Raw genomic sequence first — 57,671 nt, forward strand, 5'->3', positions numbered from 1 at the left:
GGGGAAATTTCAGCGTTTTGGCATTACTCAACAGCTATTCGCGCTGAAGAAGCCGATCCTGATAAGCGATGCCACCAGTCAGTACCTTCAGACCGCTCAATCAGCACCCTCGTGAATGAGGCGGGTTTACGGGTCTATTTTTCAGACAGAGCGTAGTACGAGCTATCCGGCGATGTTGTGTTGATGTCGCGAAGACCCGATTATGACGAATGGCGCAGCGCCAATCGATAACGCGGTGTGGTAGGTTATCAAGAGTCAGGCTACGGAGATTACAGGGTGATACTCTCGTACCCCATGATTCTTGGTTCGATTGCCCTACCTGCTTTGGCGGTCGGCTTCATTACCTATGGCGTCAGCAGCCAGGTGCATGGAGATTCGGATATCGCATTTCACAGCAGCATATTGGCAGCTCTCCTGGCGATCGTCTCGATATCCATAGCGCTGGTGATTTTTCACGGGTTTGGTTTCATCGGTTTGTAATGGGGCCTTAACCAGGTGCCAGTCATGGCTTTCGTTCTGCGACTAAAACCCTATAGAGATAAATTCAAACGCTCGTTAGATTGCGGCTACGGATCTTTATGGAGCGATGTCGATGCGACAGCCGTGGCGGCAGGGCCCTCAGTCCTTATTTCCTCGTTATCGATGGAGACATTTCCCGAAGCTTTCGAGATGGCTGGTCATGACACCGCTGCTCGGTTTGTTCTGGGTAACGGTGGCGGTCGCGCAAATGCCGGATTCAACGCTGTTTTCGCTGATGCAGCGGTGGGGCAACGTCGAATATCAGATGCAGGGCGATGCGCAGTTGAAGGCTTTCGAGGACCTTGCCGACGAAGCCGATGCGCTGGCCCGCAGCCAGCCTGACGACCCTCATGTCTTGACGGCTCAAGGCGTTGTCCTGGCCTCTTTCGCCAAGGCGAAGGGCGGGCTGGGGGCGCTGGATCTGGCCAAACGGGCGCGTGCGGCGCTGGAAAAGGCGATCTCTCTCGATCCACAGGGGGAGAATGGCTCGGCTTACGTGACGCTGGGGGCGCTCTATCAGCATGCCCCGGGCTGGCCGATCGCTTTCGGAGATTCGGACAAGGCCCGGGAGCTCCTGCACAAGGCGGTCAGCATTCGTCCCGATGGCATCGATACCAACTTCTATTACGCCCAGTTTCTAGCGGAGCAGGGTGAAGATGCCGAGGCGTTGACGTACGCCAAACGCGCCGTCGATGGCCAACCTCGGGCCGGCCGTTCCTCCGATGAGGCGCTGCGGCAAGAGGCCGAGCGCTGGCTGGCCGAGCATCAGTAAGCGCGACCCAGTGCAGAGCGGCTTTGAGAAGCGGCCCTGGCCGATAGTCCAGCGCGCGCTTTCGTTGATCTGTTCATCCTAGGCTTTGTCTGAAAACTGCCTGCGCTCGGCCATACGGCGTTAAAAATCGGCTCAAAGTACTCATTTACACCGCGTAAACTCCGTCTTTTCGCCGATTTTTGCCTTGTCTGACCTTCGCTCGACGACTTTTCAGACAAAACCTAGCGATCCTGCCTGGTGGCGTCTCCTATTCGATGGTGTCGCCGCCGATCTACCCTGATTTGGCGCCGGTTTCCATGATGCCGATTTGAAGCGGGGCTAGCCTGGCTTTCGCGTGAAAACCTGCCGCATCGAACGAAAGCGCGGAAGGCCCTGCCGTAGCCGCCGGGAATGTGGCTGGCTGGCGAAACAGGGCGGCAGCGGTTGGAATCGGTTCACGGTGCCGCAATAATGAGGCTCCTGTTCCCAGGCAAGGAGCCGCGACATGGATCGTGAGATCGACCGGGTCAATCGTTTCGATGCCAAGGATATCGAGCGACTCGAAGATCAATCGCTGTACTCGGGCTTCTTTGGCCTGGAAAAACGCCGCTTGCGTCATCGCCGGTTCAATGGCGAGTGGGGCGAGGTCATCGATCGAGAAGTTCACGTTCGCCGGGATGCGGTCGGCGTACTACTCTACGATCCGATTCATGACCATGTCGTGCTGGTCGAGCAGATCCGCGCCGGCGCTTTGGACGATCCTATCTCGCCGTGGAAGCTGGAGCCGGTCGCCGGACTGGTGGAGCCCGGCGAGACACCGGCGGATGTCGCGCGCCGCGAAGCGCAGGAAGAAGCGGGTTGCGATATCGGTGAACTGATCGAGCTCCATCGCTACTATCCGAGTCCTGGCGCCTGCACCGAGCAGGTCACGCTGTTCTGTGGCCTGATCGACAGCACGGGGCTCGGCGGCATACACGGTGTCGAAAACGAACACGAAGACATTCTGGTTCACGTCATGTCGTTTCCCGAGGCATGGGATCGACTGATGGCGGGACAATTGGACAATGCCATGGCGTTGATTGGCTTTCACTGGCTGGCACGCGAGCGCGCCACACTGAGAGCCAAGGCCTGAAGCGAGAGTCGGTAGCGCAGCAGTGGCGGCAAGTCGTCGACGATCACCTGCGGCTGCGCCGGACACTCGAGCTGACTGGAGGCCGTCATGCGCCAGGAGAACACCATGAGAAAGACCGCTTACGTCACCGATCTCAAGACGCTTCAGGCGGAGTGCAGCAGCAATTATCTGCGGCTGTGCCGTCTCGTCATGGATATGGAGCCGGGTGACATCAAGGAAGTGCCGCTGGCGGGCGAACACGCACGCTTCGGGACTCTGTGGTTCGAGGTGCTCGAGCAGGCGCCGTACACCACGGTTGCGCGGGTTTCCCAGACCGGCGTGCTGGACAGCTTCGTCGATTCGCCGCGGATGACGGTGCATCTTTACCACGATGCGGACATGGCGGAAGTGACCGACTTTCAGCGTCAACGCCATTTCCAGGGTCGCTATCGCTATCCCAACCCGCAGATGCACCAGCCCGATGAAAAATTGCAGCTCAACCGCTTTCTGGGGGAGTGGCTGCAGCATGGGCTGGCGCACGGTCACGCCGTCGACGTACCGGAAACGCCTTGATGCGCCTGATCCAGATCACCGATTGTCACCTGTTGGCCGACCCTCGAGGCACGTCGCGCAAGGGGTTTCCGCTGCGCCAGTTGCAGGCGGTCGTCGAGCGCGCCAGGGCGCTGCGGCCCGATATTCTGCTGGTCACCGGCGATATTGCCGAGGATGAGACACCTGCTGCCTATCGCCACGCCAGCCAGGCCTTCGCGGCCGTGGGGTGCCCGTGGTTCTGGATCCCCGGCAACCACGATCAGCCGGAGCTGATGGAAGAGTGCCAGCCTTTTCACGAAGAGCTCGATCTCGACGGTTGGCGGGTGTTGTTGCTGAACTCTCGGATCAGCGGTCAACCCGGCGGAGAATTGGGGCAGGACCAGCTGCAGCGGCTGGCGTGGCAGCTCGAGGCGGACGATCGCCCGACGCTGGTCGCGCTGCATCATCTGCCGCTGGATATCGGTTCGGTCTGGATGGACGCGATCGGTCTGAAGGACCGGGACGCGCTGTGGCAAACGCTCTCGCCCTATTCGCAGGTCAAGGCCTTGATCTGTGGTCATATCCATCAGGCGTTTGCCGCCTGGCAGGGCGTCGTGGCTGTCTATGGGTGTCCGTCGACCTCGGATCAGTTCCTGCCGAAGAGCCATGAGTTCGCGATCGACGAGGCGGCGCGGCCCGGTTTACGTGTCGTCGATCTGCGCGGTGAGTCGTTGTCTACCTGGATCGAACGCGTCGATCTCTAGCTGTTTATAACCAAAAACGCTTTTTGGATCATCTTTGATTCTTTGACGTTATTACCGAAGTCTCGCTAGGGTTGACTCCCAGAGAAGCCCATATTCTGTTTTGCCATCTGATTTCAGAGGGCGACCGTGAGACATCGACCATGACAGCTCCTATCGTCAGCGCTCAGCGCCAGACCCATCTCAAGCAGCTCGAAGCCGAGTCCATCCATATCATCCGCGAGGTCGCCGCCGAGTTCGGCAACCCGGTGATGCTCTATTCGATCGGCAAGGACTCCTCGGTGATGCTGCACCTCGCACGTAAGGCGTTCTATCCCGGGCCGCCACCGTTCCCGCTGATGCACGTCAACACCACCTGGAAGTTCAAGGAAATGATCGAGTTCCGCGACCGGATGGCCGCGGACGTCGGGATGGAGTTGATCGAGCATATCAACGAGGAAGGCCGCGCCGCCGGCATCAACCCGTTCGACCACGGCAGCGCCAAGTACACCGACATCATGAAGACCCAGTCGCTCAAGCAGGCACTGGACAAGTACGGCTTCGATGCCGCCTTCGGTGGCGCCCGTCGCGACGAGGAAGCCTCCCGCGCCAAGGAGCGCGTCTACTCCTTCCGTGACAAGCACCATCGCTGGGACCCCAAGAACCAGCGCCCCGAGCTGTGGAACCTCTACAACGGCAAGGTCAACAAGGGCGAATCGATCCGCGTCTTCCCGCTCTCCAACTGGACCGAGCTGGATATCTGGCAGTACATCTATCTCGAATCGATCCCCATCGTCCCGCTGTACTACTCCGCACCGCGCCCCGTGGTCGAACGCGACGGCATGCTGGTGATGGTCGACGACGATCGCCTGCCGCTGGAACCCGGCGAAGTCCCCGAAGAGAAATGGGTCCGCTTCCGCACGCTCGGCTGCTACCCGCTCACCGGCGCGGTGGAATCGAAAGCCGCCACGCTGCCCGAGATCATCCAGGAGATGCTGCTCACCCGCACCTCAGAGCGCTCCGGCCGCGCCATCGACCGCGACCAGGTCGGCTCGATGGAGAAGAAGAAGCGGGAGGGATACTTCTGAGCTTCGAGCTTCGAGCTTCGAGCTTCGAGCTTCGAGCTTCGAGCTTCGAGCTTCGAGCTTCGAAAGGGATTGCGAACTTTCGGCGTGATCAAATCCTGATTTTCGCGGCTCGCCCATAACCTGACCACTGAACATGCAGAGTGCACAGCCTGCTTGTAGCCCGAAGCTCGTGGCTCGCAGCGCTCGTGTTCTCCACTCATGAGGGAGAAAGAACCGTGTCCCACCAATCCACGCTGATCGCCGACAATATCGGCCAGTACCTCAAAGAGCACGAGCAGAAAGATCTGCTGCGCTTCATCACCTGCGGCAGCGTCGATGACGGCAAGTCGACTCTGATCGGTCGGCTGCTGCACGACTCAAAGATGATCTACGAAGATCAGCTGGCGGCGATCACCCAGGCTTCCAAGACCAGCGGGACGACCGGCGACAAGGTCGATCTGGCGCTGCTGGTCGATGGCCTGCAGTCCGAGCGGGAGCAGGGCATCACCATCGATGTCGCCTACCGGTTCTTCTCCACCGACAAGCGCAAGTTCATCATCGCCGATACCCCGGGCCACGAGCAGTACACCCGCAACATGGCCACCGGGGCTTCCACCGCCAGCCTGGCGGTGATCCTGATCGACGCGCGCTATGGCGTGCAGGTGCAGACCCGGCGGCACAGCTTCATCGCCGATCTGCTGGGGATCAAGCACCTGGTGATCGCGGTCAACAAGATGGACCTGGTCGACTACTCGCAGGCGCGCTTCGATGAGATCGTCGCTGATTATCGCGAGTTCGCCGAGAAGCTCGACGCGACGGACATCCGCTTCGTGCCGATGTCGGCACTCGACGGCGACAACGTCGTCAACCGCAGCGAGCGCATGGCGTGGTACCAGGTCGACGGCGCGCCGGGGCCCGCGATGCTCGAACTGCTCGAAAGCGTCGAGATCGCCCACGACAGCAACCTTTCCGACCTGCGCCTGCCGGTCCAGTACGTCAATCGACCCAATCTCGATTTTCGCGGCTACTGCGGCACGCTCGAGGCGGGCATCCTGCGTCCCGGTCAGGCGGTCAAGGCGCTACCGTCGGGCAAACGTTCCGTCATCGACCGCATCGTCACCTTCGATGGCGATCTGGAAGAAGCCTATCCCGGCCAAGCGGTCACCGTGACCCTGCGCGACGAGATCGACATCTCCCGTGGGGACTGGCTGGTGGCGGCGGATGCGGAAGTCGCGCAGTCCGACGCGCTGGAAGCCGACATCGTCTGGATGCACGATGCCGCCCTCGAGCCGGGCCGGCTCTACGACTTCAAGATCGGCACGCAGGAAATCGCCGGCAAGGTCGCGGCGATCGACTATCAGATCGACGTCAATACGCTCGAGCATCACGAGGCCACCAGCCTGCCGCTCAATGCCATCGGCCGCTGCCGGATCGAGCTGACTGCCAGCGTGCCGCTGGACGACTACCGCAAGAGCCCCGGCACAGGCAGTTTCGTGGTGATCGATCGGCTGACCAATATCACGGTCGGTGCGGGCCTGATTCGCGGCGCGGCGGAAGGGGCCGCGGACGACTCGAAACAAGCGGGTGAAGTCGACTGGCAGGCGTTCGAAATCGATTTCAACGCGCTGATCCGCAAGCATTTCCCGCACTGGGAAGCGAAGGATGTAAAACAGCTATTCCAAAATTAGTGTTCTTTGATGTATCTTTAAGTAACGGAATGCGTTCACGCCACTCCCGGGAGTGGCGTTTTCATGTCCGCACTCTGCAAACTGGATTAACCGCCGCATTTTGCAAACGGATGATGCTCTCTATCAGTTGACCGCTTCTCGCTCCCAACCGGCCGGGAGGAGATCGTGACTGTCGTGCCTGGATGCTCGCTGCGGATAGCCCGATGTCTGGCCGGAGCCACAGACCGAGGTAGATGATGACCACGATCGTATGGGATGGAACGACATTGGCGACGGATTCGCTGATCAGTGTCAATGGATCGACATACAACCATGCGCAAAAGCTCTTTCGACTCGACAACGGCGAATGGGTGGCATTCGCCGGTGAGCAACAAGGCTGGTGGGAAGTAATGGAGTGGCTCAATGCCGGCTCCCCCAGGCATGCCAAACCCCATGTCACTCGGATCGAAATGATCATCGTGGGGCCCGATGGCGTATTCGAGATGTTCGATCGTCTGGTGCGCATGCCTGTCACAGGCCCCATCGCCTATGGTACCGGGTGGAAATGGGCGCTGGCGGCTATCGATCACGGCAAGGATGCGGTCGCCGCCGTGAAATACGCGGCCACGCGGGATCACGATACCGGCGGCGAGGTCCAGGCGGTAACGCCCCGAATGCAGACCTCCGTCACGTTTGACGAGATGATGCAAGAAGCGGAAACGAGCGTGGCCTAGGGCCTGTTGCCGTTTCAGCGAGACCCGCGTTGCGGCGCCAAACAGGCCCTGGCGCCGCGACGGCGTGCGTGCCGATTCGCTGCGCTATGGCTATTTCCTTCCTGGGGCTTATCATTGACTGATGGCACGTTAGGACCTGTCCACGACTTCCGATGTCGGAAGTGAGGTCGTGTTCGAAAACGTGCGTCTCGTTTCCAAAGGATGATCGGCATGCAACAGGTCAATTGGCAGCTCGACGGTATCGTTACCCAACTACGCGCGACTCGTGAACAGTGGCGCGCTCAGAATGGCCGGGAGAGAGAGAAGGGTTGTCGTGAGTTGCCGTCACGACATCGCATCCGGGAAACGCTGGACTTCCTGAGCGGGGCCATCTTTCCGATGCGCCTGGGGCCCTCCGATCTGCGCAAGGAGAGCGAGGACTTCTACGTCGGCCACACGCTGGATCGTGCGCTCAATGCGCTGCACGAGGAAGTGCTGCTCGAGTTGCGCTACATGGCACGGCTCAACGGCGACAAGACCTCCGAGCACCAGGCGGCGGCAACGCAGATCATCCAGGACTTCGCGGATGACCTGCCCAGCCTGCGCCGGCGTCTCGATGGCGATGTGATGGCCGCCTATTATGGCGATCCGGCGGCGCGCAGCGTCGATGAAGTCCTGCTCTGCTATCCCGGCGTCCATGCCGTGATCTACCACCGCATCGCCCACTATTTCTATCAGGCGGGCGCCGGGCTGGTGGCTCGCATCATTGCCGAGCTGGCGCATTCCGATACCGGCATCGACATTCATCCCGGCGCCCAGATCGGCGAAGGCTTCTTCATCGATCACGGTACCGGTGTGGTCATCGGCGAAACCGCGATCATCGGCAACCGGGTACGGCTCTACCAGGCGGTCACGCTCGGCGCCAAACGCTTCCCGGCCGACGAGAAAGGGCATCTCGAAAAAGGCTTGCCGCGCCACCCGATCGTCGAGGACGACGTGGTCATCTACGCAGGCGCGACCATTCTGGGGCGCATCACGGTGGGGCAAGGTTCGGTGATCGGCGGGAATGTCTGGCTGACCTGTAGCGTACCGGCGAAGAGCAATATCACCCAGGCCAATATCCAGAGCGGACCGTGCCCGTGAGGCACCGTCTTCTCTAGTCCAAATCGGGTCTAGTTCAAATCAGGTCTAGTCCAAATCAGGTCTAGTTCAAATCGGGTCTGGTCCACATCTCGCCCAACGCAACGCTCGCTAGCGTAAACCCCGCCCCGATCCTATTGCGCAGACATCGGCCGGCATCGCACTGCCGGCCGATGCCGTACTGGTCGCGCCGAACGCCGGCAGCGCTGCGATTATCGCTTCGGTTTGCGGGCGATCAGCGTGGCCCGACGCGGCGCGGGGTAGCCTTCGATGGTTAGATTGCGATTCTTCGGGTCGAGGAAATCGGCCAGCGAATGAAACTGCATCCAGTCGGTCGAGCGCTGTTCGTCGAGCGTGGTGACCGTTTCGTCGACACAGCGAATGGCTTCGAAGCCGCAGCGCTCAAGCCAGTGCGCCAGGGCGCTTGACGAGGGCAGGAAGTAGACGTTGGGCATGCTGGCATAGCGTTCGCCGGGCATGAACACGGTGCGCTCGTCACCCTCGACCACCAGCGTCTCCAGCACCAGCTCGCCGCCGGGCACCAGCGCTTCCTTCAGCTGCAGCAGGTGATCCAGCGGCGAAGAGCGGTGGTAGAGCACGCCCATCGAAAACACGGTATCGAAGGCGGCGAGCTTCGACGGAACGTCTTCGATGCCGACCGGCAGAAAGTGGGTGCGTTCGCCATCGGCATCGCCCACGAAGTGACGCACGGCGTGGAACTGGTAGTAGAAGCGCGGCGAGGGGTCGATCACCAGCACGAACGCGGCGCCGGCGCCGGCCATGCGCCAGGCGTGATAGCCGTTGCCGCCGCCGACATCCAGAATGCGACGGCCGGCGAGGGGCGACAGGTGCGGCGCGACCCGCTGCCATTTCCAGTCCGAGCGCCACTCGGTATCGATATCGATGTCGCCGAGACGATAAGGCCCCTTGCGCCACGGCATCAGGATCTTGAGCAGATTCTCGCAGCGCCGACGCTCGGCGTCGCTCAGCTCGAGCGCTACCGTGACACGGTCGGCCTGCAGGTTCACTTGCCGTGTCGACGACAACGCCGGCAGTTTGGCCACTGCCTTTTCCCACGCCGGCAGATCGCCGTGGCGGCGCCGATCGAGCCCGCGCGCCAGCTGTTCCGGAAGCAGCGCCAGCCAGCGGGTCAGGCCATGTTCGAGAAAGGCGAGATAGAGCCGGCGTTCGGCGTCCTTGAGCGTATCGATAGCGACGTCAGACATCCTCGAACGCGGCCTTCTCTTGGGATGTCGCCTTGCCCTTGAACGCGGCCTTGTCCTTGAAAGCGACGAGGGAGGCGAAGTTGAGATACTGGAACCAGGTCGTGACGCGCGAGAAGCCAGTCCTGGTCAACCGTTCGTGATGCGCCGCCAGCGTATCCGGCACCAGCACGTTTTCCAGCGCGGTACGCTTCTGGCTGATCTCCATGTCGCTGTAGCCGTTGGCCCGCTTGAAGTCGTGGTAGCGTTCCACCAGCCAGGCGTTTTCCTGCTCGTCTTCCGCGACGATCTTCTCCGACAGTACCAGGATGCCGCCGGGCTCCAGTGCCGCGAACAGCCTGGCGATCACCGCATCGCGATCCGCCGGCGGCAAAAACTGCAGCGTGAAGTTGAGCACGATCATGCCGCTGGGCCGATAGTCCAGATGACGGATATCCCCCTCGACGAACTGGATCCGATGATCCGGACTTTCGGCGGCGGCGGTTTCGCGGGCCCGGGCGATCATCGTCGGAGAGAGGTCGACGCCGGTCAGTTCGAAGGCGTCGGCAGGCAGGCGCCCGGCCAGTGCCAGCCCGACCGCGCCCAGCGAGCAGCCCAGGTCGTAGACATGGGCGCCATGGCGCAGGTGGCGTTCGGCGATGACGCCGAGCATGCCGAGAATCTGGCCGTAGCCGGGAATCGAACGCCGGACCATGTCCGGGAAGCACGCCACGACCTGCTCGTCGAACGAGAAGCTCGCCACACGATCAAGGGGTGTCGAAAAGATGGCGTCACGGTAAGATGCGTCAATCATTGCCGGAAGATATTCTTAATTGGGAGAGCGTGAAGCGAGCGCAACAACTGTCATGACTCGCTACGGCCATAGTGTACGTTTTGCGCCTCTTCGCTGCACGTGACAAGGAGAGCATTAGATGTCGATTCGTGAGACCCAGGCATGGAAAGCGCTCGAGCAGCAGCTCGAAGGGGGGATGCGGGAGGTTCATCTGAAGACCCTGTTCCAGCAGTCGCCGCGCTTCGAGACGTTCTATCTGGAAGCCGCCGGCATCCAGATGGATCTGTCCAAGCAGCGCTGGACGACGGAAGTCCGGGAGCAGTTGCTCTCGCTGGCGCGGGAAGCCGGCGTGCCCGAGGCGGTGCAACGCCTGCTCTCGGGGGAGCGGGTCAACCACACCGAGGACCGCCCGGCGCTGCATACCGCATTGCGTCTGCCGCGGGATGCCAGGCTCGAGGTCGAAGGCGTCGATGTGGTTGGCGAAGTGCATGCCACCCTCGACAAGATGGAAACGCTGGTCAACAAGCTGCTGAACGGTCAATGGCGCGGCGCGACCGGCAAGCCGATCACCGATGTGGTCAACCTCGGCGTCGGCGGTTCGGACCTGGGGCCGTTGATGGTCACGTCCGCACTGACCGATTTCGAGCCCGATGATGTCTTCGAGGTATCGACCCACTTCGCGTCGACCATGGACGGCTCGCAGCTGGCCGACTTTCTGAGCTGGCTCAACCCCGAAACCACGCTGTTCATCCTGTCGTCGAAGTCCTTCGGCACCATCGATACGCTGTCGAACGCCTCCACTGCGCTGGACTGGATCTCCACGCGCCTGGGCGGCGACGAAGCGCTGATCAAGCGCTTCCACTTCGTCGGCGTTTCCACCAAGCCCGACAAGATGACCGAATGGGGCATCGATCCGGCCAACCAGCTGCTGTTCTGGGACTGGGTCGGCGGTCGCTACTCGCTGTGGAGCGCCATCGGGCTGCCCATTGCCATTCGTGTCGGCATGGACAACTTCCGTCAGCTGCTGGCGGGTGCCCACGCCATGGACGAGCACTTCCGTACCGCCGAGCTGAAGGACAATCTACCGGTCCAGCTGGCGCTGATCGGCATCTGGAACGTCAACTTCCTCGATATCCGCTCCCACGCGGTGCTGCCGTACGATGGGCGCCTCAAGCACCTGCCGGGGTACTTCCAGCAGCTCGAGATGGAATCCAACGGCAAGTCCGTCACCAATAATGACGAAGTGGTCGACTATTCCACCTGCCCGGTGATCTGGGGCGAGATCGGCCCCAACGGCCAGCACGCGTTCTACCAGCTGCTGCACCAGGGCACGCAGCCGGTGGCGTGCGACTTCATCGCGCCGGTCAATCGCTACAACGATGTCGAGGACGAACGCTTCCGTGACGACCTGATGGCCCAGCACCGGCTGGCACTGGCCAACTGCTTCGCTCAGTCCCGCGTGCTGATGCTCGGCGACGACGCGGTGAAGTCCGAGAGCACGCCGCCCAGCTACAAGCGTTACCGCGGCAACCAGCCCTCTTCCACGCTGATGTTCGACAGCCTCAACCCGGCCACGCTGGGTGCTCTGATCGCGCTCTACGAGCACAAGGTGTTCGTGCAGGGCGTGATCTGGGACATCGACTCGTTCGACCAGTGGGGCGTCGAGCTGGGCAAGAAGATCGCTACCGAGACCGAAGAGATCATCGCCACGCAGAACGGTCTGGAGACGCTCGACGACTCCAGCCGCGGGCTGATTCAGGCGATCTGGAAAGGACAGGAGTCCCGGTGATCGGCCGGTGTCGCGAAAGCGGCGAGGTCTCGGATGTCCAGCGAGCCAGGTGAGGGAGCCATGTCGAGCGAGTCGCTTTCGGTAGCAAGGCCGGCCAGGGCGCTGCTGTACCTGCATGGCTTCAACAGCAGCAGCGCTTCGCCCAAGGCCCGGCTGGTCAAGGCGGCCTGCGAGACGCTGGCCCGACACGAGGGTCGCCCGTTCGCGTGTCTGACCCCGGATTTGTCGTACCGGCCGGACCTGGCCTGGCAGCAGGCCGAAGCGGCACTCGAGTCGCTGGGCCATGAAGATACGCTGCTGGTCGGCAGTTCCATGGGCGGCTTCCTGGCCACGCTGCTGGCGGAGCGCTACGGGCTGCGGGCCGTACTGATCAATCCGGCGGTACGGCCCGCCCGCTTCGTGGCCGATTACCTGGGGCAGACGTTGCTCAACGACGCCTCCGGCGAGCAGTTCACGATCGACAATAGTTATTTCGATCAATTGACCGCCCTGCAGTGGGAACGCATCGTGCATCCCTCGCGCTATCTTCTGCTGCTCGGCAGCGCCGACGAGACGCTGGATTGCCGTGAGGCGCTGCGCGCCTATGCCGGCAGTCGCGCCCTGATTCACCCCGGTGGCGACCACAGTTTCGGTGTGCTGCCCGAGTATCTGCCGGCGCTCTTCGCTCACGGCGGCTGGCACGTGCCGAGATCCCTCGTGCTGTCCTGAGAGCCTCGCGTCAGCATCGGGCGGCAACGCGGTACTGTAGATTTGACCAGTAGGGTGTATCATCGTCGCCAGCCTGCATGGGGTGGAGATGTCGCGATTCGGCTCGTACCGGCGATCACGCCTCGCTAGCGCCAGCCATGGCTCGCGCCAGACGTGCCGCGACGATTCGATGACGCAGCGGTCTCCACCCTGCAACGTCGATCCTGCAACTTTGACCCTGTGACTTTGACCTTACAAACGTGGCGAGACCCTGCATGACGCAATACAGCGCCAGTTCCATCGAGGTGCTTTCCGGCCTCGATCCGGTCCGCAAGCGGCCGGGCATGTACACCGACACCACCCGTCCCAACCACCTGGTGCAGGAAGTCATCGACAACAGCGTCGATGAGGCCCTGGCGGGATACGCCCACGAGATTCGGGTCGTTCTGTTGGACGACGGCGGCATCGAGGTTTCCGACGACGGCCGGGGCATGCCGATCGACGTGCATCCCGAACATGGCGTGACCGGGGTCGAGCTGATCCTCACCCGGCTGCACGCCGGCGGCAAGTTCTCCCAGTCCAGCTACCGCTTTTCCGGCGGCCTGCATGGGGTCGGCGTATCGGTGGTCAACGCGCTGTCGACGCGGCTCGAGGTCGAGGTGTGCCGCGAGGGCAATCGCTACGGTATCGCCTTCGAGAAGGGAGAGAAGGCCGAGGAGCTCTCGGTCATCGGCAGCTGTGCCAAGCGTGCCACGGGAACGGTGGTGCGTTTCTGGCCGGAGGCGGAATACTTCGACAGCCCCAGGCTGTCACTGCCGAAGCTGAAACACCTGATGCGCGCCAAGGCGGTGCTCTGCCCCGGCCTCAAGGTGGTGCTCAAGGAAACCGATGGCGCCGAGAGCGTCTGGCAGTACGAAGACGGCCTGCGGGACTATCTGGCCCAGGCAGTCGACGGTTTCGACGTGCTGCCGGCATCGCCGTTCACCGGCCACTTCGAGGACGAGGAGCAGGGCGTCGACTGGGCCATTCAGTGGCTGCCGGAAGGTGGCGAGCCGGTCCTCGAATCCTACGTCAACCTGATCCCCACGCCGCTCGGCGGTACCCACGTCAACGGCTTCCGCAGCGGCCTGCTCGAAGCGGTACGCGAGTTCTGCGAATACCGCAGTCTGCTACCGCGCGGCGTCAAGCTGTCGCCGGAGGACCTGTGGGAGCGGGTATCGTTCGTGCTCTCGATCAAGATGCTCGACCCGCAATTCGCCGGGCAGACCAAGGAGCGGCTGTCGTCACGCACGGTGGCGGGCTTCGTCTCCGGCGTGGTCAAGGACGCCTTCTCGCTGTGGCTCAACCACCATGTCGATCAGGCCGAACAACTGGCCGAACTGGTGATCAGCGCCGCCCAGCGGCGCCAGAAGAGCGCCAAGAAGGTCGCGCGCAAGAAGGTCACATCGGGGCCGGCGTTGCCCGGCAAGCTGGCCGACTGCTCCGGCCAGGATCCGGTATCGAGCGAACTGTTCCTGGTCGAGGGGGATTCCGCCGGCGGCAGTGCCAAGCAGGCGCGCAACCGCGAAACCCAGGCGATCCTGCCGCTGCGCGGCAAGATCCTCAACACCTGGGAAGTCGAATCCGCCGATATCTACAGCTCGCAGGAAGTGCACGACATCGCCGTGGCGATCGGTCTCGATCCGGGCAGCGACGATCTTTCCAAGCTGCGCTACCACAAGGTCTGCATTCTCGCCGACGCCGACTCCGACGGTCTCCACATCGCCACGCTGCTGTGTGCGCTGTTCGTGCGCCACTTCCCGGCGCTGGTCGATGCTGGCCACGTCTTCGTCGCCATGCCGCCGCTTTATCGCATCGACCTGGGCAAGGAAGTCTTCTACGCCCTCGACGAGAGCGAGAAGGCCGCGACGCTCAAGCGCCTCGAAGGCAAGCGCGGCACGCCCAACGTCCAGCGCTTCAAGGGGCTGGGCGAGATGAGCCCGCTGCAGCTGCGCGAGACCACCATGGCCGTCGACACCCGACGACTGGTCCAGCTCACTCGAGAACTTAACGACGGCACGCTGGAAATGATGGACATGCTGCTGGCGCGCAAGCGAGCCGCCGATCGCAAGAGTTGGTTGGAAGATTACGGCAATCTCGCCGAGATCGAGGTCTGAGCTACGAGCTACGAGCTACGAGCTACGAGCTACGAGCTACGAGCTACGAGCCGTGGGGTTCGCAGCCCGAAGATCGCGGCTCGTGGCTTTTCCAGAACACTGAGCGCGGGCACTGCCCGTGAATCTTCCATGACGACCAATAGGGCTCCGAACCCATGACCATGGATATTCAGGTAGCGGAGGGCGATGTCGAACGCCTTTCGCTCAAGGAGTACACCGAGAAGGCGTATCTCGATTATTCGATGTACGTGATTCTCGACCGGGCGTTGCCGCATATCGGCGACGGCATGAAGCCGGTCCAGCGGCGCATCGTCTATGCCATGCGCGAGCTGTCGCTGACCGCCAACGCCAAGTACAAGAAGTCGGCGCGTACCGTCGGCGACGTGCTGGGCAAGTTCCACCCCCACGGCGACAGCGCCTGCTACGAGGCGATGGTGCTGATGGCGCAGTCGTTCAGCTATCGCTATCCGCTGGTCGACGGCCAGGGCAACTGGGGCAGCCCGGACGATCCCAAGTCGTTCGCCGCCATGCGCTACACCGAAGCCCGCCTGTCGCGTTTCTCCGAGACGCTGCTGGCGGAGCTGGGGCAGGGCACGGTCGACTGGACACCCAACTTCGACGGCACCATGAACGAACCGGCGGTGCTGCCGTCGCGGCTTCCTCACGTGCTGCTCAATGGCGGCACGGGCATCGCGGTCGGCATGGCGACCGATATCCCGCCGCACAACGTGGTGGAGGTGGTCGAGGCGACCTGCCATCTGCTGCGTCATCCGCAGGCCAGCGTCGCGGATCTGATGCAGCATCTGCCGGCGCCGGATTTCCCGACGGATGCCGAGATCATTTCGCCGGCGGCCGATCTGCGCAAGCTATACGAGTCCGGCCGCGGTTCGGTCAAGCTGCGTGCGCGCTACGAGCGCGAGGATGGCAACATCGTGATCACCGCGGTGCCGTATCAGGTCAGCGGGGCCAAGGTACTCGAGCAGATCGCCGCCCAGATGCAGGCCAAGAAATTGCCGATGGTGGCGGATCTGCGCGACGAGTCGACCCATGAGACACCGACGCGCCTGGTGATCGAGCCGCGTTCCAACCGTATCGATGTCGAGGGGCTGATGGCGCACCTGTTCGCCACCACCGACCTCGAGAAGAACGTTCGCGTCAATCTCAACGTGATCGCGCTCGACGGCCGGCCGCGGGTGATGCCGCTCAACGACATGCTCGGCGAATGGCTGACGTTCCGCCGCGCCACCGTGCGCCGACGCCTGGAGCACCGTCTCGGCAAGGTCGAGGATCGTCTGCACCTGCTCGAAGGTCTGCTGGTCGCCTATCTCAACATCGACGAGGTGATCCGCATCATCCGCGAGGAGGATGAACCCAAGCCGGCGCTGATGAACGCATTCGGCATCACCGAGCGTCAGGCCGAAGCGATTCTCGAGCTGCGTCTGCGTCACCTCGCCAAGCTCGAGGAGATGAAGATTCGCGGCGAGCAGGACGAGCTGGAAGCGGAACGCAAGCAGCTCCAGAAGCTGCTGAGCTCCGAGGCGGCGATGACCGATCTGGTCGAGAAGGAGCTGCGGGAAGCGGCCGAGGCCTACGGCGATGCTCGCCGCTCGCCATTGGTGGAGCGTGCCGAAGCCAGGGCGCTTTCCGAGGTCGAGCTGGTGGGCGCCGATCCGGTGACCGTGGTGCTGTCCGAGAAAGGCTGGATTCGCGCGGCGCGAGGCCATGATATCGACCCTGCCGGGCTCTCCTACAAGGCGGGCGACAGCTTCCACCTGGCGGCACGAGGGAAGACCAACCAGCCGCTGGTGCTGCTCGACGACAGCGGTCGGGCCTACACGATGACGGCCCACAACCTGCCCTCGGCGCGCGGCCAGGGCGAGCCGGTGACCGGGCGGATCAACCCGCCGGCCGGCTCCAGCATGGTCGGGCTGATGCTGGATATCCCCAGCGCGCGCTATCTGCTGGCGTCCGACGGCGGCTATGGTTTCGTGGCCAGGGTCGAAGATCTTCTCGGCAAGAACAAGGCCGGCAAATCGGTGCTTTCGGTGCCCAAGGGATGCAACGTGATGCCGCCCAAGGCGATCCCGGAGGGCGACGGCGTGCGGGTGGCGGCCGTTTCCAACGAAGGGCGCCTGCTGGTCTTCGCGCTGTCGCAATTGCCGGAGATGGCAAAAGGCAAGGGCAACAAGATGATCGACATCCCGGGGGCCAAGGCCGCGAGACGAGAGGAGTTCGTGCGCGACCTGGTGCTGCTGCCGGAAGGAGCGTCGTTGATCGTCTACGCCGGCAAGCGCAAGCAGACGCTGAAGACGGCGGATCTCGAATACTACACTGGCGAACGTGGCCGTCGCGGCAGCAAGCTGGCGCGAGGATTCCAGAAGGTCGACAGGCTCGAGGTCGAGTCCTGAGCGGCGGCTCGGTCAGCCCAGCCCTCCAGCCCGAGGGCCAGGGCCGGATTCATCGATAAAGAGAGGGCGCAGCTTGGCGCCACGTGGGGAAAAGATGTCACAACGTTTCGTGGTGCGAGCCACTGGGCCCGCACGGCCCGGCCAGACGGCTGCACTGGGTACGGCGCTGGTCAGCGCCCATTGCCGTCTGCTGGATCTGAACCAGCATGTCGCCTTCGGCGAAGTGACGCTGGAGGCTTTGGTCGAGACCGCCGACGATCTTGGCGCGCTGCTGCCGTCGGCCGGCGACGTGTTCGGGCTGGATTGCCGTGTCGAGAAGGTGTCCTCTGAAAGCGAGGCGCTGTGGAGGGATGTCGCCAAGGACGCCCGCTGGGTACTGACCTTGATGGCACCGTCGCTCTCTGCGGAGGTGATGGCGGAAGTCGGGGCGCTGACGGCCGAGCAGGGCCTGATCATCGAGCGGGTGAAGCGGCTGTCGGCCGGCTGCCAGCTCGACACGGCCGACTCGTCGGCCGGTGCCTGCCTCGAATGGCGGCTCAGCGGCGCGGTGGCCGATTCCGCGTCCCTGCGTGAGAAGATCCTGGCGCTGAGTGAACGCTTCGACGTCGATGTCGCGCTGCAGCCGGCGAATCCGTGGCGGCGGCACCGCCGGCTGGTCTGTTTCGACATGGATTCGACGCTGATCCAGGCGGAGGTGATCGATGAACTGGCGCGGCGCCATGGCGTCTATGACGAGGTTGCCGCGATAACCGAACGTGCCATGCGGGGAGAGCTCGACTTCCAGCAGAGCTTTCGCGAGCGGATGAGCAAGCTGGGAGGCCTGGACGAGTCGGTGCTGGCAGAAATTGCCGAGTCGTTGCCGTTGATGCCGGGGCTCGAACGATTGATGCACTATCTCAAGCGCCTGGGTTATCGGACCGCGATTCTCTCCGGCGGCTTTACCTATTTCGCCCGTTATCTGCAGGAACGGTTGGGTTTCGATGAAATTCACGCCAACGAGCTGATCATTCGCGACGGCAAGGTCTCTGGCGAGGTTCAGGAGCCGATCGTCGATGCCGACCGCAAGGCGATGATGCTCAGGCAGATCGCCGAACGGGAAGGCTGGGATCTGGCCCAGACCGTGGCGGTTGGCGATGGCGCCAACGATCTCAAGATGCTGGCGGTCGCCGGCATGGGCGTGGCGTACCATGCCAAACCCTTGGTGCGTCAGCAGGCGCAGCAATCGGTTTCGGCCTGCGGTCTCGATGGGCTTCTGTACCTGCTGGGCTATTCGGAATCCGATCTGGCGGCCTTGGCGGAAGATTGAGCGGGGGGCCACGGCCGGCACGCCGACCGAGCGGACTCCCGGGTTTCCCGGGGGTCAGTCGGTTGAGGTTGAATTATTTTGTTTGACAGCAACGAAAAGTTACACTGCTTGCTCGCCGGCCGTGACGCGGCCACGCCTGACTGCTTTATCATTGGCTCTTCGCCATTGATCCTTTGGCCATCAGCGCTTTGTCATTCGCCGTTTGTCATCGACCACGCATTATCGAAAACTCATGACCGACTCTGCTTCCACGGATATCCACCAAGCTAAAGCCATATGGGAGTGGCTCGAGCCACTATGCCTTCAGGGTGGCGCGAATCTGGCGTTCGACGCTGCCGGTAGCACTTCCTGGCCGGTAATACTGGATCACGTCGTCATCGGTCAGGCGCTGGTCGTCGATGTGTCTGCGGTGCCGGCGCTGGCGAAGTCGCTCACTCGGGGGGGCGAGTTTCATCTCATCGGTCATGTCAACGGGGCGTTGGTTCGCACCGCGCCGCTCACGGTGATCGAGCCCCTGGAAGATGCGCAGCGGATACAGTTTCGCTGCACCTATCCCGAATACATCAGCACCATTCACCGTCGCGGTACCTTTCGCGCCCCGCTGCGGGCCGAGATGGGCGTCGAGACGCGTCTCACCCTGACGGAGGATGGGCCTATCATCGATACCGAAATCCGCAATCTCTCGCTGGGCGGCTGCCTTCTCGCCATGCGTCTGGTGGATGCCGTGGCGCTGACTCCTGACCAGCCGATCGAGACTCTCGAGCTACGCTTCCCCAATCGACAGCGTCTCAAGCTCAAGGGGCATATCCGTCATGTACGCACCGATGACGACTGGACCATGGCGCTGATCGGCTGCGAGTTCGATGAGTTGCCGATCGATAGCGAGCGACAACTCTGGCACTGCGTCAAGGAAATCGAACGCGAGAGTGCGCGCAAGACGTCGATCAGCGACAAGCCGCTCGAGCCTTCTTCGCTGTTCATGCTGCCGCAGGGGCGCCGGCCGCAACCGGTCAAGTCGATCCTAACCACCCCGGCGCCAGTCGCGGGCGCTGACAATACGGTCGTCCGGCGACTGCGGAAGATCGCCGACTATCTGAACGCGCAGAGCCTGCAGCTTCAGAATGGTGGCCTGATTGCCTCATCTTTGCTGTCCCGACATGCGGACACGCTGCTGTCGCTTGGCGCGCAAAGTCGGGAATCGCTGCTCTATGCGCTGGGATATCTCGAGAACGAACCGGTCCAGGTCCAGCATGCGCTGGCGGTCGCGGTTCGTGCCGTCGATCTGGCGCGCCGGCAGGGCTACGACGACAGTACCCTCAAGGCGATCGCGGCCAGCGCCCTGATCCACGATCTCGGCAAGGCGTCGTTGCCTGCCACGCTGCTCGAGAGCCGCGTCCCGTTGAGCGACGCCCAGCGGGCGCTATTGCCGGGGCATGTCCAACTGATCAGCGAGCGGCTGGCCGATTGTCGCTGGCTTTCGACGGATGTCGCCACGTCGGTGGTCGAACAGATCAACGAACGGCTCGACGGCAGCGGCTATCCTCGCGGGCTGCGCGCCGAGGCGATCGATGATCTGGGTCGGATGGTGGCAGTGGTCGATGTCATCGATGCGCTGACGCGCCCGCGCGCGGACCGCGACGCCTGGCCCCTGGTCAATGCTTATCGCCATGTGCTGGGGAACGCCGCGCTCTTCGACAGTGTCTGGGCACAACGCTATGTGCGTCTCTTCGGCATCACGCCAGTAGGCTCGCTGGTGCGATATTCCAGCGGCGCCCTGGCCTGGGTTCAACGTCTGGATGCCAAAGGGCGGCCCTCGCAGGTCCATATGGTGCTCAATGCCAATAGCCGGCAGCGTCGTCTCGATCTGGTACTGGGACGACACGATCTCGATCAGCTCGGTCGGCTGGAAGGCGTGGCCAAGCCCGGCGATTATGGCTTGTCGCGGAGTGGCAGCGCCTCGCCAGGAACGGCCTGATTTTTCCTTTCCGATTCGCCGGCGAGCGCTAACGCTGGCGTTCCCGTGCCTGACGGGGTGTGATGCCGAAGGTGCGGCGGAACGCGGTGGCGAAGTTGGTAGCATCGTTGTAGCCGGCGAGTTCGGCGGCCTCGCTGACGCTGACATGGCTATCCTGTAGAGCCCGGTTTGCCGCGTCCAGACGCCGCTGACGCAGGTGACGCTGCAACGGCATTCCATAACGCTGCTGGCTGAGCCGCTGCAGTGTGCTCACGCTCATGTTTAGATGTCCGGCGATCTCCGTGAGGGTCTTGGTATCGCCACTCCCGCCTTCGATGAAATCCCACAGTCGCCGTTGCTGGCGGGTTTCTCTGCTGTCTCTGTCCGATGTCCGCAACAGCGGTGCCAAGCCTTCGCCGGCCATGGTCAGCGCCAACCCTTCACGTCGCAGGCGAGTGGAAAAATCGTCAGCGGCGCGAGGGGTCGAAAGCTGGGTGCGAGCCAGCGTCAACAAGCCGGCGCTAGGTTGCCATTGGCGTAGCCCCAGGTGTGGCAGGTCATCGAGCAGACGTGCCGTTTCCGGCGATGTCTGAAGCCAGGCTGGCGACAAGGTCAGCGTTAAACTGAATTCGTGGGTACCGGCCAGAGCGTGGCGCTCGAACGTTGCGGCTTCCCGCAGATGGACCAGTAGGGCCGTCGGCCGTTCCGAGGCGAGTGGCATTGGGCGGCCGTCGAAGCGCACGTCGACCATACCGGCCATGAACAGGATCAGCTTCAAGCCAGGCATCATTTCTGCATGATTGCTCATGCGATGGCGATTGCGGATCGCGGCATGGCGCAGCACCAATTCCTCTTCGATCACATCCACGCCAAAATTGCCGTCGAGCAGCGGCTCCCCCGGTACGCTGTCGATACGATAGTCGCGTCCGAGATGGATAGCGTGGTGCCTCAGTGCGTCATGCCCCAGCGCTTCTGGCCGAGGCGGGAGTGCGAAATGAGAAGAGATCACGATTGGCTGTCAGGCACAGGTAATTGGAGGTTTCCCACAGGTGAGGTGGAGAAGCTTCTGGAATAATGCGTGTCGCCAATCTCGTTTGCAACTCATTCTCATTATCATAAACGCCCGGCATCCGGTAAGGATTACGGGTGTGGGAGCAAGGAACGACACCATGATTCGCCACCCCCAACGCTTTCGCTACTGCGTGCCGGTCGCCGTTGGTCTGAGTCTCTCCGTGCCTTGGGTCGCTTCACAGGCCCAGGAAAGCCAGCCGGCCGAGGACACTTTCCTCGAAACCTTGACCGTCAAAGGCAACCGCCTCTACGAGATGCTGCCGTCCGAAATGACCGGCGGTTATGCGGTGGATGCAGCGACGGTAGGCACCAAGACGCCTGCCGCGCTGCGGGACATACCCCAGTCGGTGAGCGTGGTGACTCGCGAGGCGATCGAGTCACAGAATCTCGATACGCTCGACGAGATGGCCAAACGGACGCCCGGGATGCGTGTGCTGCCCAACGACAGTGGCCGCTCGTCGATCTACGCCCGCGGCTACGAATACGATGAGTACAACGTCGATGGCCTGCCGGCGCCGATGGCCAGCATTGTCGGTACCGTGCCCAACCTGGCGGCATTCGACCGCGTCGAGGTCATGCGCGGGCCATCGGGGCTTTTCAACAGCACCAGCGAGATGGGCGGCATCATCAACCTGGTGCGCAAGCGACCGACCGAGGATTTCCAGGGCCACGTGGCCGGCCGCTACGGCAGTTGGGATCAGAACTATCTCGAGACCGATATCTCGGGGCCAATCGACGCCGCTGGCCGAGTTCGCGGGCGTCTGGTGGTCAGTAACGACGACACCAACGGCTACGTCGACGACAACGAGAATACCAATCAGACCTTCTACGGCGCGCTCGACATCGACCTCGACGAGGACACTTTGCTGTCGCTCGCCTATCTGCGTCAGCATCGGGATCTGGTGCCAAACAACGGCCTGCCGACCGATGCCAACGGCAATCTGCTCGATGTCACTCGCTCCACCTTTGCCGGGGCGGACTGGAATCGCTTCGAGATGCAGAGCAATGACTACATCGCCGAGCTGACCCATCGGTTCGACAACGGTGGCTACGGTCGCATTGCCGCGCGCTATTCGACCCGTGATGCGGACTTCAACTACGCCTACGGCATTTCCGGTATTGCGGAGGATGGCACTTTTACGGCGCGAGGCCTTGGCGGTGATGTCGATCAGCAATCCCTGTCGATGGACGCCAGTTACAGCCAACCGTTCGAAGCGCTGGGCAACGTGAGCGAGTTCGTGGTAGGAACGGACTACAAGCGTTACGAGACCGAGACCTTCCAGGCCGTCTCGGCGCTGGGCAATACGACGCTGGGCCAGATCAATGACATCGCTTATGTCGATGTCTCCGACGTGGGGACAGTCAGCACGGATGATCGCGAGACGCTAGAGGAATATGGTCTGTACTCGAAGCTGACTTTCCGGCCGATCCAGCCGCTGGCGCTGATCGCCGGCGGTCGGGTCAGCTCCTATCAGGCTCGTGTCACTGACCATACGGATGATGATGCCGTTGCCAGCCGCAGCGATGACAGCAAGTTCACGCCCTATGCGGGAGCCGTGTTCGATCTCGACGATCGTCATTCGCTGTACGCCAGCTACTCCGAAGTCTTCAATCCCCAGACTTACACGGATGCCGACGGTGGGCTGCTCGAACCGCGTGAAGGCAAACAGTATGAAATCGGCATCAAGGGCAGCTATTTCCATGGCGACCTGAATGCGCGTGTATCCGCCTTCCGCTTGTACGATGACAATCGAGCCGCTCCGTTAGTGGAAAACGGCACAACCGTAAGCGGCGTCTACGCCTCTGTCGGTAAAACACGCACGCAAGGCGCTGAGTTCGAACTGACAGGCACGCCGTTGCCGAACTGGGACATCATCGTTGGCTACACCTATCTCGATATCGATGTCAGAAACGAGGGATCGGATGATACGGCCTTCGTGCTGATGCCGAAGAATCAGTTCAACGTCTGGACTCAGTACGGCTTCGAAGGCGGTGTACTCGATGGCTTCCATATCGGCGGCGGGGTCACCGCACTGAGCGATTTCCAGACGGCCACCTCCGCAAGAGCGCCCATCAGTATCGAGGCGCCGGGCTATGCGGTGGTGGATGCCATGGTCGGCTATGACTTCACGTCCAATCTCAAAGGCCAGCTCAATTTCAATAATATCTTCGACAAGACCTACTATGAGCGAGTCGGGTCGGTAGGGACTTTCAACATGTACGGGGCGCCGGCCAATGTCGTCGCGTCACTGCGTTATGACTTCTGATGCATTACGTCTCTGGATTCTCGGCTGCCTGTCATGGGCGGCCGTTTTCATCATGCCTGCCGCCGTCGCTGAGGAGCCCACCGTGACCGCTGCCCCCGTGACATTGACCGACACGCAGCAATGGACGCTCCATGGCGAGGCCACCGGGCGTGACTATCTGATTCAGGTCTCGATACCGGATTCGCCGCCGCCGGTCGGTGGCTATCCGGTGCTTTATGTCCTCGATGGCAACGCACGCTTTCCGCTGGCAGTGGTGGGGCGTGACAGCCTGACGCTGCGCGGGCCCGACGGCGGCACCAGCCCCTGGCTGATCGTGGGAGTGGGATATCCCGATACCCGTCGCTTCGACAGCGAAGCGCGTAGCGAAGACTATACGCCGGCGGTGCCGGGCATGCCCGAGGTCGACTCCCGGGGCCGGCCGGTCGGCGGCGCGGGGCAATTCCAGGACTTTCTTCAGGACCAGTTGTTGCCGCAGATCGCTGGACGGTTCGATGTCGATGCCTCGCGTCGGGCGCTGCTCGGTCACTCCTATGGTGGCCTGTTCGCGCTCTATACCGCACTGACTCGCCCCCGACTGTTCAGCGATTACCTCGCCATCAGCCCATCACTATGGTGGGGAGACGGGTTCCTGTACGCGCTCCCCTCGGCAGGAGCCAGCGGAAAGACGCGGGTGCTGCTGGGCGCGGGTGATCAGGAGCGGGGGCAGAGGCCGGCATTTGCAGAAACCACCGATGCGCCATCCACGTCCGTGCCGGCAATGTGCGACAACGTGGTCTGCTTTGCGCAGTGGCTGCAAACTCGACACGCCGATTGGATCATCGACCATCGCTCATTCAAGGGCGCCAGCCATGGCAACGTCATGTGGCCCGCGATGCAGGCGGTATGGGCGTTTCTTGACAAAAAGGAACAGTGACGCAGCGGCCACATGGGAAAGATTGAACCACACTGTGAGAGCCAAGCTCTGACGCACAGGAGGTGATCGCATGGCTGGATTGGACGGTTCCACGCCTTTCGCGGGCTTCATGCCGCCCCATGTTCTCGAACGCATCATGTCGCATGGCAACGCGCGGCTACAGCAGTGCGCACGCCTGACCCTGCAGGCCGATGCACAGTTCCGGTTGCGCAATGCGGCACCGCCAGCGGCGCGACCCGCGGATGGCAGCCGGCCCGGCGAGGTCGCACGCTATATCTACTCGGCAGGCAATCAGCAGACGCTACCCGGCGACCTGGTTCGCCAGGAGGGCGATCCGGATAGCGGCGATGTCGTCGTCGACGAAGCCTACCGGTGGCTGGGTGCCACCTACCTTTTCTACTGGCAGGTCTTCGAGCGCGACTCCATCGATGGCGAGGGCATGGCATTGCTGGGGACGGTGCACTACGGCGAAGACTACGACAACGCCTTCTGGAACGGAGCCCAGATGGTGTTCGGTGACGGCGACGGCGAGCTGTTCAACCGTTTCACTGCCGCGCTCGATGTCGTCGCCCATGAATTGACTCATGGCGTCATCGAGCGCGAGGCTGGTCTCGTCTATGCCGATCAGTCCGGCGCGCTCAACGAATCCCTGGCGGACGTCTTCGGCGCCATGGTCAAGCAGCACCACTTCGAGCAGAGCGTGGAGGAAGCCGACTGGCTGATCGGGGAAGGATTGCTCACTGATCGCGTCAACGGCCTCGCGCTGCGCTCGATGGCCAATCCGGGCAGCGCCTACGACGACCCCGTGCTCGGCAAGGACCCTCAGCCGGGCCATATGGACGATTTCGTGCGCACGTCCTCGGACAACGGCGGCGTGCATATCAATTCCGGTATTCCCAACCGTGCCTTCTTTCTCGCGGCGACGGGGCTGGGTGGCTTCGCCTGGGAGAAGGCGGGCCCGGTCTGGTTCGACGCGCTCACCGATCCGCGCCTGCAGCGCGATGGCAATTTCGCCCAGTTCGCCCAGCTTACGGTCGACTGTGCGGCGAAACGCTTCGGCAACGACAGCGAGGTCATGCAGGCCGTCAATCGGGCCTGGGTCGAGGTAGGGGTTCTCTCATGAACGACAGCGCGGGCCTCGAGCTCGAGCCGACCAGCGTGCTGCTGGTCACTCGGGAGGGCGGCTTCGTGGTCACGCCCGGCTTGTCCGCCCCGCGGCGGATTGACTGCCGGGAACTGACCGAGTGCCAGCGGCTGAGACTCCAGGCGGTGCTCGAGGAGCTCGATCATCGACGTGGCGCTTTGCCAGCGGCCGGGGCCGACAGGCGATCCTTCCGGGTGACGCTGAAAATGTCCTCCGATCGACCCGAAAAGGAGTGGGAGCTGGAGGAGAGCGCCGCACCCAGGTCATTGATCGGGCTCTGGAAACGGGGCGCCCAAGGTCTCGATGAGAGTGATGACTAACCGGGCAGCCATCGCCGCGGCGAGTTTTTTTGCGTTTTCATGGAACTCTATCGGGATATCGAACTCTGAGCTAGTAGCCCAGGATGGGCGCACAGCGTAGGCCGGGCCTGTATTGGGTCCGGCTTCTTTTTGTCCGTTTGTCAGCTGTCCTGCGCATCCGATTTGCGCGTTACCGCGGCTTTTCCATCGACGTTCCGTCGATGGACATCTTCCTCGAACGGGCCCAATGGGGCCCGGTTTCATGTGTTATCTTGCAGACTTTTGTCGAGATCGGGCTGAACTCATCACGACTTCACGGTAACGAGAGAGATGCGACGAGGATTCATCAAGGCACGACGTCGGCCGATGCTGGCGGGGTTGCTGATCGCCATTTTCATCGCGGCACTCGCCAGCCAACTGGTTGAATACGGGGGCGGGAATGTGGGCGGCGGAGGCTCGAGCGAGCCTCTGTCTCAGACTGGTGCTCGTCTTTCGTCGGATGCCGGAGCGCAGGCCAGCGCCGAGGCGACGCTTCAGCGTGCCTTCGACACGCATCGGGAAGGGTTCTGGGTCGAGGCGTCAGGGCGGATCGTGCGGATGTTGGCGGATGATCGGGAAGGCAGCCGTCACCAGCGGATCATCGTCGTGCTGGATACCGGCCAGACGCTGCTGATCGCCCACAATATCGACATTGCTCCACGCGTCGAACGGATCGAAGTGGGCGATCGCCTACGCTTTCGCGGCGAATACGTGTGGAATGCCCAGGGCGGCGTCATTCACTGGACCCACCACGATCCCGGCGGCACCGAAATCGGCGGCTGGCTGGAGCATCAGGGGCGGCGCTATCAGTGACAGGGCGCGGATGAAACCTCAGCGAGCGTAGCCGCGAACCCGACGTTTCCCCGTGATTCGCTGGGCGTGCCAGCGTCGCGATAGCCACCACATGCCCAGCCAGTCGCGGGCATGCCCCGCGAGATTGGCGGGAAGATGCCAGAGCGAAGAGCGGGCAGCTTGTGTCCCGTGGCGCAGATTGACGCGGTAGCTACCGATGTGGCCACCGCTTCGCCGAATCAGCAGGGGGAGAAAGCGGTGCAGCCGGTCGACGGACGGCAGCGCGATCAGCACGTCGCGACGAATCAGACGCAGGCCGGCCCGCTCGCTGCCCGCGAGCTCGATGCCCAAGCTCCGGAACGCGCGAAAGAGTGACCTTCTCCAGCGGCAACGCGGATCGAGCGGGATGCCCTCGACCAGCGTCAAGCCTTGATGCCGGGCCTCGCCGAGCATCTCGGGAATGTCATGGGGATCGTCTCGACCCTGGGCATCGAGCGTTGCGATCCACTCTCCCCGGGCGAGCCTGCCGGCTTGCCATAGCGCCGCGTCGGCGCCGATAGCCGTGGCCTGGCGATAGAGCCTGACCCGGCTGTCATTGACCGCCAGCCGTGACAACGCATCCTCGTCGCTTTCGGAGGTGGCGTCGTCGATGACGATGAATTCCAGGCCGGCAGCGTGGCGAAGTGCGCTGGATGCCTCGGCCACGACCCGACCGACCTCATGAGAGGCATCGTGGACAGTGATGACAAGTGATAACTTGGGTAGTTCGAGCATGATGAAATCCCGTTGGTTTTCAAAGCGTCGACTTTGCTCGTCCTGTCGGAGGCGTCACTATGACAGCCTATTCTTAACGCCGGCTTAGTGATCTGCGGTGTTAGCGGTCACTTATGTTTCAAATTGTCCGGCTGACACGTGACAGTGTCATGTCAGCACGGCGGGAACCAATCCGGCGATGTCGTTGTATTGTTAAGGCAACGTTTTGAAAGCCGAGTTTCGCCAGGAGTGGCGACAGTTAGAGAGAACGCCATGAGGGTAATGCTGGTTGAAGACGATCCGTTGCTGGGAGAGGGGGTCGTCGATGTACTGCGCCGTGAACAGATGGTGCCTGAATGGCTCATCGAGGGGCGCGGAGTCTGCGAGGCTCTCGAGGGGTCCACTTTCGATGCGCTGATACTGGACCTGGGCCTTCCGGACATCGATGGCTTCGAGGTGCTCAAGCAGCTGCGGGAAGCGCAAAGCCAGATTCCGGTGTTGATCCTCACAGCGAGGGACGACGTGGTCGATCGTATCCGGGGGCTCGACGGCGGGGCGGACGACTATCTCGTCAAGCCTTTCGACAACGGCGAACTGCTGGCGCGGTTACGTGCACTGGTACGGCGAAGTGCCGGTCGTGCATCGCCGGTGGTGACCTGCGGCCGACTGATGCTGGACCCGGCAGCGCACGAGATTCGCTTCGACCACGCGGTGGTGGCGCTGGGGCGCCGCGAGCACGACCTGCTGGCGTACCTGATGACGCATCCAGGGCAGGTGTTTACGCGCGATCAACTGGTCGAGGTGCTCTACGGCTGGGACGCCGAGGTCGAGAGCAACGTCATCGAAGTCCACGTTCATCATCTGCGCCGGAAGTTCGGCAGCGGCGTGGTGGCGACCGTGCGTAACGTCGGTTATCGGCTGGGAGCCGCGGGTTGAGATCCATTCGTCGTTACCTCAGACGGGTTCTGCTGATATCGGTGACACTGATCACCTCGCTGGCTGCGCTCTGGAGCTATCACGACACTCGCGATCAGATCAACGAACTGTTCGACGCCGAACTGGCGCAGACGACGCGAACGATGGTCGCGCTCTATTTCGAGTATCGCGGCGATCAGGGTCGGGATCCGCAGGAGATGATTCACGACCTGCAGCTTCAGCCCGTCATGCTGCCGGACAATCCCACCGACGAACCGACCCCGCTGGGACATCCCTACGAGAAGAAGCTGGGGTTCCAGATCTGGGACGACGAGGGCCACGCCTTGCTGGGCATGAGAACGCCCGGTGTGCTCGAGACGATGATTCCAGCGCCCGGTTATGCCCATACCGAGGGAGAGGGCCACGACTGGCGCACGTTCACGCTGTATGACGAGGTCCACGGCGTCTGGGCGAGCGCCGCCCAGCGCGACGACGTGCGCGACGAGCTGACCTGGCAGATTGCGCTGCGCAACCTGATGCCGCCGGTGATCGGCGTGCTGCTGATCGCGATGCTGATTCCCTTTGTCGTCGCGCGTGGCTTTTCTCCCTTGCTGCGCATCAGTCGCCAGATCACTGCTCGCCAGCCGAGCTATCTGGAACCCATCGACGGCAGCGAGGCGCCGGATGAAATTCGCGGCATGGTCGATGCGCTCAATGGTCTGTTCGGTCGCCTGGCCGAAACGCTGGAAAAGGAGCGTCGCTTCACCGCCAACGCCGCCCACGAGCTGTGTACGCCTCTGGCAGCGATCAAGGTGCACGCGCAGAACCTGATGACGGATACCACCGAAGCGCGCTCCCAGCGCGGCGCCCGCTCGATCATCAACGGGGTCGACCGGATGACCCGTGTCGTCGAGCAGCTGTTGACACTCTCCCGGCTCGAGAGCGGTGAGGGCATGAATCGGCAGGCGGTGGATCTGACCCGGCTGGGAAGAGAGCTACAGCGGGACATGCAGCCGCTGGTCGATGGCCGCAGGATCGAGTTCACCCAGCAGATTCCCGCTGAGCTGCAAGTCGTCAGCTATGAAAACGGCCTTTACGTGCTGCTGCGCAATCTGCTGGACAACGCGCTGCGTTACACCCCGGAAGGGGGCGAAGTCTGCCTGCGGATGCGGCAAGCCGAAGACCGGTTGCACATCGAGATTGCCGACAGTGGGCCGGGGATTCCGGTCGCCGAGCGCGAGAGGGTATTCGAGCGCTTCGTGCGCCTGGCCGGACAGCGAACCAGCGGGTCGGGGCTGGGGCTGTCGATCGTTCAGGAGCTGGCCGAACGGCTTGGCGGAGAGATCCGTCTCGACGAAACCTCCCTGCCGGTCGCCAGCGGCCTGAGTGTTCATGTCACGCTGCCGATAGGGTGAGGAGAGAGTCGAGGCGAGGGCCGGGGCGCGGCCCTCGAGTGGATGATCGACAAGTAACTCAGAGCGGTGTCTTGCTCCGTTCGCCGGGCACCTCGCGGACCAGTCGCGGCATCAGGAAGCCGGCCAGTCGCTGACGCAAGGCATCCACCAGATCGCGGGCCTCGTCGTCGGGCACGTCGAAATGCGCCGCGCCCGATACCGGGTCGAGCACATGCAGGTAATAGGGCAGGATTCCGGCCTCGAACAGGCGCTCCGAGAGTGCAACTAGCGTATCCACGTCGTCGTTGATCCCGCGCAGCAGCACGCTCTGGTTGAGCAGCGTGACGCCGGCCGCCTTGAGTCGAACGCAGGCCGCGACCACCGCTTCGTCGATCTCCTGGGCGTGATTGATATGCAGCACCATCACCTTCTGCAAGCGAGTGCTACCGAGCCATTCGAGCAGCGCGTCGTTGACGCGATCGGGGATCACCACCGGCAAGCGGGTATGAATGCGCAGCCGCTTGAGATGGGGAATCGCGTCCAGCCGTGCGACGAGCGCGGCCAGCCGACGATCCGGCGAGGCTAGCGGATCGCCGCCGGAAAGGATCGCTTCCTGGATCGAGTCGTCTTCGCGCAGGTAATTCAGTGTCCGTTCCCACTCCCGCATTGATGGCGCGTTGTCGGCGTAGGGGAAATGACGGCGGAAGCAGTAACGGCAATTGATCGCACAGGTCGGACTGGCAATCAGCAACGCCCGGCCGGGGTATTTGTGAATCAGTCCCGGTCGGGGCGTGTGGTCGCGCTCTTCCAGCGGATCATCGACATAGCCCCGTACGGCATCGCCTTCCGCGCCCAGCGGCAGGACCTGGCGCAGCAGGGGGTCGTTCGGATCGCCGCGCCGAATCCGCGAGAGATAAGCCAGCGGCACGCGCACCGGAAACAGATCGTGCCCGCGTCTGGCGCCCGACAACCATTCGAAATCCAGCCCCAGATGCCGACAGAGCTCGGCCGGGTCGCGGATCACGTCGCGCAGTTGCTGCTGCCAGTCGCCCACCGATGTATCGGACACGGGCGCTTCGGGTTCGACCTCTTCGCAATGCACAGCGATCGGGGTTCGGGTTATCATGCTGGCCACTCGAAATCAGAGCGCTTGCCGGTCAGGCATCGCGCGGAAATGGGGTTTTTCGTCGCGGACGGCCCGCGAACGGTTACTAGTGAGGAATCATGGCGAACTATTCTACCAACGAATTCAAGGGCGGCCTGAAGGTCATGCTGGATGGCGACCCGTGCAACATTCTCGAGAACGAATTCGTCAAGCCCGGCAAAGGCCAGGCCTTCAACCGCGTCAAGCTGCGCAACCTGATCACCGGCCGCGTCTGGGAGCGCACCTTCAAGTCCGGCGAGTCGCTGGAAGGCGCCGACGTCATGGATCTGGACATGGAGTACGTCTACACCGACGGCGACATGTGGCACTTCATGAAGACCGATGGCTCCTTCGAGCAGTATGCGGTCGACAAGAAGGCCATCGGCGACGTCGAGAAGTGGCTCAAGGAACAGGCCGTCTATACCGTCACGCTGTGGAACGATAACGCCATTGCCGTCTCTCCGCCCAACTTCCTCGAGCTTGAAGTGGTCGAGACCGATCCGGGCCTCAAGGGTGACACCGCGCAGGGCGGCTCCAAGCCGGCAACGCTTTCTTCCGGCGCCGTGGTTCGCGTACCGCTGTTCATCAATCAGGGCGAAGTGCTGAAAGTCGATACGCGCTCGGGCGAGTACGTCTCCCGGGCTTGAGTCCTACCTGCGCTCGCGCCTGACAGCGCTTAAATTCGCCTTGTCAGGCGCGCGCTCGGAGAGGACTCCGTATCTGATGGCCGCATGGCCGGATTCTATTAGCCACGCTCAAGCGTGGCTTTTGCCGTTATAGAGGTGAAATCGTGTCTATCGACTGGCAGCCCACGGCAAATCTCGACACACTGCGCGAGCGTGCCAGGCTATTGACCGCCATTCGGCACTTCTTCTCCGAACGAGGCGTGCTGGAAGTGGAGACGCCGATTCTCGGTCACGGCGGCAGTACCGACCCGCATCTGGACTCTCTGTCACTGACGGCAACGACGCCAGCCGGTCGCGAACACCTTTGGCTGCAGACCTCGCCGGAGTTCCACATGAAGCGGCTGCTGGCAGCGGGCAGCGGGCCGATCTTCCAGCTGGCGCGCAGCTTCCGCGACGGTGAAGTGGGGCGGCGCCACAATCTCGAATTCACCATGCTCGAATGGTATCGGCCCGGTCTGTCGCTGACGGCATTGATCGACGAGTGCGGAGCGCTGATTCGTGCAGTGCTGCCGACCGACCCGGGCCCCTTGCGCCAGCGCCGCTATCGGGAGCTCTTTCGCGAGACGCTCGATGTCGACCCGTTCACGACATCGCTGGCGGACTTGCGTCGGCTGGCCGGGCAAGTCGGTGGACTGGCGATGGATGACGCGGACCGTGACGGCTGCCTCGACCTGCTGATGAGCTTCGTCATCGAACCGCAGCTGGGCCGAGAGGGTATCGATGCGGTCGTCGACTATCCGGCCTCTCAGGCCGCGCTGGCGCGCAAGCGGCTCGATCCCGAGGATGGCGTCAAAGTCGCCGCGCGGTTCGAGATCTATCTCCACGGGCTCGAGCTTGCCAACGGTTACGACGAACTCACCGACGCCGCCGAGCAGGGTGAGCGCTTCGCGGATGACAACCGTCAACGCGAGGCGCTGGGCAAGCCGAGCGTCGATCCAGATCAGCGGCTGGTTGCCGCGCTCGAATCCGGGATGCCCGCCGGCAGCGGCGTGGCGCTGGGTGTCGATCGCCTGATTCAGCTGGCGCTGAACAAGGAGTCGATCGCCGAGGTCATGGCGTTCCCGACGCCGCGGTGTTGAGGTAGATCAGACACTCAGACCTGGTTGCCCGTCGAACGGCCATAGATGCGTAATTTCCGTCAACAACTGCTTGGCGGCCGGTGACAGCGGACGATGCTGACGTACGATCACGTGAGTCTCCGCGTCGGCGAACACCGGATGATCAATCTTCAGTGCCACGAGCTGCTGGCGGCGGATCTCGTGCAGCAGTGCCACGTGGCCAATGAAGGTGACACCGTTTCCGGAGCTCACGTATTGCTTTAGCGTGGCCAGCGAGTTGCTCACCAGGCTGGGGCGAAAATGACATTTGCTCATCACTTCCACGGCATCGATCAACTGACGAATGCCATAGCCATGGCTGGCAAGCCCCAACGGCCATTTGAGTACCTCATCGAGCGCCAAAGGCTGGGGTAGTCGGGTGAGCGGGTGCTGCGGATGCACCACCGCGCAGAGTGGTTGCCGTGCGGACGCCGCCGATGTGACGCCGGGTATCAGTCTCGGCGCGTAGGCCACCCCGATGTGCGCTTGGCCTTCGTAGACCTGCCTGACCACATCGTTGACTGCTGCCAGATTGAGCTCGATCGTCAATTGCGGATGACGCGCGCAGAAATCGTTCATGACACCGCTCATCAATTGATCGCTGTAGCCCTCGCTGATCGACAGGCTGATATGGCCGCGCTGTAGGCCATCCATCTCGGCGAGCTGTCCGAATAGCGTCTGCTCGGCGACGTCCCGCTCCCGGTAGAAGTCGAGCAGAATGTTCCCCGCCTCGGTGGCTTTGACGCCTCTACCATGCCGTTCGATCAGCGACATGCCGACAGCCTGCTCGAGTTGACGAATCTGACGGCTGATGACGGAAGGCTCCACATCGAGCCGATCCGACGCGGCTCTTATCGAACCGGCCGTGAGAGCGGCATGGAAATAGTGGAGCCAGCGGACATTGAGGTGTGCTTCGGTCGTTCCCGACTGCGCCATATGATTCATCCGACAGGTATTCTGAGCCATTCTTGCCTGAGCGTTGCCTTTATAGCAACGCTTTAGATGCATCGAAACTATTGTTTTCGTCTTCACGAAGCCTACTCTCGATAGCACGATCGTCGCTCAGGTTGGCCGCATAGACGTGCGTCGCTGAACAACAATGGCCACCAAGGCGTCATCGTCGACGACAACCATAAGATCGATAAATGAGGTCCTCGCATGACGACACTGTTCCCGCGTCGCTTTTCCGCTACGCGTCGCCGCCTGCTGGGTGGTGTGGCGATGGCGACTCTGTTCTCTACGCTTGGCGTCTTCTCGCCGCTTGCCGCTGCCCCGGCCGAGGCCAATACGCTTCGTGCAGTCATGCACTCTGGACTGCGCGTACTCGATCCCATCACCACCACCGCCCATATCACTCGTGACCATGGTTACATGGTTTTCGATACCTTGCTGGGCATGGATGACCAGTTCCAGCCGCAACCGCAGATGGCTGACTGGTCGATTTCCGATGACGGCATGACATATACCTTCACCTTGCGTGACGGCCTCAAGTGGCATGATGACGGTGAAGTCACAGCCAGTGACGTGGTGGCGTCCTTCCAGCGTTGGGCTGCGCGGGATGGCGGTGGGCAGATGCTGATGGATCACGTCGAGAGCGTCGAAGCCACCGATTCGAAGACACTGACGCTGACTCTGTCATCGCCTTTCGCCTACGTGCTGGAACTGATGGCCAAGCCATCATCGGTACCGCTGTTCGTGATGCCGGAGCGCATCGCCAGCAAGTCGCCGGACGAGACGTTGACGGTCGAGGATCAGATCGGCTCGGGCCCGTTCCGGTTCGTTGCCGATGAGTACGATCCCGGCAATCGGGTGGTCTACGAGAAGTTCGAGGACTACGTACCGCGCGAGGAACCGGCCAGTTGGACGGCCGGGGGCAAGGTGGTCAGCGTCGATCGCGTCGAGTGGATCAACATGAGCGATGCCCAGACGGCGCTCAATGCCCTCAATGCCGGCGAGATCGACTTCCTCGAATCGCCCTCGGTCGACCTGCTGCCGGTGCTGCAGGCCAATCCGGACCTCACGGTCGAGAAGATCAATGAGTTGGGGAGCCAGACCATTGGCCGCTTCAACTTCCTTTACCCGCCGTTCGACGATCCCCAGATCCGTCGCGCTGCGTTGATGGCGATGAACCAGACTGATGTTCTCGCCTCGCTGGTCGGCAATCCCGAGTTCTACTCGACCTGTGCATCGATGTACGGATGCTCGACGCCGCTGGGCACCGACGCCGGTGCGCCGAATTCGCTGACCGAAGGCGGTGGCACGGAAGCGGCGAAACAGCTGCTCGAGGAAGCCGGCTACGATGGCACGCCGGTGGTGATGATGCAGCCAACCGATGCGCCGACAGTGAGCCCCCAGCCGGTCATTGCCGCACAGCTTCTGCGTCAGGCCGGTTTTCAGGTCGATCTTCAACCGATGGACTGGCAGACGCTGGTAACCCGCCGCGCCAGCCAGCAGCCCCCGTCGGAAGGCGGTTGGAACATGTTCTTCACCAACTGGTACATCCCCGAAGTGTGGAACCCGCTGGTCAATCCGATGCTCAACGGCCGTGGCAAGGACGGCGGCTGGTTCGGCTGGCCGGATGATTCCGAGCTCGAGTCGATGCGCAACGAGTTCTCCAGGGCCACCGGCGACGAGGATCGCAAGGCGATCGCCGAACGCATTCAGCAGCATGCCTTCGAGCAGGTGACCTATATCCCGCTGGGCGAGTATTCGATTCCCGCCGCCTGGAGCAATGACCTTTCCGGCATTCTCCATTCGCCGGTGCCGGTGTTCTGGAACGTCACCAAGGCCGAGTGAACGATTGGGGCGTGGCTACCACCACGCTCCATTCCCGTCTCGCACGTCAACGAATTCGCATTTCAACGAGTTCGTCGTTCATCGGACTCGTGAGTCATCGGATTCGAACCTCAATGGAGCACGCTCATGTTCAGCTACTGTCTGCGTCGAACATTGGCAGCAGTGCCGGTGATGGTCGTGGTTGCGCTGTTCGTTTTCCTGTTGCTGCGGCTCTCGCCGGGCGACCCCGCCGCCATCATCGCCGGCGATATGGCGACACCGGAGCAACTGGACCGCATTCGCGAAACGCTAGGGCTCAACCAGCCTCTTTATATTCAGTTCTTCAACTGGGCCGGGGAGTTATTGCGAGGTGACTTCGGCACCTCGTTGATGTCGAACTTGCCGGTGACGCAACTGATGGCACAGCGTCTCGAACCCACCATTAGCCTGGCGCTGCTGAGCATTGCGCTGTCGGTGGTCGTGGCAGTGCCGATGGGCGTCATCGCGGCCTGGAAGCATGGCAGCCTGATCGATAACGCGGTCATGTCCCTGTCGGTGCTGGGGTTTTCGGTACCGGTGTTCGTGACCGGCTACATTCTGATCAAGATTTTCTCCATCGATCTCGGCTGGCTACCGGTACAGGGTTTCAGACGGATTTCCCAGGAAGGGTTCGGTCCGTTCATCCAGCACGCGATCCTGCCGGCGCTGATGCTGTCGACGATCTATATCGCACTGATCGCGCGCATGACCCGCGCCAGCATGCTCGATGTGCTGGGGGAAGACTTCATTCGTACTGCCCATGCCAAGGGGGCCAGCGAAAAACGCGTGCTGTTCAAGCATGCGCTACGCAACGCCGGCGTGCCGATTCTGGAGGTCATCGGGACCGGCTTCGCGCTGATGATCACCGGCGTGGTGGTGACCGAAAGCGTGTTCAATATTCCAGGGCTGGGGCGGTTGACCGTCGATGCCATTCTCTCGCGCGATTACCCGGTGATTCAGGGGCTGATTCTGGTCACCAGCGGCGTCTACGTGATGATCAATCTGGCTATCGATCTCTCCTATGCATTGCTCGACCCGAGGATTCGTTACCAATGAGCCTATCATCGCCTCATGCATCCCCCGATGTTTCCGCCGCCATTCCACCACGGCGTCGGCTGCGCTTGTGGCCGCGCCAGCGCCCCGGCTGGGCGGTGATCGTTGCCGCCATCTGCCTGGCGTTGATCGTGATCATCGCCATTCTGGCACCGTGGCTGGCACCCCACGATCCGCTAGACATGTCGCCTGCCGATCGCCTGAAGCCACCCAGCGATACCTACTGGCTGGGCAGCGACGCCTATGGCCGGGACCTGCTGTCGAGAGTGCTCTACGGCGCAAGGGTTTCTCTGATCGTGGGGCTCGGCAGTGCGCTGATCAGTGTCGTCGTCGGTCTGCCGCTCGGCATACTCGCGGGCTTCTTCCGTAGCCTGGATGCAGTGATCATGCGAGTCATGGATGGTCTGATGGCGATTCCGAGCGTGCTGCTGGCGATTGCCATCGTCTCCTTGATCAGCGCCAACCTGTGGACGGTCATGGCCGCGATCACCATTCCGGAGATACCCCGAATCGTGCGTCTGGTCCGTTCGGTGGTGCTGTCCGCGCGGGAAGAGCCCTACGTGGAGGCTGCCGTGTCGCTGGGAAGCAGCCTTCCCACCGTCATGTGGCGTCATCTGATGCCCAATACGCTGGCCCCGTTGATCGTGATGAGTACCTACATCTGCGCCTCGGCCATTCTGACCGAAGCCATTCTCTCCTTTCTGGGTGCCGGCCTCGGTACCGAAACGCCGACCTGGGGCAACATCATGGCGGAGGGCCGAACCTACTTCCTGATCAAGCCATCGCTGATCTTCTGGCCGGGCATCGCACTGTCGGTCTGCATTCTCTCGATCAATCTGCTTGGTGATGCCGCCCGTGACCGTCTGGACCCTCGACTACAGAAACGTGGAGGTGCGCAATGATCGATAATCTTCGTCCTGAAAGCCCTCCTGAGTGGGTACTGAAGATCGAGGGGCTGGAGGTCGCTACCCGGGGGGGCGCGGCCAAGCCGATACTCAAGGGAGTCGACTTCAGTATCGCGCCGGGCGAGACGCTCTGCCTGGTGGGAGAGTCGGGATCCGGCAAGTCGGTGACCTCGCTGGCGGTGATGGGCTTGCTGCCCAAAGGCAGCTTGAACGCGACCGGCGGGCGCATCGAGCTGGAGGGCGATTCGCTGCTCGAGGTTTCCTCGACGCGGCTGCGGGACCTGCGGGCCAGCCGCATGGCGATGATCTTCCAGGAGCCGATGACCGCGCTCAACCCATTGATGCGGGTCGGGGAGCAGATCGAAGAGGTGCTGATCATGCACCAGAAAAGCCTCTCTTCGACACAGCGGCGCGAACGCGTACTCGAGATGCTCGACCAGGTCCAGTTGCCGGATATCGAGCGTGTCTTCGACAGCTGGCCGCACCAGCTCTCCGGCGGCCAGCGCCAGCGCATCATGATCGCCATGGCATTGATTCTCGAACCCAAACTGCTGATTGCCGACGAGCCCACGACTGCCCTGGACGTCACTACGCAGAAGCAGATTCTCAAGCTGATCAAGGCGCTGCAGGAGCGCCATGGCACCTCGGTGCTGTTCATCACGCACGACATGGGGGTCGTCGCCGATATCGCGGACCGTGTCTGCGTGATGCGCCATGGCGAGGTCGTGGAGACGCAACCCATCGAAGAGCTGCTGCGACGCCCCGGAACAGAGTACACCCGTCAACTGCTGACGGCGGTGCCGAGTCTGCGGCCGAGGGCGGCGCGCGCCGTGACCGATCGCGAAATCGTGCTGGAAGCGATCGAGCTCGAAAAACGTTATGGCGAACGTTCGGCCTGGGCACGCTGGACCGGCAAGGCGGCGTCGCAGACGCTTGCGGCCAGCGACATCAACTTCGCGCTGACGCGTGGGCGGACGCTGGGTATCGTCGGCGAGAGCGGCTCCGGTAAATCGACAGTCGCCCGCTGCGTGATGCGGATGATCGAACCGACTGGCGGCGGTGTTCGGGTGATGGGCAAGGACATCGCCAGCCTGGGAAGGGCTGCGCTGAAGCCGCATCGCAAGCGTATCCAGATGATCTTTCAGGATCCCTTCCGCTCGCTCAACCCGCGTCTGACGATCGCCACCAGCCTGGTCGAAGGCCCCGTCAACTACGGCACGCCTCGGGAAGAGGCGATGGAGAAAGCCGCCGAGCTGCTGGCATTGGTGGGCTTGCCGAAAGACGCACTCGACCGTTATCCCCACCAATTTTCCGGCGGGCAGCGTCAGCGCATTGCCATCGCGCGGGCGCTGGCAATGGAGCCCGACGTGCTGGTCGCCGACGAAGCCGTCTCGGCGCTGGATGTCTCGGTTCAGGCCCAGGTGCTCGAACTGCTCGACGACCTCCAGCGTCGGCTTGGCATCGCGGTGTTATTCATCACGCATGACCTGCGTGTCGCCGCCCAGATCTGCGACGAGGTGATGGTGATGCAGAAAGGTGCGGTCGTGGAGTATGGGCCGGCCGAGCGCGTGCTCGGTGCGCCGGAACATCCCTACACGCGCTCGCTGATGCTGGCGGCTCCCGGCCGACACTGGGATTTCTCGGGGTTCCGTCCTCTCGATCACGTCTTCGAGGAGACCCCGGCATCCACATCGACCGCCCCTGTCTAGCCATGAATGGCCGGGATCACTCGATCGAACTTCCTCTTCTTATGATCCATTTGATTCAAGGAGCGCGTCATGCCCCAGCCCCGGATTGCCGTCGGTGGTTTTCTCCACGAAACCAATACTTTTGCGCCCAGCCCGGCGACCTACGAGGATTTCCTTCGCGGTGGCGGCGCACCACCGCTGAGCGAAGGGGAAGCGATCTTCGATGCGGTGGCGGATAGCAATATCGGTCTGTGCGGTTTCATCGATGCCCCCGACTCCCGAGCATGGACACTGATTCCTACCCTCTGGACGGCAGCGAGTCCGTCGGCTCACGTCACGCAGGATGCCTTCGAGCGGATCGCGGCGCGTCTGCTGGCGTCGATCGACAAGGCCATGCCGCTCGATGGCATCTATCTCGACCTGCACGGCGCCATGGTCACCCAGCGTTTCTATGATGGCGAAGGCGAGTTGCTGCGCCGTGTGCGGGCATTGGTGGGTGAAGAGGTCCCGATCGTGGTCTCGCTGGATCTGCACGGCAACGTTACGCCGGCAATGGTCGAGCAGGCCGATATGCTGATCGCTTATCGAACCTATCCACACGTCGACATGGCAGAGACCGGTGCGCGCTGTGCCAAGGCGTTGGCGAAGTTGTTGGGGGGAAGTCCGCGCCCCGCCAAAGCGTTTCGTCAGCTCGATTTTCTGATGCCGATCGCCTGGCAGTGCACGGCGGAGGAGCCGTGCCGCTCGCTCTATGCCGGGGTAGCCGCGATGGAGAGCGAGTCGCTGCCCTCCGTTTCGTTTCTGACCGGCTTTCCGGCCGCCGATTTCGCCGACTGCGGCCCTTGTATCGTGGTCTATGGCATCGATTCGGTCACTGCCGAGTCTGCCGCCGACACACTGATGGCACGGATTGCCGCACAGGAGCCGGCATTCGCCGGGCGGGTGCTCGATCCCGACGCCGGGGTACGCGAAGCAATGCGCCTGGCCGATGGTGCGACCAGACCGGTGGTGATCGCCGATACCCAGGACAATCCGGGAGCAGGGGGCAACTCCGACACCATGGGCATGCTGAAAGCGCTCATCGCTTGCGGGGCCGAGCGCGCCGCGATCGGCAACGTGTTCGACCCGGCAGCGGCCGAGGTCGCGCACGAGGCGGGCGTCGGCGCAGTGGTCCGGCTGGCGCTGGGTGGTCATTCCGGCGTGGAAGGGGACTCGCCGCTGGAGGCGGAGTTCATGGTCGAAGCGCTCTCGGACGGCTGCTTTGTTGCGCCCGGCCCGTATTACGGTGGCGGGCGCCTCGAGATGGGACCGTCCGCCTGCCTGCGAATCGGCGACGTGCGCGTCGTGGTGGTCAGTCGCAAGGCACAGATGGCGGATCAGGCGATGTATCGCTCGGTGGGCATCGAGCCGTTGGAGCAGGCCATTCTCGTCAACAAGAGTTCGGTGCACTTTCGGGCCGACTTCGCGCCGATTGCCGAAGCCATTCTGGTCTGCGCCGCGCCGGGACCGATGGCGGTGGATCCGTCCAATCTGCCATGGCAGCGGCTGCGTCCGGGTATGCGGACTTCGCCGCTGGGAAGACCATTCACGCCTATTGCCGAGCCCGCCTGATCTTGGCCTCTGCCAATACCGACTTTCCATTCCAAGGAGTTTTCATGACCACATTGCCGCGTATCGACGCCTTTACCGACGAACTGATCGAGATCCGTCACGACATCCATGCTCACCCGGAGATCGGCTTCGAAGAGCAGCGTACCTCCGCAATCGTCGCCGCCTACCTGCAGGCGCTGGGGCTCGACGTACACACTGGAATCGGCAAGACCGGCGTCATCGGCCTGATCGATGGCAAGCGTGGGCCGGGCAAGACGATCGGACTGCGTGCCGATATGGATGCGTTGCCGATGACCGAGGAAACGGCGCTGCCGTTCGCCTCGAAGCACCCCGGTCGATTTCATGGCTGTGGCCACGACGGCCATACCACGATGCTGCTGGGTGCGGCGCGCTATCTCGCCGAGACGCGAGATTTCGCCGGACGCGTGATGCTGATCTTCCAGCCCGCGGAGGAGGGGCTGGGTGGCGCGCGGGCAATGATTGCCGAAAAGCTGTTCGAGCGCTTTCCCTGTGACGAAATCTATGCATTACACAATGCGCCGCACCTCGATCACGGGCAGATTCGGGTGATGAGCGGCAAGGCCATGGCGGGCGCGGAATTCTTCGATATCGTCATTCGCGGCCGAGGCAGTCATGGTGCCCAGCCCAATAACGCACGAGATCCGATCGTGGTGGCTACCCAGCTTTCACAGGCCATGCAGAGCATCGTCAGCCGCAATACCGACCCGCTGGACGCTGCCGTGGTCTCGATTACCCAGTTGCACTCGGGCTCCGCCTACAACGTGATTCCGCAGTCGGCCACGCTCTCCGGCACCATTCGCACCTTCGACGACGGCGTCGCCGCACTGATCCACGAGCGCATCCGCGAACTTGCCGCCGGACTGGCCAGCGCCTACGGCGTCGAGATCGATGTCGATATCCGCAATATCTTTTCGGTACTGGAGAACCATGCCGAGCAGACTGGGGCATTGGAAGCAGCGGCCAAGGAGATCGTCGGTGACGCCAGTGTCGGCGATCTCGGCCGCCCGGCAATGGGGAGCGAAGACTTCGCCGACATGCTCAAGATCGTGCCGGGCTCCTACTGTTGGTTGGGACATGCCGGCGATATTCCGGTCCATAATCCGGCGTTCGTGCTGGATGACGGCATTCTGCCGGTCGGTGCGAGCCTGCTGGCACGGGTTGCCGAGCGTCGTCTCAACGAGCTGGCGGATGTGGCCGAGTCCCGGGCGGTGAGTGCATGAGTCTTGCCCGGGGGTTCGTGAAGGCGCTCGAATTCGATATCGATGACATGATTGCCGGGCTGAAGCGCTGGGTCGAATGCGAAAGTCCGACCTTCGATGCCCACGCCGTCAATCGCATGATGACACTGGCGTCGGAAGATCTGGTCGATCTGGGGGCTTCGGTCGAGCGCATTCCCGGTCCGACCGGACTCGGCGATTGTCTCAAGGCGAGCTTTCCGCACCCCGCGAGTGAGCAGGGCGGTATCTTGATCATGGCGCATCTCGATACGGTGCATCCCGTCGGGACGCTGGAAACCTTGCCGTTCAGGCACGAGGGCGGTCGCTGTTACGGTCCCGGGATCTGTGACATGAAAGGTGGCACGTTCGCTGCACTTCACGCCGTGGCCGCGCTGCGTCAGGCCGGCATCGACACGGCCCTGCCGATTCATGTACTGCTGACCTGCGACGAGGAGGTCGGCAGCCCCGGCACCCGCGAACTGATCGAACGGGAAGCGGCAAGACATCGCTACATTCTGGTGCCGGAACCGGCGCGGGCCGGCAACGGCGTCGTTACCGGCCGGTATGCCATCGCCCGTTTCGACCTGCTGGCCCACGGTCGGCCGAGTCATGCCGGCGCCGCATTGGCCGAAGGGCACTCGGCGATTCGCGAGATGGTGGCGCGAATTCCAGAGATCGAGGCGATGACCGACGATGACTGTACCTTCAGCGTCGGTGTGGTGCAGGGCGGTCAATGGGTCAACTGCGTGTCGACGACCTGTCGCGGCGAGGCGCTGAGCATGGCCAAGCGCCAGACGGACCTGGATCGCGGGATCGCGCGCATGCTGCAACTGAACCAGCGCGAGGAGGGTGGCGTGGGCTTCGAGGTCAGACTCGGCGTGGTACGCCCGGTATGGGAGCCGAACGAGGCAACGCTAGCACTCTACGGTCACGCCAAAGCGGTCGCGGATGAACTGGGAATGTCCCTGCCGCACTCCAGTAGCGGCGGCGGTTCCGATGGCAACTTTACCGGGGCGATGGGACTGCCCACACTCGACGGATTGGGCCTGCGAGGTGCCGGCATTCATACCTTGAACGAACACATCGAGATCGACAGCCTGATCGAGCGCTCGAGACTGATGGCCGGGTTGATGGCCAGGCTGGTTTAGCGATTCGAACGATTCGAGGCGTCTCTACGAGACGCCTCGAGGAAAAGGGCGATTTCAGTCATCTACGCGCCCGCGCAGGCGTTTCTTCTGGCCGTGTTTCGTCTTTTGATCGACCCGCTTTCGCTTTGCGCTACGGCTGGGTTGGGTCGCCCGCCGCGGCTTGTCGCCGTAGAGCACGGGTTTGATCAACTGCTTGAGCCTGGCCAGCGCGGCTTCACGGTTGAGTTCCTGCGTACGATGCTCTTGCGACTTGATCACGATGACCCCGTCGCGGGTGATGCGCTTGTCGCTGAGCGCCAGCAGCTTTTCCTTGAACCCGGAGTGCAGGCTCGAGGCGCGGATATCGAAGCGCAGGTGAATCGCCGAGGAGACCTTGTTGACGTTCTGGCCGCCGGCGCCCTGGGCGCGGACGGCGATCAGTTCGATCTCGTTGTCGGGGATCGATACGTTGCGGGAGATTTCCAGTGGCATTGCTAACTCCCGAGTCGGTGGCTATGGAGTGTCTTTCTCCAGGCGCCAGCATCAGGCCTCGCCCGGCAGCGCGCCCATCGTCTGGCCCATGCTGATCGGGCTGCCTTTCGGATCGAAATCCCCGAAAGCCGTTTCTTGGCCCATGCACATCACCACGGTGGAGCCGAGCTTGAAACGGCCCATCTCCTGTCCCTTCTCGATCACGATCGGCTCATCGAAACGCGTGGTCTGCACGCGACCGCTCAGCGGCGTGACCTGGCCGGCCCAGGTAGTCTCGATGGCAGCGACGATCATCGCGCCGACCAGCACCATCGCCAGCGGCCCGTGCTCGGTATCGAAGATACAGACCAGGCGCTCGTTGCGGGCGAACAGGCCGGGCACGTGATTGGCAGTGGCCTGGTTGACCGAGAACAGCCGCCCCGGCACGTAGGTCATCTCGCGCAGGGTGCCGGTCATCGGCATATGTACCCGGTGATAATCCTTCGGCGACAGGTAGACCGTGGCGAAGCTGCCCTGGCGAAACGGTGCCGCGCGGGAAACGTCGCCGCCGAGCAGGGCGCCAAGCGAGTAGGTCTGTCCCTTGGCCTGAATCAGGGTGCCGTGTTCGATACGGCCGTAGCGTGACAGCACGCCGTCGGCGGGGGAGACCAGGCCTTCGCCGATGGGGCGAGCGTCGGGCTTGAGCGCGCGGGTGAAGAAGTCGTTGAAGCAGGCGTAGGCGGTCGGGTCCGGCTCCAGGGCCTGGCTCATGTCCACACCGTAGGTGTGAATGAAACGACGGATGAACAGATCCTTGACCCAGGGAATCCGACATTCGGCGACCAGGCCGATCAGTCGCGAGATCGCGTGGTGAGGTAGCGGGTACTGAATTCTGGCGAAGAGTTCCTGGCGATCCACGATGACGACCCCGGTATTGGAAAGACGGACGAACTGGAAGGCGGACAAGGTAGCGAGACTACCCGGTCCGCGCAATAGAATGAGCTACGAGCTACGAGCTACGAGCTACGAGCTACGAGCTACGAGCTACGAGCTACGAGCTACGAGCTACGAGCTACGAGCTACGAGCTACGAGCTACGAGCTACGAGCCACGAGCCGGCGGCCGTCACTTCTCGACTGGCGTATCGTCGCGGTTGCCCCACTCCTTCCACGAGCCGGGATAGGCGCGAACGTTGTCGTAACCGAGCGCCTTGGCGGCGAGCCAGGTCAGTCCGCTGCGGTGGTGGGTCTGGCAGTGGGTGACGATTTCCTTGTCCTGGGTCAGGCCGCGGGCTTCCAGTTCGGTGACGAGTTCGGCGTAATCGCGCAGGCGCAGATCGTGGTCCTTGTCCATCACGTCCAGCCAGTCGAAGTTGACCGCCCCGGGGATATGACCCCGCTTGCGATTGTCACCCTTGGTGCCCCGATACTCCTCGTCGGAACGGGCATCCCAGATCGCGAGCGCAGGATCGCCGAGTCGCTCCATCAGTTCCTCGCGCCGGATCAGGACCTGCGGATTGAGGTAGGCCGCTTCGTACTGGCTGGGCGTGGACGAGGCGGGCGTGGTGGAAACCGGCTGACCGTCGGCACGCCAGGCGTGGATCCCGCCGTTGAGGTACGAGTAACGGCGGTGGCCGATCAGCTCCAGCGTCCAGAGCAGACGTCCGGCCCAGCCGCCACCTTCATCGTCGTAGGCGACGACGTGGGTCTCCGGTGTCAGCCCGAGCTCGGAAAACAGCGCGCTCAGGGCAGCTTCGGATGGCACGTCGTTGGGCACCTCGCCGGTGCCGGCCAGCAGGCGGCGGGATTCGAGGAAGATCGCGCCCGGCACGTGACCCGATTCGTAACTTTCGGCCTTGAGCGGCACATCGATGATCAGCAGGTGCGGGTCTTCGAGGTGCTGCGCTAACGTGGCCGGGTCCAGAATCAGTGGCAACTGAGGGGTTTCCGAGCTCATGAGCGGTGACTCCTGTCGTGATCGTTTCTGTCGTGATCGTGCTGCAGCAATGGGCATGATGATGGCACACGTGCCTGTCGCCAGGATAGCGGATGGCGTCGCGAAGCGGATCCGCTATACTGCGCGCCGCTCGAGAGTGGCGGCCACCCGTTCGCAAGGTCGAATTCGGACGGGTTTTTTCGGCCCGATGACCTCTCGGCCCTTTTCATGGGGACCATCCTCGTATACAAAATTCACGGACGCGAGCGGTTCGCGTCACCAATAACAATCATGATTGCCAGGAGATTGCTGCGTGCTTGAAAAAATGTTCTCTCTGCGCTCGCTGGGGACGACGGTCAAAACCGAAGTGCTGGCGGGCATCGCGACCTTCCTGGCGGCGATGTACATCATCGTGGTCAACCCTTCGATTCTTTCCAGCGCCGGTGTCCCGTTCGCCGGCGCCCTGACGGCCACCGTGCTGATCAGCTTCTTCGGCAGCGTGATGATGGGCCTCTATGCGCGCAACCCGATCCTGGTAGCGCCGGGCATGGGGATCAATGCGCTGTTCACCTACACCATGGTGCTGGGGGCGGGCATCGAGTGGCAGACCGCGCTGGGCTGCGTGTTCTGGTCCGGCGTGCTGTTCGGCCTGCTGGCGCTGTTCAACGTGCGCCGCTACGTGGTCGATGCGATCCCGGCAACGCTGCGTCACGCCATTGCCTGCGGCATCGGCCTGTTCATTACCGTGATCGGCCTGGTCAACGCCGGCATGCTGGTCTCCAATCCGGCCACGGTGGTCGGTCTGGGCGAAATGACGCCGACGCTGGTCACGTTTCTGATCGGGCTGGGGATCACTGCCGTGCTGGTGGCGCGCCGCATTCAGGGCGCGCTGATCCTGGGCATCGTCGTTACCACGGTACTCGCCATTCCCATCGGCCGGCTGTGGGGTGATGCCAGTGCCGTGTCGCCGACAGGCTCGCCGACGCTGGTCAACTTCCAGGGCATTTTCGCCTGGCCCGATTTCGGTGCGCTGTGGCAGGTCGATTTCATCGGCGCGCTATCCATCGCCTATTGGCCGTTCATCTTCGTGATCCTGTTCACGACGTTCTTCGACGCGATGTCGACATTCATCGGCGTGTGTCAGGCGGGTAACCTGCTCGACGAGGACGGCGAGCCGCGCAACATTCGCCGTTCGATGATGGTGGACGCGTTCTCGGCGTTGATCTCCGCGCCATTGGGCACCAGCCCGGCCAACGCCTATGTCGAATCCGCGGCCGGTATCAGTCAGGGCGGGCGTTCCGGGCTGGTCGCCGTGGTCGCGGGGCTGCTGTTCCTGCCGTTTCTGTTCCTGTCGCCGCTGCTGGCACTAGTGCCGGCCATCGCCACCGCGCCGGCGCTGATCATGGTGGGCGTGTTCATGCTCTCGCCGATTCGCACCATCGACTGGCAGCAGTACGACGATGCCATCCCGGCGTTCGTGGCGATGATGCTGATTCCGCTGACCTACTCGATCACCCACGGCGTGGTGTTCGGCTTCCTGACATTCGTCGCGGTCAAGGTGGGGGTCGGCAAGGCGAAGGAAGTGCGCCCGGCGATGTGGGTGCTGTTCTTCCTCTCCATCCTGATGTTGTTCGAAGGCTGAACCAGATGGCCTGCGCTCGACACTCTTTGTTAAAAAAGCGGCCTCTGATTGCCATCTTCGTTGGTGCATCGCATTTCTGAGCCAGGTTGGCTTTCTCGAAGGCTTGCACCCGAGACGCCTTTCGGAACGGCGCTGAACGCAGAGCGTCGAGCCGGGTCTCGCGTCATGGATGACGCGAGAGGCGCGTTGGGCAGGATGCCCTTTCGCGCCGACCCGAGCGCAGGCGCTCTAGCGTTCGGAGTCCGCCGTTCTGTGGCGTCAAAAAGGGGAGTTTGAGGGGCTTGCCCCTCAAGAATAACGTGCAGGAGGGCGGTAGCGGCCTCGTCAGTGGTGATCTGGTAGTGTCTGAATGAGTCAGCCCAGGCATTGGTGGATGATTGGATATCGCCGCGTCTCAGGACGCGGCGATCCTTTTGGTCATCATCAAAATCATGCCTGAGAGATGTGTTTCTGGCAGCGGGGCTACGACTGTCGAGTCTTGATCCAGCCTGCTGCTCACCCTGACGAGGGGGCTTAACGCTCGCCCCCTCGCCGCTCCCCCTCTTTTCGCGCCACAAAACGACGAAACCCTGAACGACTGCCGCTTGCGCTCGGGTCGGCGCGCAAGGACATCCCTGTCCAGGCGCGCCTCTTGTGGCATCCATGCCACAAGACCCGGCTCAGCGGGCGCCGTTCAGCGTCGTCTTGAAAGGCGCTGGGGCGGCTTCGATAACCCCTGGCGACTCTCAGGACGCGGCGATGTCGTCTCTGATGCGCTGAAAACTGGCGAAACGCTGGGGATGAATGTCGCCACGTTCGACGGCATCGAGCAGGGCGCAGCCGGGTTCCTGACGATGGCGGCAGTCGCGGAATCGGCAGTGGCCGAGATAGGGGCGGAATTCGATGAAGCCTTCCGCCAGTTCGCGCTCGTCGAGATGCCAGAGGCCGAATTCCCGGATGCCGGGCGAGTCGATCAAGTCGCCTCGTCGCGTTCCGTCGAGCGCCGTCTCCAGCGGTAGCGGGTAGAGGCGGGCCGTGGTGGTGGTGTGCTTGCCTTTGCGGGTATCCGTCGACAGCGCGCCGATCCGTAAGGTTTCGGCGGGCAGCAGTTTGTCGATCAGCGAGGACTTGCCGACCCCGCTCTGGCCGACGAAGACGGAAGTTCGCGCCGCCAGCCGTGCATGCAGCGCGTCCAGCCCGTGCTCGCCGCGCGCGGACGCTTCGATCAGCGGGTAACCGAGCCGATCGTAGCGTGCCAGCAATTCGCGCAGCGCGCCGCCCTCAGGTGGCAGCAGGTCGCTCTTGTTGAGCACTAGCACGGGCGGGATCCGGGTATGTTCCGCGGCGACCAGGTAACGGTCGATCAGGTTGGGATGCGGCTCCGGCTCGACCGCGACCACGATCAGGATCTGGTCGATATTGGCGGCGACGGGGCGCAGTTGACCGTGGGCATCCGGGCGTTCGAGCACGCTGTGACGCTCGCCGCGGGCGACCACCACGCCGCTGCCATCGTTGGCCTGGCGCCAGACCACCTGGTCGCCGGTCACCAGCCCTTCGAGATTGGCGCGCAGATGGCAGCGGTGCAGCCGGATCTGATCACCCTCGACGGACTCGACCTCCAGCGAGCGGCCGAAGTGGGCGGCGACGCGGCCGGGCTGCTCGGCTCCGTATTCGCCGGCATCGAGACGTTCGCTATCGCGGTCGTCCTTCTTCAACGCTCGTTCGGTGCGTTCGGCCTGGATCTTCTCGACGCGCCAGCGCTGTTGTCGGCTCAGTTTGCGGCGGCTCATGGTTTACGGTGACTCATGGTTTTCGGTTCTGGCTGTTGGTGTTTGCCCATCCGTCGTGCCCCGGGGGTAGAATGGCAGGCATTGTAGCCTTTACCGACTTGTCGTGTCCGCCCGCGTCCGCGCGGCCGAGGACACCGAATCTGGAGTTGTTCATGTCTGATCCATCCGCCACTAACTCATCCGCCTCTGCCCCATCCGCTGCCGGCACACGTAGCGACCTTCTGGTCTGGATCGATCTGGAAATGACCGGTCTCGATCCTGATCGGGAACGCATCATCGAGGTGGCAACGCTGATTACCGATGCCGAGCTGAACCTGGTCGCCGAAGGGCCGGTGCTGGCCGTGCACCAGCCGGACGCCCTGCTCGATGGCATGGACGAGTGGAACCAGAAGACCCATGGCGAATCCGGCCTGATCCAGCGGGTCCGCGAGAGCGCCATCGATACGGCGGAAGCGGAACGCCGTACCCTCGCGTTTCTCGCCACCTATGTCTCGCCCGGTACCTCGCCGGTCTGCGGAAACAGCATCCACCAGGATCGCCGTTTCATGGAGCGCGAGATGCCGGCGCTCAACAATTTCTTCCATTATCGAAATCTGGATGTCTCGACGCTGAAGGAGTTGGCCAAGCGCTGGAATCCGGCAGCCGCGAGCGGTTTCACCAAGCGCAACACGCACCAGGCGCTGGACGACATCCGTGAATCGCTGGCGGAGCTCAAGCATTACCGCGAGACGTTCCTGAAGCTGCCTTCCTGAAGGCCGGAGTGTGACGGCGCGCGACCCGTGGCGACCCGTTTCGTAACGGTCTAGACGCTGGCGATGCGTGCCTCGCGCTTGCGCCGTTGCTCTTCCAGCGCCCAGCGCACATGTTCGCGAACCAGATCGGAGGGGTAGGCGAGACGCGCGCGCAGGGCGCTCTCGACCCGTTCGCTCCAGGGCGCGTTGCCCAGGCCGATGGCGAGATTGCGTAGCCAGCGCTCGTAGCCGATGCGCCGAATCGGGCTGCCTTCGGTGCGCTTGAGGAATTCGGTCTCGCTCCAGGCAAACAGGTCGATCAGCTCGGCGCGGTCGAGATCGTGACGCGGCGCGAAATCCGGCTCGGTGCTGGCGCGAGTGAAGCGGGTGAAAGGGCAGAACAGCTGGCAGTCGTCACAGCCGTAGACGCGATTGCCCATGGCCCGGCGGAACTCGACGGGAATGCTGCCGTGAAGTTCGATTGTCAGGTACGAGATGCAGCGCCGCGCGTCGATCACCTTGTCGTCGATGATGGCATTGGTGGGGCAGGCGGTCTGGCAGCTGGAGCAGGAGCCGCAGTGCTCGCGCTCGAAGGGCGGGTCCACTGGTAGTGGCAGATCGGTATAGAGTTCGCCGAGGAAGAACAGCGAGCCGGCCTGGGGGTTGAGCAGCATGGCGTTCTTGCCGAACCAGCCCAGTCCGGCTTTCTGGGCCAGGGCGCGCTCCATCACCGGTGCGGAATCGACGAAGGCGCGATAGCCGATCGGGCCGACTTCGTCCTCGATCCGGCGGGCCAGTTGATCCAGCCGCTTGCGAATCAGTTTGTGATAGTCGCGCCCCAGCGCGTAGCGTGAAACATACGCCTTCTGCGGTTGTCCCAGTATTCTCGTGGTCTCGACCTCGGGCGGCAGGTAGTCCATGCGCGCGCTGATCACCCGCAGCGTCCCGGGTACGAGCTCCTGCGGCCGAGTGCGTTTGCTTCCATGCCTGGCCATGTAGTGCATCTCGCCATGATGTCCGGCGTCCAGCCAGCGCTGCAGATAGCGCTCATGGGTCTGCAGATCGGTATCCGTGATACCGATCGCCTGGAAGCCGAGTTCTCGTCCCCACTGCTTGATGCGTGAGGCGAGTTCGTCGAAATCGATGCTGGATGGGTGTGACATACCGCAGAGAAGCCAACGGAGATGGAAGTGTCGGGTGCGCTACCCTACACCACTAATGAGCCGAGCGTCAGTCGAATGGCAGATGTGACGCCATCTGGCGTCCTCATCGGCAAATCCTCTATCGGAAGATGACAGGAGTCACGATGACCGCCTCTTCTTTTCAGCGGCCGCTTTATCTGGCCGAGCAGGTGCGCGAGCTGGATCGTCGAACCATCGAGGCCGAGGGCGACAGCTTCGCATTGATGCGGCGCGCCGGCGAGTCGGCCTATGACACGCTGCGGGCCCGCTGGCCGCAGATGCGTCGTCTCTGCGTGCTGTGCGGTGGCGGTAACAATGGCGGCGACGGCTACGTCATCGCGGCACTGGCTGCCGCCGAGGGCCTGGTGGTCGACCTGGTCGCGCTCAAGCCGGTCGCCGAACTCGAGGGTGACGCGCGCCGGGCGGCGGTAATGGCAGCGGAGGCAGGCGTCGAAGCGGTCGACTGGAACGACGAGCTGACCCTGGATGGCGAGCTGATGGTCGATGCGATGCTGGGCACCGGCGCCAGTGGCGCGCCTCGTGAGCCTTATGCCGCTGCCATCACTGAGGTCAATGCCAGCGGCCGTCCGGTCATGGCCGTCGACGTGCCGTCCGGGGTCGATGTCGATACCGGCCATGTCGAGGCCGAGGCGATCAGTGCCACGCTGACGATCACCTTCATCGGCGACAAGTTCGGTCTGCATACCGGAGCGGCGCTCGACAGGGTTGGCGATATCGTCTATGCCTCGCTCGGCGTCGATCCACTACGGCATGGCGATATCGTGCCGGTGGCCTGGCGCCAGGCGCGCGAGGATCTGGCGGCGGCGCTGCCGCCGCGAACGCCCAATAGCCACAAGGGAGCTCATGGCCATGTGCTGGTGATCGCCGGCGCGCCGGGCATGGGCGGCGCGGCACTGATGACCAGCGAGATGGTGGCGCGTGTCGGCGCCGGCAAGGTGAGCCTCGCTACCGATGCCGCTCATGTCTCGGCCAGTCTGACCCGCTTTCCCGAGATCATGGCACGAGGCGTGCGTGGAGCACCGGATCTCGAGCCGATGGTCGAGGCAGCCGATGTCGTGGCCGTGGGGCCGGGTATCGAGACCGGTGCCTGGGGTCAGGCCGCGCTGCAGAGCGCACTCGATGCCGGCAAGCCCTGCGTCATCGATGCTGACGGCCTCAACCTGCTGGCGGGCGACGAACGGGAGCGCCGTCGAGACGACTGGATACTGACGCCGCATCCCGGCGAAGCGGGGCGCCTGCTGGGCATTTCCACCGCCGACGTCCAGCGGGACCGACGCGACGCCGTCATCGCCCTGCACCGGCGCTGGGGCGGTACCATCGTGCTCAAGGGCGCGGGTACGCTGGTCTACGACGGCGAGCGGCTCACGCTCTGTCCGTTCGGCAACCCGGGCATGGCCAGTGGCGGCATGGGCGATGCGTTGACCGGCATCATTGCGGGACTCGCCGGGCAGCTCGAATCGCCCGGCGAGGCGGCTCGGATCGGCGTGCTGCTTCACGCCCTGGCCGCGGATGCCGCGGCGTCGGATGCCGGCGAGCGTGGTTTGCTGGCGACTGATCTGGCATCCTATGCGCGAACTTTGGCCAACCCTCAACCTGTCTCGAGTCATGCCGATCACACTTAGCGATGAAGCCGCCCAGGTGGCCTTTGGCGAATCCCTGGGCCGAGCGCTGGCCGGTCGTGGTCAGGTCCACCTGATCGGCGACCTGGGGGCCGGCAAGACCACGCTGGCAAGGGGCATCCTGCGTGCCCATGGCCATGAAGGGGCGGTCAAGAGCCCGACTTACACGCTGGTCGAGCCCTACGAGACTGCATCGGCCCGAATCTACCATTTTGACCTTTACCGCCTGGGCGATCCCGAGGAGCTCGAGTTCATCGGTGCCCGCGACATGATGGGTGACGACGCGCTCTGTCTGATCGAGTGGCCGAGCCGCGGCGCCGGCTGGCTACCCACGCCCGATCTCGAGATACACCTCCGGGTCCATGCCTCGGGCCGGGTCGCCTGGGGCATCGCGTACAGCGAACACGGAAGTGCCGCGCTGACGCAGCTGCCGGCGGGGCTGCGCGATTCGATGAGCGGTGAGGAACCAGTGAGTCACAAGGAAGATGAATGCTGACAGAAGTGCAACAGGCGCCTCATGACGCCCGGCCCGGTCGTGAGTCGTTATGGAATCTTGTCGCCATCCTGTGTCATGCCGCATTCCTGCTGTCGGGAATGGTCGTGCGCGTCTGGCCGGTCATGCGCAAGGGCTTTGGGCGCCGCGGGCTGGCCGGACTGATTTCTGTCTGCTGCCTCGGGACCGCCGCACAGGCGCAAGCCGTCGAGGTGGACAACATGCGGCTGTGGTCGGCTCCGGACCACGTCAGGCTGGTGTTCGACATGTCGGGACCGGTCAATGCCAATATCTTCACCCTCGACAATCCCGATCGTGTCGTCATCGACCTCGACAGTACCGATCTGGATTTCGACCCCGACAAGCTCGACCTGGACGACAGCGCCATTTCGAAGGTGCGGACCGGCGTGCGCGAGAGCGGCGGGTTGCGCGTCGTGCTTGATGTCAGCCGCTCCGTCGTCCCCAAGAGCTTCACGCTGCCGCCCAATGATCAGTACAGCGACCGGCTGGTGGTCGATCTCGATTACCCCGGTGTCAGCGCGGTCAAGGATCCCATCGATCCCATCGAAGCGATGATTCGCGATCAGGAGATTGCTGCGCAACGGGCACAGACCGAAGCCGTCGCCGAAGGCAACCCGCGGGAAGCCGAAACGGTGGCTTCCGCCGTCGAGGCGCAGCCGCATCCCAAGCGGGACATCATTGTCGCCGTCGATCCCGGGCACGGTGGCGAGGACCCGGGGGCGATGGGCCCCCACAACACTCGGGAAAAGGATGTCGTGCTCCAGATCGCACGCAAGGTGAAGCAGCGTTTCGATCAGACGCCGGGGTTCAAGGCGTTCCTGACTCGGGACAGCGACTATTACATCGGCTTGCGTCAGCGTACCTTGATCGCCCGGCAGCAGAAGGCGGACTTCTTCGTCTCGGTCCACGCCGATGCGGTTCGCAGCAGCCAGCCCTACGGTAGTTCGGTCTACGCGCTATCCCAGGGCGGGGCAACGTCGGAAACCGCACGCTGGCTGGCGGCGAGCGAGAACCAGTCCGACCTGATCGGGGGCGTCGACGGCAACTTGAGCCTCGACGACAAGGATGAAGTGCTGCGTGGCGTGCTGCTCGACCTGACGATGACCGCGACGATGAACGATTCTCTGGCGACTGGCGGGCAGGTGCTCGATCAGTTGGGGCGGATCAACAAGCTGCACAAGTCGAGCGTCGAGCAGGCGGGCTTCGTGGTGCTGAAATCGCCGGACATCCCGTCGCTGCTGGTCGAGACCGGCTTCATCTCCAACCCGCGCGAAGAGGCGCAGCTCAAGTCGTCGGCGCACCAGGCCAAGCTGGCCCAGGCGATCTACGACGGCATCGTGGCCCATTTCCGCCAGCATCCGCCGCCCTCGAGCCTGCTGGCCTGGCAGCGTGATCAGGGCCGCGGCAGTGCCGGCAACGAGTATCGTGTCCAGAGAGGCGATTCGTTGTCCCAGGTGGCGGCCAGCCATAACATCAGCATGAAGGCGCTGAAGCAGGCCAATGGGCTGGATAGCGATATCTTGCGGGTAGGGCAGGTGTTGACCATCCCATGAGTGTCTCCAAGGCTTTCTATACGATAGCGGCAGGAGAGTGTCGATGACCGAGGTATCACGCATTCGCATTCTCGATCCCCGCCTGGCCAACCAGATCGCCGCGGGGGAGGTGGTCGAGCGGCCGGCCTCGGTGGTCAAGGAGATCGTCGAGAACGCCATCGATGCCGGCAGCCAGCGTATCGAGGTCGAGCTCGAAGCGGGCGGCTCACGGTTGATCCGTGTGCGTGACGATGGCGTCGGCATCGGCGAAGGCGACCTGCCGTTGGCGCTATCCCGGCACGCTACCAGCAAGATCGCCTCGCTCGACGATCTCGAGGACGTCTCCAGCCTGGGCTTCCGCGGCGAAGCGCTGGCATCGATCAGCTCGGTATCGCGCCTCGAGCTGATCTCCAACGCCAACGAAGATCCCGCCGGCGGCTGGCGAGTGGTCGCCGAAGGGCGCCAGATGGAGCCGCGGGTCACGCCAGCGCCGCATCCTCGCGGCACTTCGGTGCTGGTTCGCGATCTGTTCTTCAATACGCCGGCGCGGCGCAAGTTCCTGCGCACCGAGAAGACCGAATTCGGTCACGTCGAGGAGGCCTTTCGGCGTCTGGCGTTGTCCCGTTTCGATATTACCTGGCTGCTGCGTCACAACCAGAAGGTCGTCCATCAGCTGCCTGGCGTGGCTGCGGATCAGGCCGGTCGGGAGCGGCGTATCGGTGCAATGCTGGGCAAGCGCTTCCTGAACGAGGCCCTGCACGTCGACCTGGAGGCCACGGGGCTCCGGCTGTGGGGCTGGGTCGGCGAGCCGACCTACTCCCGTGCGCAGGCCGATCAGCAGTACTTCTTCGTCAATGGCCGCATCGTCAGGGATCGCCTGGTCGCCCACGCCATTCGCCAGGCCTATCGCGACGTGATGTTCCATGGCCGGCATCCGGTGTTCGTGCTCTATCTCGAGCTCGATCCGCGAGTGGTGGACGTCAATGTGCATCCGACCAAGCATGAAGTGCGCTTTCGCGACGGCCGCCTGGTTCATGATTTCCTGTTCTCGAGCCTGCATCGCGCGCTGGCATCGGTGAAGCCCAACGGGGCGACGACGGAAGGGAAGGGCGCGGAGCCGGCGGGTGAAGCGGCCGGCGACGAGATCGGCGCGCCAGCTCGGCAACCGTCCGAGGGGCAAGCCTATCCCGCGGCGGCCTACGATTCGCCCAGCTGGCAGCAACAGCGCATGCCGCTGGCCGGGCAGCATGCGGCCGGCGGAGGCCAGCCGGAACAGGGTCGGCCGGGCGCCCAACGCATTCGCGAATTCATGGCCGGCTACCACGCGCTGCATCCGGAGCACGAGTCGTCACTCCTGACGCCGCGTGATGGTCGCGCTGACGCCCCGGGGGGCGAGGCGGCCGATGTGGCGCTTCGGGAGCGCCCGGCGGCATCGCTGACGACGCTAGCCGCTGATATAAAAGCCCCGGACGATACCCAGGCGCCGCCGTTGGGCTATGCCGTGGCGCAGCTGCATGGCGTCTACATTCTGGCCCAGACTGAACGCGGGATGGTCATCGTCGACATGCATGCCGCCCACGAGCGCATCGTCTACGAACGCATGAAGCAGCAGATTCATGCCGGCGCGCTCGATGCACAGCCGCTGCTGGTGCCGGTCTCCATGGCGGTCAGTGCCGGCGAGGCCGAAGTCGCCGATCAGGAGCGGGAAGCCTTTGCCCGGCTGGGTGTGGTGCTCGACGCCGCCGGCCCCGAGACGCTGTTGATCCGTCAGGTACCGGCACTGCTGGCGGATGCGGATATCGAGCCGCTGATACGGGACATGCTCGGGGACCTCGAGCGCTTCGGGCGTTCCGATCGTCTTGAGACCCGGATCAACGAGCTGCTCAGCACCATGGCCTGCCACGGTAGCGTGCGTGCCAATCGACTCCTGACGCTACCCGAGATGAATGCGCTGCTACGCGACATGGAGCGTACCGAGCGTAGCGGGCAGTGCAATCACGGGCGCCCCACCTGGACCGAAATGTCGATGGCGCAGCTCGACAAGCTGTTCCTTCGCGGTCAGTGAACGAGGATGCCAGTGAACGAAAGCGATGATCGCGTGCGCGACGAACCTCTCGGCCAGCGGGAACACGATGGCTCTAAGCGAGATGGCCGCCCGCTGGCGATACTGCTGCTCGGCCCGACGGCCGCTGGCAAGACCGACAGCGCGATCGCGCTGCATCGGCGCTTCGGTGCGGAACTGATCAGTGTCGACTCCGCGATGGTCTATCGCGGCATGGACATCGGCACGGCAAAGCCGTCACGGGAGGAGCTGGCAGCGGCGCCGCACCGTCTGATCGACATTCGTGACCCGGCCGAGGTCTATACCGCCGCGGACTTTCGTCTCGATGCGCTGCGTGAAATGAAGGCGATCACGGCCTGCGGCAAAACGCCGCTGCTGGTGGGTGGCACGATGATGTACGCCAAGCGCCTGGTCGAAGGCGTGGCGACCATGCCCGGCGCCGATCCGGCCATGCGGGAACAGCTCCGTCTGCGCGGTGAGCGCGAGGGCTTCGAAGCGCTGCACGCCGAGCTCGCCGAGGTCGATCGGCAGGCCGCCGCTGCCATCCATCCACGCAATCGTCAGCGCCTGATTCGTGCGCTGGAAGTCTACCGGCTGAGCGGTGTACCGCTCTCCGAGCACTGGCAGCGCCAGCAGCGTGAAAACTTTCCGTGGCGACTGTTGTCCATAGCTCTCGCGCCTGCCGAGCGTCATGTCCTGCATGCACGTATC

49 protein-coding genes (1 of these 49 running past the window's edge) are annotated in these 57,671 nt (G+C 63.1%); 38 read left to right on the forward strand and 11 right to left on the reverse strand.

Going from position 1 to position 57,671, the window contains the following annotated elements; genetic code table 11:
- Window positions 1-294 precede the first annotated feature (294 nt).
- The 9 genes from R3F72_RS14170 (at window position 295) to epsC (ending at window position 8,242) form a co-directional block, all read left to right on the forward strand.
- On the forward strand, window positions 295-480 hold the full coding sequence (locus R3F72_RS14170; RefSeq protein WP_332779972.1) for a hypothetical protein: 186 nt from the start codon (window positions 295-297) through the stop codon (window positions 478-480).
- 199 nt (window positions 481-679) lie between these two features.
- Window positions 680-1,291, forward strand: a complete 612-nt coding sequence (locus tag R3F72_RS14175) for a TRAP transporter TatT component family protein (protein ID WP_332779973.1) — start codon at window positions 680-682, stop codon at window positions 1,289-1,291.
- Between the two features lie 484 nt (window positions 1,292-1,775).
- Window positions 1,776-2,402 (forward strand): NUDIX domain-containing protein, encoded by a 627-nt coding sequence (locus tag R3F72_RS14180; protein ID WP_332779974.1) that lies wholly within the window; start codon window positions 1,776-1,778, stop codon window positions 2,400-2,402.
- 105 nt (window positions 2,403-2,507) lie between these two features.
- The gene (locus tag R3F72_RS14185; RefSeq protein WP_071230002.1) at window positions 2,508-2,954 is read left to right on the forward strand and encodes a DUF1249 domain-containing protein; all 447 of its coding nucleotides are present in this window, start codon (window positions 2,508-2,510) and stop codon (window positions 2,952-2,954) included.
- Window positions 2,954-3,676: a phosphodiesterase gene (locus tag R3F72_RS14190; protein WP_332779975.1), complete on the forward strand. Its 723-nt coding sequence runs from the start codon at window positions 2,954-2,956 to the stop codon at window positions 3,674-3,676. Before R3F72_RS14185 ends, R3F72_RS14190 begins: the two co-directional genes overlap by 1 nt.
- Window positions 3,677-3,816: 140 nt before the next feature.
- A complete protein-coding gene (gene cysD, locus R3F72_RS14195; RefSeq protein ID WP_087719380.1) occupies window positions 3,817-4,740 on the forward strand; it encodes a sulfate adenylyltransferase subunit CysD in 924 nt (307 codons plus the stop codon).
- 215 nt (window positions 4,741-4,955) lie between these two features.
- Window positions 4,956-6,407, forward strand: coding sequence for a sulfate adenylyltransferase subunit CysN (gene cysN / locus R3F72_RS14200; RefSeq protein WP_332779976.1), 1,452 nt, complete (start codon window positions 4,956-4,958; stop codon window positions 6,405-6,407).
- Window positions 6,408-6,643: 236 nt separating this feature from the next.
- Complete coding sequence (locus R3F72_RS14205; RefSeq protein ID WP_087719378.1) at window positions 6,644-7,120, forward strand: 20S proteasome subunit A/B; 477 nt, start codon at window positions 6,644-6,646, stop codon at window positions 7,118-7,120.
- Between the two features lie 210 nt (window positions 7,121-7,330).
- A complete protein-coding gene (gene epsC / locus R3F72_RS14210; protein WP_332779977.1) occupies window positions 7,331-8,242 on the forward strand; it encodes a serine O-acetyltransferase EpsC in 912 nt (303 codons plus the stop codon).
- Window positions 8,243-8,451: 209 nt separating this feature from the next.
- Here the strand turns inward: epsC and cmoB are convergent, their stop codons facing one another.
- Together cmoB and cmoA are read right to left on the reverse strand one after the other, a co-directional pair.
- Entirely contained in the window at window positions 8,452-9,465 is a 1,014-nt protein-coding gene (gene cmoB / locus R3F72_RS14215; protein WP_332779978.1) for a tRNA 5-methoxyuridine(34)/uridine 5-oxyacetic acid(34) synthase CmoB, read from the reverse strand.
- Window positions 9,458-10,255, reverse strand: coding sequence for a carboxy-S-adenosyl-L-methionine synthase CmoA (cmoA, locus tag R3F72_RS14220; protein WP_332779979.1), 798 nt, complete (start codon window positions 10,253-10,255; stop codon window positions 9,458-9,460). Before cmoA ends, cmoB begins: the two co-directional genes overlap by 8 nt.
- Window positions 10,256-10,373: 118 nt before the next feature.
- Between cmoA and pgi the strand changes: the two genes are divergently transcribed.
- The 6 genes from pgi (at window position 10,374) to R3F72_RS14250 (ending at window position 20,555) form a co-directional block, all read left to right on the forward strand.
- Window positions 10,374-12,023 (forward strand): glucose-6-phosphate isomerase, encoded by a 1,650-nt coding sequence (pgi, locus tag R3F72_RS14225; RefSeq protein WP_332779980.1) that lies wholly within the window; start codon window positions 10,374-10,376, stop codon window positions 12,021-12,023.
- Window positions 12,024-12,083: 60 nt separating this feature from the next.
- A complete protein-coding gene (locus R3F72_RS14230; RefSeq protein WP_110636962.1) occupies window positions 12,084-12,731 on the forward strand; it encodes a YqiA/YcfP family alpha/beta fold hydrolase in 648 nt (215 codons plus the stop codon).
- A gap of 254 nt (window positions 12,732-12,985) precedes the next feature.
- Complete coding sequence (gene parE / locus R3F72_RS14235) at window positions 12,986-14,866, forward strand: DNA topoisomerase IV subunit B (RefSeq protein WP_332779981.1); 1,881 nt, start codon at window positions 12,986-12,988, stop codon at window positions 14,864-14,866.
- A 155-nt stretch (window positions 14,867-15,021) separates the two neighbouring features.
- Complete coding sequence (gene parC, locus R3F72_RS14240; protein ID WP_332779982.1) at window positions 15,022-17,274, forward strand: DNA topoisomerase IV subunit A; 2,253 nt, start codon at window positions 15,022-15,024, stop codon at window positions 17,272-17,274.
- Between the two features lie 94 nt (window positions 17,275-17,368).
- Entirely contained in the window at window positions 17,369-18,580 is a 1,212-nt protein-coding gene (gene serB, locus R3F72_RS14245) for a phosphoserine phosphatase SerB (protein WP_332779983.1), read from the forward strand.
- A gap of 232 nt (window positions 18,581-18,812) precedes the next feature.
- Window positions 18,813-20,555, forward strand: coding sequence for an HD domain-containing phosphohydrolase (locus tag R3F72_RS14250; RefSeq protein WP_332779984.1), 1,743 nt, complete (start codon window positions 18,813-18,815; stop codon window positions 20,553-20,555).
- A gap of 28 nt (window positions 20,556-20,583) precedes the next feature.
- Here R3F72_RS14250 and R3F72_RS14255 read toward each other — a convergent pair whose 3' ends face one another.
- On the reverse strand, window positions 20,584-21,543 hold the full coding sequence (locus R3F72_RS14255) for a helix-turn-helix transcriptional regulator (protein ID WP_332779985.1): 960 nt from the start codon (window positions 21,541-21,543) through the stop codon (window positions 20,584-20,586).
- Between the two features lie 160 nt (window positions 21,544-21,703).
- On the opposite strand from R3F72_RS14255, the gene R3F72_RS14260 reads away from it, so the two are divergent.
- The 5 genes from R3F72_RS14260 (at window position 21,704) to R3F72_RS14280 (ending at window position 27,080) form a co-directional block, all read left to right on the forward strand.
- Window positions 21,704-23,872: a TonB-dependent siderophore receptor gene (locus R3F72_RS14260; protein ID WP_332779986.1), complete on the forward strand. Its 2,169-nt coding sequence runs from the start codon at window positions 21,704-21,706 to the stop codon at window positions 23,870-23,872.
- A gap of 82 nt (window positions 23,873-23,954) precedes the next feature.
- Complete coding sequence (locus R3F72_RS14265) at window positions 23,955-24,785, forward strand: alpha/beta hydrolase (RefSeq protein ID WP_332779987.1); 831 nt, start codon at window positions 23,955-23,957, stop codon at window positions 24,783-24,785.
- 70 nt (window positions 24,786-24,855) lie between these two features.
- On the forward strand, window positions 24,856-25,908 hold the full coding sequence (locus tag R3F72_RS14270; RefSeq protein ID WP_303853334.1) for a M4 family metallopeptidase: 1,053 nt from the start codon (window positions 24,856-24,858) through the stop codon (window positions 25,906-25,908).
- Window positions 25,905-26,249 carry a protealysin inhibitor emfourin gene (locus R3F72_RS14275; protein ID WP_087719367.1) on the forward strand — a complete coding sequence of 115 codons (345 nt, stop codon included), beginning with the start codon at window positions 25,905-25,907 and terminating at the stop codon, window positions 26,247-26,249. The genes R3F72_RS14270 and R3F72_RS14275 overlap by 4 nt, the downstream gene beginning before the upstream one ends.
- A gap of 309 nt (window positions 26,250-26,558) precedes the next feature.
- Entirely contained in the window at window positions 26,559-27,080 is a 522-nt protein-coding gene (locus R3F72_RS14280) for a DUF3465 domain-containing protein (RefSeq protein WP_303853335.1), read from the forward strand.
- Window positions 27,081-27,098: 18 nt separating this feature from the next.
- On the opposite strand, the gene R3F72_RS14285 is transcribed toward R3F72_RS14280, so the two are convergent.
- Window positions 27,099-27,833: a glycosyltransferase family 2 protein gene (locus R3F72_RS14285; protein ID WP_332779988.1), complete on the reverse strand. Its 735-nt coding sequence runs from the start codon at window positions 27,831-27,833 to the stop codon at window positions 27,099-27,101.
- A gap of 252 nt (window positions 27,834-28,085) precedes the next feature.
- Between R3F72_RS14285 and R3F72_RS14290 the strand changes: the two genes are divergently transcribed.
- Both R3F72_RS14290 and R3F72_RS14295 read left to right on the forward strand, forming a co-directional pair.
- Entirely contained in the window at window positions 28,086-28,748 is a 663-nt protein-coding gene (locus R3F72_RS14290) for a response regulator transcription factor (protein WP_303853339.1), read from the forward strand.
- Window positions 28,745-30,142, forward strand: a complete 1,398-nt coding sequence (locus tag R3F72_RS14295; RefSeq protein ID WP_303853340.1) for an ATP-binding protein — start codon at window positions 28,745-28,747, stop codon at window positions 30,140-30,142. Before R3F72_RS14290 ends, R3F72_RS14295 begins: the two co-directional genes overlap by 4 nt.
- Before the next feature lie 58 nt (window positions 30,143-30,200).
- Here R3F72_RS14295 and epmB read toward each other — a convergent pair whose 3' ends face one another.
- Window positions 30,201-31,247 (reverse strand): EF-P beta-lysylation protein EpmB, encoded by a 1,047-nt coding sequence (gene epmB / locus R3F72_RS14300; RefSeq protein WP_303853341.1) that lies wholly within the window; start codon window positions 31,245-31,247, stop codon window positions 30,201-30,203.
- Between the two features lie 98 nt (window positions 31,248-31,345).
- Here epmB and efp point away from each other — a divergent pair, with 98 nt between their 5' ends.
- Complete coding sequence (gene efp, locus R3F72_RS14305) at window positions 31,346-31,912, forward strand: elongation factor P (RefSeq protein ID WP_071231664.1); 567 nt, start codon at window positions 31,346-31,348, stop codon at window positions 31,910-31,912.
- A gap of 143 nt (window positions 31,913-32,055) precedes the next feature.
- Window positions 32,056-33,030, forward strand: a complete 975-nt coding sequence (gene epmA / locus R3F72_RS14310; protein ID WP_332779989.1) for an EF-P lysine aminoacylase EpmA — start codon at window positions 32,056-32,058, stop codon at window positions 33,028-33,030.
- 6 nt (window positions 33,031-33,036) lie between these two features.
- On the opposite strand, the gene R3F72_RS14315 is transcribed toward epmA, so the two are convergent.
- The gene (locus R3F72_RS14315; protein WP_303853345.1) at window positions 33,037-33,984 is read right to left on the reverse strand and encodes a LysR family transcriptional regulator; all 948 of its coding nucleotides are present in this window, start codon (window positions 33,982-33,984) and stop codon (window positions 33,037-33,039) included.
- A gap of 222 nt (window positions 33,985-34,206) precedes the next feature.
- On the opposite strand from R3F72_RS14315, the gene R3F72_RS14320 reads away from it, so the two are divergent.
- The 7 genes from R3F72_RS14320 (at window position 34,207) to R3F72_RS14350 (ending at window position 43,505) form a co-directional block, all read left to right on the forward strand.
- Window positions 34,207-35,844: an ABC transporter substrate-binding protein gene (locus R3F72_RS14320; protein ID WP_332779990.1), complete on the forward strand. Its 1,638-nt coding sequence runs from the start codon at window positions 34,207-34,209 to the stop codon at window positions 35,842-35,844.
- Window positions 35,845-35,970: 126 nt separating this feature from the next.
- Window positions 35,971-36,918, forward strand: coding sequence for an ABC transporter permease (locus R3F72_RS14325; RefSeq protein ID WP_303853350.1), 948 nt, complete (start codon window positions 35,971-35,973; stop codon window positions 36,916-36,918).
- Window positions 36,915-37,817, forward strand: coding sequence for an ABC transporter permease (locus R3F72_RS14330; protein ID WP_332779991.1), 903 nt, complete (start codon window positions 36,915-36,917; stop codon window positions 37,815-37,817). The genes R3F72_RS14325 and R3F72_RS14330 overlap by 4 nt, the downstream gene beginning before the upstream one ends.
- Entirely contained in the window at window positions 37,814-39,529 is a 1,716-nt protein-coding gene (locus tag R3F72_RS14335) for an ABC transporter ATP-binding protein (RefSeq protein WP_332779992.1), read from the forward strand. The genes R3F72_RS14330 and R3F72_RS14335 overlap by 4 nt, the downstream gene beginning before the upstream one ends.
- 69 nt (window positions 39,530-39,598) lie before the next feature.
- A complete protein-coding gene (locus tag R3F72_RS14340) occupies window positions 39,599-41,119 on the forward strand; it encodes a M81 family metallopeptidase (protein ID WP_303853356.1) in 1,521 nt (506 codons plus the stop codon).
- A gap of 44 nt (window positions 41,120-41,163) precedes the next feature.
- Complete coding sequence (locus R3F72_RS14345) at window positions 41,164-42,360, forward strand: M20 aminoacylase family protein (RefSeq protein ID WP_332779993.1); 1,197 nt, start codon at window positions 41,164-41,166, stop codon at window positions 42,358-42,360.
- Window positions 42,357-43,505 (forward strand): M20/M25/M40 family metallo-hydrolase, encoded by a 1,149-nt coding sequence (locus tag R3F72_RS14350; protein ID WP_332779994.1) that lies wholly within the window; start codon window positions 42,357-42,359, stop codon window positions 43,503-43,505. Before R3F72_RS14345 ends, R3F72_RS14350 begins: the two co-directional genes overlap by 4 nt.
- A gap of 54 nt (window positions 43,506-43,559) precedes the next feature.
- Here R3F72_RS14350 and arfB read toward each other — a convergent pair whose 3' ends face one another.
- The 3 genes from arfB to R3F72_RS14365 all read right to left on the reverse strand — a co-directional run bounded on the left by arfB (window position 43,560) and on the right by R3F72_RS14365 (window position 45,910).
- Window positions 43,560-43,976 (reverse strand): alternative ribosome rescue aminoacyl-tRNA hydrolase ArfB, encoded by a 417-nt coding sequence (arfB, locus tag R3F72_RS14355; RefSeq protein WP_332779995.1) that lies wholly within the window; start codon window positions 43,974-43,976, stop codon window positions 43,560-43,562.
- A gap of 51 nt (window positions 43,977-44,027) precedes the next feature.
- Window positions 44,028-44,921 (reverse strand): archaetidylserine decarboxylase, encoded by an 894-nt coding sequence (gene asd, locus R3F72_RS14360; protein WP_442978353.1) that lies wholly within the window; start codon window positions 44,919-44,921, stop codon window positions 44,028-44,030.
- Between the two features lie 158 nt (window positions 44,922-45,079).
- Entirely contained in the window at window positions 45,080-45,910 is an 831-nt protein-coding gene (locus tag R3F72_RS14365; protein ID WP_332779996.1) for a sulfurtransferase, read from the reverse strand.
- A gap of 304 nt (window positions 45,911-46,214) precedes the next feature.
- Here R3F72_RS14365 and R3F72_RS14370 point away from each other — a divergent pair, with 304 nt between their 5' ends.
- Window positions 46,215-47,531 carry an NCS2 family permease gene (locus tag R3F72_RS14370; protein ID WP_087719350.1) on the forward strand — a complete coding sequence of 439 codons (1,317 nt, stop codon included), beginning with the start codon at window positions 46,215-46,217 and terminating at the stop codon, window positions 47,529-47,531.
- A gap of 725 nt (window positions 47,532-48,256) precedes the next feature.
- On the opposite strand, the gene rsgA is transcribed toward R3F72_RS14370, so the two are convergent.
- The gene (gene rsgA / locus R3F72_RS14375; RefSeq protein WP_087719349.1) at window positions 48,257-49,300 is read right to left on the reverse strand and encodes a small ribosomal subunit biogenesis GTPase RsgA; all 1,044 of its coding nucleotides are present in this window, start codon (window positions 49,298-49,300) and stop codon (window positions 48,257-48,259) included.
- A gap of 152 nt (window positions 49,301-49,452) precedes the next feature.
- Between rsgA and orn the strand changes: the two genes are divergently transcribed.
- On the forward strand, window positions 49,453-50,052 hold the full coding sequence (orn, locus tag R3F72_RS14380) for an oligoribonuclease (protein ID WP_087719348.1): 600 nt from the start codon (window positions 49,453-49,455) through the stop codon (window positions 50,050-50,052).
- Between the two features lie 50 nt (window positions 50,053-50,102).
- Here the strand turns inward: orn and queG are convergent, their stop codons facing one another.
- Window positions 50,103-51,194, reverse strand: coding sequence for a tRNA epoxyqueuosine(34) reductase QueG (queG, locus tag R3F72_RS14385; protein ID WP_087719347.1), 1,092 nt, complete (start codon window positions 51,192-51,194; stop codon window positions 50,103-50,105).
- A 143-nt stretch (window positions 51,195-51,337) separates the two neighbouring features.
- Between queG and R3F72_RS14390 the strand changes: the two genes are divergently transcribed.
- The 5 genes from R3F72_RS14390 to miaA form a co-directional block, all read left to right on the forward strand.
- Entirely contained in the window at window positions 51,338-52,855 is a 1,518-nt protein-coding gene (locus R3F72_RS14390; RefSeq protein ID WP_332779997.1) for an NAD(P)H-hydrate dehydratase, read from the forward strand.
- Complete coding sequence (gene tsaE, locus R3F72_RS14395; RefSeq protein ID WP_303853372.1) at window positions 52,839-53,348, forward strand: tRNA (adenosine(37)-N6)-threonylcarbamoyltransferase complex ATPase subunit type 1 TsaE; 510 nt, start codon at window positions 52,839-52,841, stop codon at window positions 53,346-53,348. The genes R3F72_RS14390 and tsaE overlap by 17 nt, the downstream gene beginning before the upstream one ends.
- A gap of 122 nt (window positions 53,349-53,470) precedes the next feature.
- A complete protein-coding gene (locus R3F72_RS14400; protein ID WP_442978354.1) occupies window positions 53,471-54,919 on the forward strand; it encodes an N-acetylmuramoyl-L-alanine amidase in 1,449 nt (482 codons plus the stop codon).
- Between the two features lie 43 nt (window positions 54,920-54,962).
- Window positions 54,963-56,963: a DNA mismatch repair endonuclease MutL gene (mutL, locus tag R3F72_RS14405; RefSeq protein WP_332779998.1), complete on the forward strand. Its 2,001-nt coding sequence runs from the start codon at window positions 54,963-54,965 to the stop codon at window positions 56,961-56,963.
- Window positions 56,964-56,996: 33 nt separating this feature from the next.
- Window positions 56,997-57,671, forward strand: the 5' portion of a protein-coding gene (gene miaA, locus R3F72_RS14410) for a tRNA (adenosine(37)-N6)-dimethylallyltransferase MiaA (RefSeq protein ID WP_332780006.1). 306 nt of this gene lie beyond the right edge of the window; 675 of the gene's 981 nt are visible here — the first part of the coding sequence; it begins with the start codon at window positions 56,997-56,999; its stop codon lies off the right edge, out of view.

Source organism: Salinicola sp. 4072 (assembly GCF_036663415.1).
GTDB lineage: Bacteria > Pseudomonadota > Gammaproteobacteria > Pseudomonadales > Halomonadaceae > Salinicola > Salinicola salarius_A.

What these genes read in the sequence shown, in the direction of transcription:
- R3F72_RS14320 (WP_332779990.1), top strand. Translation starts at nt 34,207, where the DNA reads ATGACGACACTGTTCCCGCGTCGCTTTTCCGCTACGCGTCGCCGCCTG.
- cysD (WP_087719380.1), top strand. Translation starts at nt 3,817, where the DNA reads ATGACAGCTCCTATCGTCAGCGCTCAGCGCCAGACCCATCTCAAGCAG.
- R3F72_RS14170 (WP_332779972.1), top strand. Translation starts at nt 295, where the DNA reads ATGATTCTTGGTTCGATTGCCCTACCTGCTTTGGCGGTCGGCTTCATT.
- epsC (WP_332779977.1), top strand. Translation starts at nt 7,331, where the DNA reads ATGCAACAGGTCAATTGGCAGCTCGACGGTATCGTTACCCAACTACGC.
- rsgA (WP_087719349.1), bottom strand. Translation starts at nt 49,300, where the DNA reads ATGAGCCGCCGCAAACTGAGCCGACAACAGCGCTGGCGCGTCGAGAAG.
- parE (WP_332779981.1), top strand. Translation starts at nt 12,986, where the DNA reads ATGACGCAATACAGCGCCAGTTCCATCGAGGTGCTTTCCGGCCTCGAT.
- pgi (WP_332779980.1), top strand. Translation starts at nt 10,374, where the DNA reads ATGTCGATTCGTGAGACCCAGGCATGGAAAGCGCTCGAGCAGCAGCTC.
- efp (WP_071231664.1), top strand. Translation starts at nt 31,346, where the DNA reads ATGGCGAACTATTCTACCAACGAATTCAAGGGCGGCCTGAAGGTCATG.
- tsaE (WP_303853372.1), top strand. Translation starts at nt 52,839, where the DNA reads ATGCCGATCACACTTAGCGATGAAGCCGCCCAGGTGGCCTTTGGCGAA.
- R3F72_RS14290 (WP_303853339.1), top strand. Translation starts at nt 28,086, where the DNA reads ATGAGGGTAATGCTGGTTGAAGACGATCCGTTGCTGGGAGAGGGGGTC.
- serB (WP_332779983.1), top strand. Translation starts at nt 17,369, where the DNA reads ATGTCACAACGTTTCGTGGTGCGAGCCACTGGGCCCGCACGGCCCGGC.
- epmB (WP_303853341.1), bottom strand. Translation starts at nt 31,247, where the DNA reads ATGATAACCCGAACCCCGATCGCTGTGCATTGCGAAGAGGTCGAACCC.
- R3F72_RS14180 (WP_332779974.1), top strand. Translation starts at nt 1,776, where the DNA reads ATGGATCGTGAGATCGACCGGGTCAATCGTTTCGATGCCAAGGATATC.
- R3F72_RS14350 (WP_332779994.1), top strand. Translation starts at nt 42,357, where the DNA reads ATGAGTCTTGCCCGGGGGTTCGTGAAGGCGCTCGAATTCGATATCGAT.
- R3F72_RS14330 (WP_332779991.1), top strand. Translation starts at nt 36,915, where the DNA reads ATGAGCCTATCATCGCCTCATGCATCCCCCGATGTTTCCGCCGCCATT.
- R3F72_RS14175 (WP_332779973.1), top strand. Translation starts at nt 680, where the DNA reads ATGACACCGCTGCTCGGTTTGTTCTGGGTAACGGTGGCGGTCGCGCAA.
- R3F72_RS14315 (WP_303853345.1), bottom strand. Translation starts at nt 33,984, where the DNA reads ATGGCGCAGTCGGGAACGACCGAAGCACACCTCAATGTCCGCTGGCTC.
- R3F72_RS14190 (WP_332779975.1), top strand. Translation starts at nt 2,954, where the DNA reads ATGCGCCTGATCCAGATCACCGATTGTCACCTGTTGGCCGACCCTCGA.
- R3F72_RS14400 (WP_442978354.1), top strand. Translation starts at nt 53,471, where the DNA reads ATGCGCAAGGGCTTTGGGCGCCGCGGGCTGGCCGGACTGATTTCTGTC.
- R3F72_RS14365 (WP_332779996.1), bottom strand. Translation starts at nt 45,910, where the DNA reads ATGAGCTCGGAAACCCCTCAGTTGCCACTGATTCTGGACCCGGCCACG.
- R3F72_RS14250 (WP_332779984.1), top strand. Translation starts at nt 18,813, where the DNA reads ATGACCGACTCTGCTTCCACGGATATCCACCAAGCTAAAGCCATATGG.
- R3F72_RS14390 (WP_332779997.1), top strand. Translation starts at nt 51,338, where the DNA reads ATGACCGCCTCTTCTTTTCAGCGGCCGCTTTATCTGGCCGAGCAGGTG.
- orn (WP_087719348.1), top strand. Translation starts at nt 49,453, where the DNA reads ATGTCTGATCCATCCGCCACTAACTCATCCGCCTCTGCCCCATCCGCT.
- R3F72_RS14205 (WP_087719378.1), top strand. Translation starts at nt 6,644, where the DNA reads ATGACCACGATCGTATGGGATGGAACGACATTGGCGACGGATTCGCTG.
- R3F72_RS14370 (WP_087719350.1), top strand. Translation starts at nt 46,215, where the DNA reads ATGTTCTCTCTGCGCTCGCTGGGGACGACGGTCAAAACCGAAGTGCTG.
- queG (WP_087719347.1), bottom strand. Translation starts at nt 51,194, where the DNA reads ATGTCACACCCATCCAGCATCGATTTCGACGAACTCGCCTCACGCATC.
- R3F72_RS14230 (WP_110636962.1), top strand. Translation starts at nt 12,084, where the DNA reads ATGTCGAGCGAGTCGCTTTCGGTAGCAAGGCCGGCCAGGGCGCTGCTG.
- R3F72_RS14270 (WP_303853334.1), top strand. Translation starts at nt 24,856, where the DNA reads ATGGCTGGATTGGACGGTTCCACGCCTTTCGCGGGCTTCATGCCGCCC.
- R3F72_RS14340 (WP_303853356.1), top strand. Translation starts at nt 39,599, where the DNA reads ATGCCCCAGCCCCGGATTGCCGTCGGTGGTTTTCTCCACGAAACCAAT.
- mutL (WP_332779998.1), top strand. Translation starts at nt 54,963, where the DNA reads ATGACCGAGGTATCACGCATTCGCATTCTCGATCCCCGCCTGGCCAAC.
- R3F72_RS14325 (WP_303853350.1), top strand. Translation starts at nt 35,971, where the DNA reads ATGTTCAGCTACTGTCTGCGTCGAACATTGGCAGCAGTGCCGGTGATG.
- R3F72_RS14280 (WP_303853335.1), top strand. Translation starts at nt 26,559, where the DNA reads ATGCGACGAGGATTCATCAAGGCACGACGTCGGCCGATGCTGGCGGGG.
- R3F72_RS14285 (WP_332779988.1), bottom strand. Translation starts at nt 27,833, where the DNA reads ATGCTCGAACTACCCAAGTTATCACTTGTCATCACTGTCCACGATGCC.
- arfB (WP_332779995.1), bottom strand. Translation starts at nt 43,976, where the DNA reads ATGCCACTGGAAATCTCCCGCAACGTATCGATCCCCGACAACGAGATC.
- cmoA (WP_332779979.1), bottom strand. Translation starts at nt 10,255, where the DNA reads ATGATTGACGCATCTTACCGTGACGCCATCTTTTCGACACCCCTTGAT.
- cmoB (WP_332779978.1), bottom strand. Translation starts at nt 9,465, where the DNA reads ATGTCTGACGTCGCTATCGATACGCTCAAGGACGCCGAACGCCGGCTC.
- parC (WP_332779982.1), top strand. Translation starts at nt 15,022, where the DNA reads ATGACCATGGATATTCAGGTAGCGGAGGGCGATGTCGAACGCCTTTCG.
- R3F72_RS14275 (WP_087719367.1), top strand. Translation starts at nt 25,905, where the DNA reads ATGAACGACAGCGCGGGCCTCGAGCTCGAGCCGACCAGCGTGCTGCTG.
- R3F72_RS14335 (WP_332779992.1), top strand. Translation starts at nt 37,814, where the DNA reads ATGATCGATAATCTTCGTCCTGAAAGCCCTCCTGAGTGGGTACTGAAG.
- R3F72_RS14345 (WP_332779993.1), top strand. Translation starts at nt 41,164, where the DNA reads ATGACCACATTGCCGCGTATCGACGCCTTTACCGACGAACTGATCGAG.
- R3F72_RS14260 (WP_332779986.1), top strand. Translation starts at nt 21,704, where the DNA reads ATGATTCGCCACCCCCAACGCTTTCGCTACTGCGTGCCGGTCGCCGTT.
- R3F72_RS14185 (WP_071230002.1), top strand. Translation starts at nt 2,508, where the DNA reads ATGAGAAAGACCGCTTACGTCACCGATCTCAAGACGCTTCAGGCGGAG.